The following is a 57140-nucleotide window of genomic DNA, read 5'->3' on the forward strand; positions in this document are numbered from 1 at the left end:
TACCTCAGTCAGCGCCCACACGAATTACTTGGTCAATTTTTTAAAGAGCCGGGCTGTTGCCCTGTTGAGGCCGCGTATTCTACCGCTTCGCTCAACCTTGTCAACCGTTATTTTTCAGCGCTTTCGAGGCTTCCGAAAACCGCCGAGTCGTGCCGGCTGACCCGTTCAAGGTGGCGCGCATTCTACACTGCTTTGCCACCCTGTCAACCGTTGTTTTGAAGAAATCTGAAACTCGAAATTCTTAATCAAAACAATCGGTTGCTTTTCGATTCCGAGCCCGCTTCAGTGGCGTACCCCTCGAAAGAGATGCGCATTCTACAGACCTCCTCAGAGGTGTCAACGCGTTTTCCGAAAAAAGCCAAACTTTCTAGAATTCGACCTTCACCGCCGCTGCCGCTTCACGCGCCAAGGCCCGCGCACTCTCGATATCGTCACCCTTGGCCAGGGCAACCCCCATGCGCCGACGCCCGGAGATTTCCGGCTTACCGAACAGACGCAGCTGCGTATCCGGAACGCTCAGCGCCTCTTCTATATGGGTAAACGTCGGCTGACTGGATTCGCCAGTCGGCAGAATGACGGCAGACGCACTCGGCCCAAGCTGACGGATGGCCGGCACCGGCAGACCAAGAATCGCCCGAGCGTGCAACGCGAACTCCGAGAGGTCCTGGGACACCAACGTCACCAGCCCGGTGTCGTGGGGACGCGGTGACACTTCAGAGAAGTAGACGTCATCGCCCTTCACAAACAGCTCAACCCCAAAGATGCCATAACCGCCCAGATCTTCGGTCACCTTGTCGGCGATTTCCTGCGCTCGATCCAATGCCTTTTGGCTCATCGGATGAGGCTGCCAGGATTCGCGGTAATCTCCGTCCTCCTGAATATGACCCACGGGATCGCAGAACGACACGCCACCGGCATGACGCACCGTCAACAAGGTGATCTCGTAATCAAACTCGACAAAGCCTTCAACAATCACCCGACCCTGTCCCGCACGGCCACCCTGCTGGGAGTATTCCCAGGCCGCATCAATATCGGCATCGCTACGAACGGTACTCTGCCCCTTCCCGCTTGAGCTCATTACCGGCTTGACGACACAGGGCAGACCGATTTCGGAAACGGCCTTGCGATAACTCTCCAGAGAGTCCGCAAACCGATAAGGCGATGTCGGCAGGGACGGCACTTCCGCCGCCAGGCGACGAATGCCCTCCCGGTTCATGGTGAGATTCACGGCCCGGGCCGTCGGAATGACGCGGACGCCCTCCTCCTCAAGCTTGACCAACTCCGGCGTGGCAATTGCCTCAATCTCCGGCACCACCAGGTTCGGCTTTTCCAGCTCGATCACGCGGCGCAATTCGATCGGATCCAGCATATTGATGACATGACTGCGATGAGCCACCTGCATCGCCGGCGCATTGGCGTACCGATCCACGGCGATCACCTCGACACCCAGGCGCTGCAGCTCGATCACAACTTCCTTACCCAGCTCGCCAGACCCACAGAACAGCACGCGAAAGGCCGTCTTCGTCAGGGGCGTACCGATACTGACCATGTCATCATCCTCTTTATATCCAATTGAATGCTCGCAATCTGTCCCAGGTTGCCCGATCAAAGAGCCACTTTCTCTTCGCGCCTGGCCACCAGTCTCATAACATCCCGACGTTCGTCATTGGTCATGCCAGACCAGCGGGTGATTTCGTCCGCTGAGCGCTGGCACCCCACACAAATATCATCCTCATCCAACGCGCAGACACTGACGCAAGGTGAGCGAACCGGTTTCGCATCGTCCGTCACCATCCCGTCAATCCACCGCTCTGAAGGACTCAATGTAGCGCTGGGCGTTCTGGACATAATGCGCGGCGCTCAGCTCCAGCATCTTGCGCTGATGGTCATTCAGCTCGCGCTTGACCTTACCCGGCGATCCCACCACCAGTGAGCCGTCCGGCACCTCCATTCCCTCGGGGATCAAGGTATTGGCGCCAATCAGACAATGCTTGCCGATCTTCGCCCCATTGAGCACGACCGAGTTAATACCGATCAACGAATAGTCGCCCACCTCGCAGCCATGCAGCATCACCTTGTGACCAACCGTCACCCCACGCCCAAGCGACAGAGGGATACCGGCATCCGTATGCATCACCGTCCCGTCCTGAACATTGGTTTCCGGGCCGATGGTGATCCGGTCGTTGTCGCCACGGATGACCACGTTGAACCACACGCTGGCCTTGTCCTGCAGCAACACGTTGCCGATAACGGTGGCGTTATGGGCAATAAAGTGCCCCTCTCCTTCGAGTTCCGGACGCCAATCGCCCAATGCGTATTTCATAGACACCTCACTCCGGCGCTTCCAGCAAATCGATGCCGGCATCGTACACGGCGTTCAGAAAGTCAACCAGCACAACCGCCGACAATCCCCAGATGTGGTAACCCTCCCATTCATAGCAGGGCACGTAGAGGGTGTGCCCCTGAAAACCAAGGGCATCGGTACGCAGACGGCGATCCTCAAGGAAGAAAGAGACGGGCACGCGGAAAATAGAGTCAATTTCATCCGGACTGGCTGTCAACGACACTCCATGGGGCACGATACCGACGTAGGGAGTCACCAGAATCCGATGCCGGGACACCACCTGACTCAACCGCCCCACCACCTGCACCTGCGAGGGCGGCAAACCGATCTCTTCGTGAGCCTCCCGAAGCGCCGTATGCTCCAACGAGTGATCGGTCAGATCCCGCTTACCACCCGGGAAAGCCACCTGCCCCCGATGGGTTTTAAGGTGAGCGGCACGCTGCGTCAGAATAAGCTCGGGATCAGAGCCCCGATCCGTGACCGGAACCAGCACCCCCGCCTCCGGATAATCCAGCGCAATCTGCTGCGGCGTGTGACGATCCAGCCGCTTCTTGAAATGTTCAAACAACCTTTATTTGTCCTGTTCAGGGTTTGCCGAACCTGTGTAGCGTCGCCCATTGAAAGAATCTGCCCAACACGGGTCGACGGCGACGCCGGCCTCAGTATACTGGGATCATACAGAATTGAGGTGGCGAATGAATTATTGCAGTCATTGTGGAAACCCGGTTACCCATCGCATTCCCGACGGCGACAACCGTCACCGGTACGTGTGCGATCATTGCAACCGCATCCATTATGAGAACCCCCGCATCGTGGCAGGAACCGTCCCGGTCTGGGAGGGCCAGGTTCTGCTTTGCCGTCGCGCCATCGAACCCCGCCACGGCTACTGGACGTTGCCCGCAGGTTTCATGGAAAACTCCGAAACCACGGTCGAAGCGGCGATGCGCGAAACCCGTGAAGAAGCCCTGGCGGAAGTGGCAGTCGACGGCCTTTATACGATGCTTCATGTACCCCACATCGACCAGGTCCATATGTTTTTCCGCGCCCGATTGATCGACGGCACGTTCGGCGTGGGCGAGGAATCGCTCGATGCCCAACTGTTTCCGCTCACCGATATTCCGTGGGAGGAATTGGCTTTCCCGACGATCCGGGAAACGCTCGAACGCTTTGTGCGGGACGCCGAAGCGGGCGAATTCCCTCTTCACGTTGGCGACATTCGTTACCGGATGGGGAAATAGCGCCTACTCCAAAACCTCCATCCGGAAAACCTCATAGGCTGGCTCCTCATAGGGATGAGCGGCCTTGAGTGCCTGGATGGCGCCCCGGATCAGATCATCCTCGCAAACCAGCTCTACCTTGTATTCATCCACCCGCTCAACCTCGCCCTGCTGCCCCAGAAACGGCTGACTGCCGTCGAGCGGACGAAACTGTCCCTGCCCCCGACACTGCCAGGCGCAGGAATCGTAATCACCGATTCGACCGGCACCTACCTCGAACAGCGCCACCTTGGTTGCCTCCAAATGCGTTTCCGGTACGAAGTAGCAAAGCTTGTACATCCCTTTCTCCCCTACCTGCTCTCTCTGTATGAACCACCGGATTCTGACGCCACGCATCCGAATCAATCAAGCACCACAACCCCGACTCCACACCCGCACCCAAAACTGTCCACAGATCGATCAATTTGATCGGCATTCAATCAAAATGAACAAAGAAGCATCCATTCAAACGCTTGTACCACTTACCCACAGAATCTGTGGATAACTCTGGGGAAAGTTTTTGGGAACAGACCGCCAGCCCCCGTGGTTACGCCCTTCACCTCAAATTGGCGACTATTTCACCGAAGCCATTAAATCTTTATTTATCAATAGCTTATAAATTCAGATCAGATTACAGGCAAGATGACGGTGTTTTATACAGGCGTCAAGAAAATCAACGGAACGGATGTGCATAAATGAGCCAAGTCAAGCCGAATTTTCAGTTATAGACGCTTTATTTTGGATCGATTTTGGCGCACAAAGGTGATTACAGCGTCAAATAAATGCCCTTCCTGAATAATCTGTCACCTATGGGGATAAGATTGTAACGACGCGTAACAAGATCCGTTACCGCCGGAAGCAAGCGAGGGCAAGAAGCCAGTGTCTCACCGATGAGACACTGACACGACGACCGTCGGAACAGCAGAGGAGAAAAAGGTGCAGTCAGGTCAGGCCAGCCCATTCAGGACGAATAAACCGGCAACGGAAGCGGCCTGACCCTGAAACGGAGCTCCAGGGTCAGGCAGCAGAAGGGATTCGGTTATCCGAGCACCTTACGCGCATTGCGGAACATACGCAGCCAGGGCGCGTCTTCACCCCAGTTATCCGGGTGCCACGAATGCTGAGCAGTGCGGAACACCCGCTCCGGATGCGGCATCATAATGGTGACGCGACCGTCGGCCGACGTCAGGCCGGTGATACCTGCCTGCGACCCATTCGGGTTGAATGGATAGCGTTCGGTCACATGCCCGTCATTGCTGACATAACGCAGCGATACCAACCCTTCGGACTGTACTGCAGCGGCCGCATCCGCGCTGGCAAATTCGACTCGACCTTCACCATGGGCAACGGCAATCGGCATCCGAGACCCTTCCATGCCCTGCAGGAATTGAGACGGCGATTTCTGCACTTCCACCATGACCAGACGCGCTTCGAACTGCTCGGATTCATTGCGCACAAAACGCGGCCAATGGGCGGTCCCCGGAATCAACTCATGCAGATTGGAGAGCATCTGACAGCCATTACAAACGCCCAGCGCCAGGGTGTCCGTCCGAGTGAAGAAGCCAGCAAACTGCTCACGAACGCGCTCATTGAAGAGGATGGATTTGGCCCAGCCCTCACCGGCACCCAGCACATCACCGTAAGAGAAGCCACCACAGGCCACCATGGCCCGGAAGCTCTCCAGCGTAATCCGACCGGAAAGCAGGTCGCTCATGTGGACATCGACCGCATCGAAACCGGCCCGGTCGAAGGCAGCCGCCATTTCCACCTGGCCGTTGACACCCTGCTCACGCAGCACGGCAATCTTCGGACGCGCGCCACTATTGATGTACGGCGCCGCAACATCCTCTTCCGGATCGAAGGTCAGCTCGGCACTCAGCCCCGGATCCGCTGGCGACAGCAGGTTGTCGTACTCCTGCTTGGCGCAGTCGGCGTTATCCCGCAGGGACTGGATACGGTAGCTGGTTTCGGACCACAGCCGCTGGTACTCCTCACGAGATGTATCAATGACCGCGTCTTCGTTGAACATGAACCGGATGCGGTCACTGTCATTCAAGGTACCAACCACGGCGGTGTGCTCGCCGAGCCCCGCACCTGTAAACTGTTGCAGGACAAACGGCGTGTCTTCGCGACGCACCTGGATGACTGCGCCCAACTCTTCATTGAAGAGCTCCCGGGCAAACTGACTCGCCTCTTCGGCCAGGCCGTCCAGCTTGATATCAATGCCGGTGTGGCCGGCAAAGGCCATTTCCACCAGCGTGGTGAACATGCCACCGTCAGAGCGGTCGTGATAGGCCAGCAGTTTGCCATCGCCATTCAGACCCTGGATCACGGCAAAGAAGGCCTTGATGTCTTCAGGATCATCCAGGTCCGGCGCGACCGCGCCCACCTGACTGTATACCTGTGCCAGCGCCGAACCGCCCAGACGATTCTGACCCGCGGCCAGATCGACCAGGATCAAGTCGGTTTCGCCGGCATCGGTACGCAGCTGCGGCGTCAACGTGTTACGCACATTGGTGACCGGCGCAAAACCGCTGATGATCAGCGACAGCGGCGCCGTCACACTCTTCTGCTCGCCGTTGTCCTCTTCCCAGACGGTCTTCATGGACATGGAGTCCTTACCCACCGGGATAGTGATACCCAGCTCCGGGCACAGTTCCATACCCACGGCGCGGACCGTCTCGTACAGATTTTCATCTTCGCCCGGATGACCGGCTGCAGCCATCCAGTTGGCAGACAGGCGAATGTCGGACAGCTTTTCGATTGAGGCCGCGGCCAGGTTGGTGATCACCTCGCCCACCGCCATTCGGCCGGAGGCCGGTGAGTCAATCACAGCCACCGGCGTGCGCTCGCCCATCGCCATGGCTTCACCGGCCAGACTGTCGAAGGACGATGCCGTCACCGCCACGTCACTGACCGGTACCTGCCAGGGGCCGACCATCTGGTCGCGCGCCACCAGACCGGTAATCGTCCGGTCACCAATGGTAATCAGGAAGCTCTTGCTGCCCACGGACGGCAAACGCAGGATCCGGCGGGCCGCCTCGTTCACATCGATATCGCGGGAATTGAAAACCTGCTTGGTGAACGAGGCACGCTCGACGCTGCGATGCATCCGCGGGGGCTTGCCGAACAGGACGTCCATCGGCAAATCCACGGGCTTGTCATCGAAGTAGGCGTCAGCCACTTCCAGGTGATGTTCTTCCGTAGCCTCGCCAATGACGGCGTACGGGCAGCGCTCGCGGCGACAGATGGCGTCGAAGTGCTCTAGCTCGTCCGCCGCCACGGCCAGCACGTAGCGTTCCTGGGATTCGTTACACCAGATTTCCAGCGGTGACATGCCCGGCTCATCGCTGGGGATATCGCGCAGTTCAAAACGACCACCCCGGCCACCGTCCTTGACCAGTTCCGGCATGGCGTTGGACAGGCCGCCCGCGCCGACATCGTGGATAAAGCTGATCGGGTTGTCTTCGCCCAACTGCCAACAGCGGTCGATCACTTCCTGGCAACGGCGCTCCATTTCCGGGTTGCCCCGCTGCACGGACGCGAAATCCAGATCCTCGTGACTGCTGCCGGAATCCATGGAGGAAGCCGCGCCACCGCCCAGGCCGATCAGCATCGCCGGTCCGCCCAGCACGATCAGTTTCGCGCCAACCGGGATATCCCCTTTTTCGACGTGGTCGGTCCGGATATTCCCCAGGCCACCGGCGATCATGATGGGCTTGTGGTAACCCCGGACTTCATCACCGGCCGCACCTGGCGCCTTCTGTTCGAAGGTCCGGAAATAACCGGTCAGGTTGGGTCGGCCAAATTCGTTATTGAAGGAGGCGCCCCCGATCGGACCCTCGATCATGATGTCCAGCGGCGACGCAATGCGCTCGGGCTTGCCGTATTCGGTTTCCCACGGCTGCAGATCCCCCGGCAGATTCAGGTTGGACACCGTGAACCCGGTCAGGCCAGCCTTGGGCTTGGAACCCCGTCCGGTCGCACCCTCGTCACGAATCTCACCGCCGGCGCCGGTTGCCGAACCCGGGCTCGGGGAAATGGCCGTCGGGTGATTGTGGGTCTCCACCTTCATCAGGATGTGGATGTCTTCATCGTGATAGCGGTAGGTGCCGGAATCAGCCTCGGGATAGAACCGGCCGGCCTTGGCGCCGCGGATCACCGCCGCGTTATCCTTATAGGCTGAGAGTACACCTTCGCTGTTCATCTCGAAGGTATTGCGAATCATCGCGAACAGGGACTTCTCCTGAGCCTCGCCATCGATGTCCCAGGACGCGTTGAAAATCTTGTGGCGGCAGTGTTCTGAATTGGCCTGGGCGAACATCATCAGCTCTACGTCGGCCGGATCCCGCTCCAGGCGGGTGAAAGCGTCCACCAGGTAATCGATTTCGTCATCCGCCAGCGCCAGGCCCAGCGTCTGATTCGCTTCCACCAGCGCCGGCCGGCCGCCACTCAGAACCGGAATACGGTCTGGCGTGCGCGGCTCCTCGCGATGGAACAGCAGTTCCGCACCGCCCATCTCATGAAAAACCCGCTGGGTCATGCGGTCGTGCAGCAAGGTGGCAATCGCCTCACGCTGCTCCAGCTTCAACTTGCAGTCCGCGTGAATATAGAAGGCCGTGCCCCGCTCGATACGACGGATCTGACGCAGCCCGCAAATACGTGCGATGTCTGTCGCCTTGGTCGACCAGGGCGAAATGGTGCCCGGCCGCGGTACCACCAGAAACAACACACCTTCCGCCGCCTGGGAATCGGCAGACGGGCCGTAACTCAGCAGCCGGTCGAGCACCTGCTGCTCTTCATCCGCAAGTGCCTCCGGCACATCCACGAAATGCATGAACTCCGCGTAGATCCGGGAGACTTCCGGGACCACAGCCTGAACCTGGGACAGAAGCTTGTCAGAGCGGAAGGATGAAAGTGCGGGAGCGCCGCGGAGTTCCAGCATGGCAAAAAACCTGTATCGTGCTGATCTGGGGAATACAGGGGGCTCTCATACCGGGAACCCCTTGCGAGACGGCCGCAATGATACTGGAAACCGCGCGCCGGATACAGATTTGCCAGCGCCGGAAATCGGTGAATGTGGCAATTACCCAGTCGTTCGCCTCATGCCCGGCCAGCCAGCTCCTGATTGTCACCCGGACCAGCGCGCCTCCATTACCGGTGCATTAAAATTTACAGGCTTTTGCAGTCTACGACGGACAGTTAATTGACCCGCTTCCGGCTTTTGGGGATTATCGGGCTAATGCTTAACGATAATCGGGTTTCTGCGCCCCGTCGTTTTTATTGTGTCAGGGACTATCCATCCGGCGCCGAATCCATCCATACCAACAGACCCACGGATCAGGGTCACAACTGTCGCACATCTTCGGGCAGTCACTCGTGCCGATCGATTCGAATGGATCGGCACTCGATAAGGATTGCGCCCGTCAAAGGTTCGCAGTAAGGAGAGCAGGGATTTGTCAGTGGTTTCCATCCTGAGAAACAAACGCCGTCCTGTGAGCATCGCCCTGGTCCTTGGCCTGGCCGGTGCCCTGACGGCCTGCTCGCGCCCGTCGACACTCGACGAGCTGCGCCAGGAAGGCGTGCTCCACGTCATTGCCCGCCCCTCTCCGTCCGTTTACTACGATGGCCGCGACGGACCAACCGGCTACGAATACGAACTGGCCAAGGAATTCGCTGACGAGCTGGGCGTGGAACTCCGCATCCGCGAAGCCGAAGGCAACGGGCAAATCCTGTCCGTACTGGAAAAGGGTTACACCCACATTGGCCTGGCGGGACTGGCCAGTACCATTCCCAGCACCCAGGAATTCAAGGCTGTGCCGATCAACCTGAACGTCCAGTCCACCCTGATCTATAACCGGGATGCGGATTCCGCCCGCGATGCGGAAGACGTCGGTGATCGCGTCATTCATGCGGTAGCCAACAGCAACCATCTGGCACCGCTGAAGGCACTGGCCAAGCAGAACCCGAATATCCACTGGGAACTCCATGCCGATCTCGACACCGCCGGCATACTCGAACGGGTCGAATCCGGTGAATTCCAGGTGGCGGTGGTGGACTCCACCGAACTGGCGCTCAACCAGGTCTTCTTTCCCAACGTCAAGAAAGGCTTTGACCTGAACCAGCCCCAGCCCATTGCCTGGTTGTTCCCATCCCAGCAGGACGACACGCTGGTCAAGGCTGCCCGCAAGTTCCTCAACAAAATGAAGGCAGACGGCCGCCTGGCCCAGTTGAAGGAACGCTTTTACGGCCATCTGGACCGGCTTAACTACGTGGGTGCCCGGACTTTCGTGTATCACGTGCGTCACCGGCTCCCCAACTACGAGCTGGCCTTCCAGGACGCGGCGGAAAAATACCATACGGACTGGCGTCTGTTGGCCGCCATCGGCTACCAGGAATCCCATTGGCGCCCCAATGCCGTATCGCCCACCGGCGTTCGCGGCATGATGATGCTGACGCGAAACACCGCTCAGTATGTGGGGATCGACAATCGCCTGGACCCGGAGGAAAGCATCGACGGCGGCGCCCGTTACTTCCAGATGGTTCACGACCAGATCCCTGCCGACATCCCGGAGCCGGATCGGTCCTGGTTCGCCCTGGCCTCCTACAACGTTGGTTTTGGTCACCTGGAAGATGCACGACGACTCGCGGAAGGCGCGGGAAAAGACCCGGACCGCTGGATCGACGTCAAGGAATATCTGCCGCTGCTGGCGCAGAAAGAGTGGTATTCGAAAACCCGCTACGGCTACGCCCGCGGCCATGAACCGGTCATCTACGTACAGAATATCCGCCGCTACTACGACGTACTCGTGTGGATGAAAGAACCCATGCACCGGGGCGAGCAGCTGGCACAAAATCCGGAGTTCCCACAGCTGGACGCCGATTCCCCAACCACAGACGTCGTGCCGGCCGGCTCCGACCGGATCCCGACAGAACTGTCCGTCGCACCGCCGACGCTTTAAAGCGTCAATCATCGACGCCCTGACTCACTCCGGGGTATCGTCGCGGGCATCCAGCGCCCGCTCGGCCTGCTCGCCGGTAAACCCACGCTGGGCCAGAAAACGCGCCTGGCGCGCCTTGTCCGACCACTCCAACGCGGAGGCCGACAGGCCAAACCGGCGGCGCCTTGCTTCGGTGGCCCGTTCGGCCCATTGCTGATCGCTCACTTCCTGCATACACGTCGGCCGCTGGAACACACCGCGCTGCTGGAGTTCGCTTTCAATGCGCAGCGGGCCGTAGTACAGGTCCATTCGCTGACGGGCGTACACGTCGGCAAAGCGGTCGTCGTCCAGCCAGCCTTCCCGCTCGTAGTCGTCCAGCACCGGATCAATGACATCGGGCGTGAGCTTCCGCTGCATCAGCTTTAGCCGCAATTCCTGACGGCTATGCTCGCGCCGGGCCAATAATTTGAGGGCGACGGAACGGGCCTTGTATTCGGGGTCCTGATTCTCAGATTTGCTGTTTTTCGGGGCCATGAATTGTCTTCAGATCCAGCGCATTCCAAACCTCTACACAGCCCTGTGCAGCAGGTCTCCAAAACGATTAGACTAACCCACCATGCAAGCGGGCGTCGATGTAACCCGCTGCTCTGTCGGCGGCCACAGGCTGCCTGATTCTGACCGGACGCGTTCACCCGGTCAGCAACTTGCCTTACCGTGTGGGGATTCCGTTATGGCGGCCTTTATCAAGAAGCTCTTCAAGAACCGCAAATCCGACAACGCCCAACCACAGCCCGATGTCAGCGCGCTGAACCCGGACAAACCGGACGAACTCAATGCCCTGATTGAGCTGGCCCGCTCGGCAGAGACCAACAGTCAGCGGGGCGTCGCCATTGACCGCATCCCCCACATCAAACACCTGATCCCGCTGTACAGTGAGGCTTCGGCCACCGTGCGCAATCGCCTGGCCGGCCGCATCAGTGCGCTGGCCAGTCAGCATCCGGAACAGGTCGAGCAGACCCGTGCGGCACTGTCAGACCCCCAGCAACAGGCGCTGGTTCACCAGCTTTGCCAGAGTGCAGATATGGATGCGGAACAGATCTCCGCGGAAACGGATCCGCAAAAGCTGCTGTCTCTGGCGACCGAAGGCAAGACCGCCGCGGTTCGTCTTGCGGCAGCCGAACGGATCGAAGGCGAAGATGAATTGATGGCCGTGCAGCGAGCCGCCAAAGGTCGCGACAAAGGCGTCTATCAGTTGACCAAGAAACGCCTGCAACTGCTGCGTCAGGAAAAGGACCGCGAACAGGCTGTCCAGAACGCCATCGAGGACCTGATCCGTCAGGCCGAAGAACACGCCAAAACCGACAACCTGCAACTCTACGCGGCGCGCGTCGAGAGCCTGCAGTCCCAGTGGAAAAACCTGTCTTCCGCGGCTTCCAACAACCAGCACACCGCCTTCCTCACCGCGCTGGATGCCTGCAATCGCCGCGTGCGTGAGGTCGAGGAAGCCTCGGCCCGGGAAGCGGAATCCCACCATAAGCAGGAAGAACGCAAGGCGACCCTGGATTTGCTGCGCGACACCCTGAACAGCCTGCGCGAAGCCATGCCGGAACGCGGGCCGTCCCTGTCGTCACTCGACGCCCTGCAGAAAACCCAGGAAAACCGCTGGATGGAGGCGACCCGGGACAGCGAGGTTGCCAAGTCGGAACAGAAAGATTACCAGGCCCTGATGCTGGAACTGCGCCACTACATCGGCTCCGTCCAGCGCCTGCAACAGCAGCAGGAAGCCCTCCAGTCACTGGTTGATGCGGAGTCTCCGGACAGCGCCGAACTGCGCCAGCTTCTGGAAACCATCGACTGGCCGGGCGGCTACGCCCAGCCGCCGGCGCTGGAAACCGCCGCCCGCAAACTGGGCCAGGCACGTGAAGTGCGCAAAACCCAGACCAGCGACCAGAAAACCCAGGTCAAGGCGCTCGACGACCTGCTTGAAAAGCTGGAAAAAGCACTGGAGCAGGACCAATATTCCGAGTCCCGCCACCTGCACAAGCAGGCCCAGCACGCCTTCAACGCGCTCGACCACAAACACGCCAGCCAGCGCCAGGCCCACCTGACGCTGCTTGGCCGACAGCTGCAGGACCTGCAGGACTGGCGCGGCTTTGCTACCCGCCCGAAGCAGGAGGAATTGTGTGAAGCCATGGAATACCTGGCGACCCAGCACATGGAGCCGGAAGCCAAGGCCACTCACATCAAGGAATTGCAGCAGGAATGGCGCGACCTGGGCGGCTCATCCGACCAATCGCTGTGGCAGCGTTTCAAGAAGGCGTCGGACATTGCCTATGAGCCCTGCCAAGAATATTTCGCCGCCAAGTCCGAGCTGAAGCACGTCAACATCGACAAGCGCCAGGCCATCTGCGACCAATTGGCGGACTTCGTCGACAACGCCGACTGGCAGAACGCCGACTGGAAAGCGGTGGAGCGCATTCACCGTGTGGCCCGCCAGGAGTGGCGCGAGGCCTGGCCTGTGGACTTCAAGGCAAACCGCCCCCTGCAGAAACGATTCGACCACTTGTTGAAGCAGGTGGAAGCGCCTCTGAACGAGGAGCGGCAGAAGAACGAAGCCAGCAAACAGGCCATCGTCGAACGGGCCCAGGCCCTGATCGACCACGAACCCCTGAGCGAGGCCATGGAGCAGGCCAAGGCCCTGCAGAAAGAGTGGCAAGGCATCGGCATCACCCGTCACCGGGAAGATCGCAAGCTCTGGCAGGACTTCCGCGCCGCCTGCGATGCCATTTTTGCCCGTCGTGATGCCCAGCGTGCGGAACAGGTGGCCGAAGATACCGTCGCCCTGGACACCCTGAAACAGGCCATCGAGGACAGCCGCCAACAACGTGAGGCCGCCCAGGACGATCTGGCGACGCTTCGCCAATTGCAGCAGGCGCTTCGCAGTGCCCCGGCACCACGGCGCATTCCCGCCCCGGTATCGGATGAACTGGCGACCGAAAAGTCGGCCCTGGATCAAGCGATCCAGCAGCTTGAGCGCGGCCAGCAAGTGGCCGACTGGGAAGTCCGGCTGCACGCGGGTAACAGCCAACCCGGCGATGGCAGCAACCTGCCGGATCCGCTGCCCTCACCCCGGGAAATTGCCATTCGCCTGGAAATCGCGACCGGCCTGCCGTCGCCGGAAGAAGACCAGGAACTGCGCATGAAGCAGCAGGTGGAGCGCCTCGCTGCCGGCCTGACCGGCGGCAATGGCAGTGCGGGCTCAGCAGAAGACGAAATCAACCGGCTCATCGATTGCTGGTGCGCCCAGTCCATCGAACCGTCTGACGCCGAGAGCCTGATGCCCCGCCTGCGCAACGCCCTCGCCAACTGGCAGGGTTGAGCCTTCAGCTCCCGCAATGGATCGCCCCAACCGGGGCGGTCCATCACTCCCGCTGGTGCTTGAGCACAAAATCCTTCGCCTCAGAAACCGCCACCCGGACACGATCCCGCATCTCCTGCATTTCCGGGTCCGCCAGGTAGAATCGCATATCAATGGAATGTCGGTAATAGCGCGTCGGCAGCCGGTTCAGCGCCACGCACATCACATCCGCCAGGAAATCTTCGCCCTCGTCAGACTTTCGGCCTTCCTCAATGGCTTCCGCCACCAGACCTTCATAGAAATTATCGATGGTATCGAGCAGGGACATAAGAACAGCACCTTGTTCGGATTACAGAATGGACCTGTCTGTAGATTAGATGCCTACGTGCGGATTGCCACCTGAGCAGTTTCGCCAATGCGAATGGCAGCCCGGGTCATTACCTCCACCGAAACCGGCCGCTAAGGTGGCTGTCTATCCTGAAAGCGGTTGCCCTTCGGCACCACAGACTGAACACGACTCCGCCCCAGCGCGCAGAGGAACAACAATGACCACAGAAGCCTATATCTTCGATGCGGTACGCACGCCGCGAGGTCGCGGCAAGAAAGACGGCTCGCTGCACAGCGTCAAGCCGATCACTCTGCTGACGACTATTCTCAAAGCCCTTCAGCAACGCAACGACCTGGACACCCGCCAGGTGGACGACATCGTCATGGGGTGCGTCACTGCCGTGGGCGATCAGGGGGCCGACATCGCCAAGACCGCCGCCCTCGCCGCCCAATGGGATGAAGTGGTCGCCGGTGTCACGCTCAACCGCTTTTGCGCGTCCGGCCTGGAAGCGGTCAACCTGGCTGCGATGAAAGTCCGCTCTGGCTGGGAAGACCTGGTGGTCGCCGGTGGCGTTGAAGCCATGTCGCGAGTGCCCATGGGCTCCGACGGTGGCGCCTGGGCCAGCGACCCGGAAACCAATCTGAACACCGGCTTCATGCCCCAGGGCATCGGCGCCGACCTGATCGCCACCCTTGAAGGCTTCAGCCGGGAAGACGTCGACCGGTTTGCCGTGAATTCCCAGAAAAAGGCGGCTGCCGCCTGGGAGAACGGCTACTTCAAACATTCCATCGTCCCGGTCACCGACCAGAATGGCGTCATGATCCTCGACCGCGACGAGCACGTTCGCGCCGGCACCACGCTGGAGTCATTGGGCCAGCTCAAGCCGTCCTTCCAGATGATGGGCGAGATGGGCTTCGACGGTGTGGCCCGGGAAAAATACCACTACGTGGAACGTATCAACCACGTACACCACGCCGGCAACTCCTCTGGCATCGTCGACGGCGCGACCGCCCTACTGATCGGCAGCGAAGCCAAGGGCCGCGAGCTGGGCCTCAAGCCCCGCGCCCGCATTCTCTCGACCGCTGTCACCAGCACCGATCCCACCATCATGCTCACCGGCCCGGCCCCAGCTAGCCGCAAAGCCCTGGAAAAAGCCGGACTGACCGCCGACCAGATCGACCTGTTCGAGGTGAACGAAGCCTTTGCATCGGTGGTCATGCGCTTCCAGCGGGAGCTAGGCGTGCCCGACGAGAAAGTCAACGTCAACGGCGGCGCGATCGCCATGGGGCACCCCCTGGGTGCGACGGGCGCCATGATACTCGGCACCCTGCTGGACGAGCTGGAGCGCCGCGAACAGCGCTACGGCCTCGCCACCCTGTGTGTGGGTGGCGGCATGGGTATCGCCACCGTCATTGAACGCTGCTGAGCCGGGACAGAGAAGGATCCAATCATGAGTGCAATCCGTTACGACATCGACGACCAGAACATCCTCACCCTGACCATCGACATGCCCGGCCAGTCCGCCAACACTATGAACGCGGCCTTCCGCGAGGCGTTGACCGAAACCGTCAGCCGCGTTGAACAGGATCTGGACAGCATCAAAGGCATTATCCTGACCTCCGGCAAGAAGACCTTCTTCGCCGGTGGCGACCTGAATGAGTTGTATAAAGTGACCGAGGAACAGGCTGGCGAATTCGAGGCCATGGTCAACGGCCTCAAGCGCCAGATGCGGGTACTGGAGACCTGCGGCAAGCCCGTGGTCGCCGCTATCAACGGGAGTGCCCTGGGGGGCGGTCTGGAGCTGTGCCTGGCCTGCCATCACCGGGTGGTGCTGGATAACGACAGCATCCAGCTCGGCCTGCCGGAAGTCACCCTGGGCCTGCTGCCTGGTGGTGGCGGCACCCAGCGCCTGCCCCGGATGCTGGGGCTGGAAACGTCTTTCCCCTACCTGATGGAAGGCAAGAAATCGAATCCGAAGGCAGCTCTGAAAGTCGGTATTGTGGACGCCCTCGCGTCCAGCAGCGACGACCTGATCGCCCGGGCCCGCGCCTTCATTGAAGCGAACCCCAGCTGCCAGCAACCCTGGGACCAGAAAGGCTTCAAGATTCCGGGAGGTGGACCGCAGCACCCGGCCATGGCACAAAAGCTGGCCATCGCTCCGGCCATGCTCAAGCAGAAAACCAAAGGCTGCTACCCGGCGCCGGAAGCCATCCTGTCCGCCGCCGTGGAAGGCGCCCAGGTTGATTTCGACAATGGCCAGCTGGTCGAGACCCGCTATTTTGCGCAACTGGTTTGCGGCCAGGTGTCCAAGAACATGACCGGCACCTTCTGGTTCCAACTCAACGCCATCAAGGCGGGCGAGAGCCGTCCGCAAGGCGTCGACCAGGCCCGATTCCAGAAAGTCGGGGTTCTCGGGGCCGGCATGATGGGCGCCGGCATTGCCTACTCGACCGCCGCACGGGGGCTGGACGTGGTCCTGAAGGATGTGTCCGTCGAGAACGCCGAGAAGGGCAAGGCGTATTCACAGAAGCTGCTGGACAAGAAAGTCAGCCGCGGGCGGATGACCGGCGACGAGCGGGATGCGGTGCTTGGCCGCATTCAGGCAACGGAAACCGCGAGCGACCTTGCCGGCTGCGACCTGATTATCGAAGCGGTTTTCGAAGACAGCGATCTGAAAGCCAAGGTCACCCGGGAAGCCGAGCAGCAACTGGCAGAAGGCGGCATCTTCGCTTCCAACACCTCGACGATTCCCATTACTCAGCTGGCCAAGGCCTCCGGCGCACCGGATAAATTTATCGGCCTGCATTTCTTCTCGCCGGTGGACAAAATGCAGCTGGTGGAGATCATCGTCGGCGAGCAAACCTCCGACGACACCCTTGCCCGGGCCTTCGACTACGTGCAGCAGATCGGCAAGATCCCGATCGTGGTCAACGACAGCCGCGGCTTTTTCACCTCGCGCGTATTCGGCACCTTCGTCAACGAAGGCGTCGCCATGGTGCAGGAGGGCATTCATCCTGCCAGCATCGAAAACGCCGGTATTCTGTCCGGTATGCCCGTCGGCCCGCTGGCCGTATGCGATGAAGTCAGCCTGACGCTGATCCAGCACGTGCGAAACCAAAGCCGCAAAGACATGGAGGCCGCCGGTCGGTCCTGGACACCCCACCCGGCCGAAGCGGTCATCGATGCCATGGTCAACGAGCACGGCCGCAAGGGAAAGGCTGCCGGCGCCGGTTTCTACGATTATCCCGCCTCCGGCAAGAAGCACCTCTGGTCCGGCCTCGCCGAACATTACACCGATTCGGCGAAAGCATCGGAAGTGGACCTGCAAACCCTGAAAGACCGGCTGCTGTTCATCCAGGCCATTGAAACCGTGCGATGCCTTGAAGAGAACGTCCTGCGTACGGTGGAAGATGCCAATATCGGCAGTATCTTCGGCATCGGCTTCGCGCCCTGGACCGGTGGCGCTATCCAGTTCATCAACCAGTACGGTGTGCGCAAGTTCGCAGAACGGGCAAAAGAGCTGGCCGAAGCCTTCGGCGAGCGTTTCGCCCCGCCCCGGTTGCTGCTGGATAAAGCGGAAAGCAACACCCCGTTCCAATAAGCCGGCGATCAAACGGGTTCCGGTGTCCCCAGCCGGAACCCGTAACGTCAGGATTTTGCTCGATCGTGCGCCGGGACAATACCCGCACCTAACAAATTCACCCAAACTTGTCCTCATTATGGACAGATTGTCATGACCTCGTAGCACATGCCCGGTAGCAACGGCCTTGCCGCTTGCCTACAATGAGCTGAGGATCCTCTTAATATTCCGGAACACCATCATCTTTCGGAAGTCATAGTGGAGGCTCCGGCGTCTGCCGGCCTTCCCGGGTTTTAAGACCCGAGAACCGCCGATCAGCCTGGAAGCCCGACGACAACGCTCGTCCGGCTTACAATCTTCACCTGCAAAGACAGTAATGACATGCCATTATCGATCCGCAAGCTGAGAGTACCCCGCCTCCGTTCTTCCGCAGTCGCCCTGGCCGTTGGCCTGGCGATTACCTCCACGGCCGGTTTTGCGGCCCTGGACAAGGACGGCGCACAGACATTCCAGCCGGTTTCGCCGACCATCGATCAGGCCCGCGCCAATATCCTGATCGCACGGCAACTCCAGTTCACGCATTTCCTGGATCAGCGGATCGACTCTGACCTCTCCAAGCGGGTGTTCGACGCCTACCTTGATCATCTGGACGGTCAGCATGTCTATTTCCTGCAGAGCGATATCGACCGCTTCGCGCCCTGGCGCACCAAGCTCGACTCAGCGCTGAAGACCGGCCAGCTCGAGCCGGCTTTCCAGATTTACAACCTGTTTGAAAAACGCGTGATCGAACGCCTGGATTACGCGCTGAAGCTGATTGACGACGGCGTCGACCAGTTCGACTTCAGCAAAGACGAAGAACTCAAGCTGGATCGCTCCGACGATCCCTGGGCCAAGAGCAAGGACGAGCTGGACGCGATCTGGAAGCGCCGCATCAAGAATGCCGTGCTGGCCCAGCGTCTGAACGGCAAGAGCGACAAGGAAATCACCACCTCCCTGCAACGTCGCTACGAAAGCCAGCGCTCAAGGACCCTGCAGGTACGCAGCGAAGACGCCTTCCAGACCTACATGAACGCCTTCACCAGCCTGTGGGACCCGCATACCTCCTACTTCTCCCCGCGCACCTCTGAGAACTTCAACATCAACATGAGTCTCTCGCTGGAAGGCATCGGCGCGGTGCTGCAGTCCGACAACGAATACACCAAGGTCGTGCGCCTGGTGCCGGGCGGCCCGGCCTCCAAGCAAGGCCAATTGAAGCCGGCCGACCGCATTGTGGGCGTCGCCCAGGGCAAGGACGGCGAGATGAAGAACGTCGTGGGCTGGCGCCTGGATGAAGTGGTCGACCTGATCCGCGGCCCGCGTTCTTCCGTCGTGCGCCTGGAAGTGATTCCGGCCAGCGCCTCGGATGAAACCATTACCCGCACCATCGACATCACCCGCGACAAGGTGAAGCTGGAAGAGCAGTCCGCCAAGAGCGACATGATCGACCTGAAGCGGGACGGCAAGCACTACAAGGTCGGTGTGATTGACATTCCCACCTTCTACGCCGATTTCCAGGCCATGCAGGCCGGTGACCCGAACTACAAGAGCACAACCCGTGACGTACACAAACTGATCGACAAGCTCAAGGGACAGGGCATGCAGGGTCTGGTGATCGACCTGCGCAACAACGGCGGTGGCGCCCTTCAGGAAGCCAACGATCTGGTGGGCCTGTTCATCGATGAGGGTCCGACCGTCCAGATCCGCAGCGCCGACAACGACGTCAGCGTACTGACCGACGACGATCCGTCCGTGGCCTACTCCGGCCCGCTGGTGGTCCTGGTCAACCGCATGAGCGCCTCGGCCTCCGAAATCTTCGCCGGCGCCATCCAGGATTACGGCCGCGGCCTGATCGTGGGCTCGCAGACCTTCGGCAAGGGCACCGTACAGGCGGTCCGCCCGCTGAACCACGGACAGCTGAAGATCACCCAGTCCAAGTTCTACCGGGTTTCTGGCGGCTCCACCCAGCACAAGGGCGTCATTCCGGACATCAACATCCCGACCCGAATCAACAAGGAAGAGATCGGCGAAGACGCGCTGGATAACGCCCTGCCCTGGGACCAGATCGAAGCCGTGCCCCACGCCCGCTACTTCGATTTCAGCAGCATCATCGACAAGCTGCGCGAGCGTCATGACGCCCGTTTCGACAAGAACCCGGAATTCCAGCTGCTGGAGGAAGAGATCAACCTGCTCAAGACCCAGCGCAACCGGGATTACGTCAGCCTGAACTACGACAAGCGCGAGACCTACCAGGACGATCTGGAGTCCCGCCAGTTGAAGATCGCCAATGCGCGTCGTCAGCTCAAGGGCAAAGAGCCGTTCAAGGACTGGGAAGCGCTGGAAAACTACGAGGAGGCGGAAGCCGCCAACCCGGATGAAAAGAAAGACGACGACTTTATCGTCCGCGAGGGTGGCTACATCATGTCCGACATGATCGATCTGGATTCCAAGATGGCGTCCATTACCAAACCTGAGCGGATCACCGCTCAGGCTGACGAGCATATGTAAACGACGCTTTTTATCAGGGAGCAAGGCAAGGACCGCCGGATGAGCAACGACAGCGATCGCAAGCGTGCCCTCGCCCTGGAAAGCCTGCTCATGGACACGCTGCACGCGATCCAGTCCATGCAGCAGGCTGAAAAGCTCGGAGTCCCGCCCCTCACCGGCCAGCAGACGGCCGATGCCAAGGGCGGGAAACCCGCCGCCGAAGACGAAGATTCCCTGGTCGACCGCCTGACCGACTTCACCGGTTCCGCCTTCCGCCTTGCCCTGCGTACCACCGACACGTCCATCAAGGCCGGCCGCGCCCTGCTCAACTCGCAGGACAAGCTGCGCATGATGCTCGCCGCCGGCGACTCGCTGAAGGATATCCGGGAAGTGGCCGGCCTCACCCTCAATGAGATGAGCGAGGCCCTGGATCTGCGGGACAAGAGCCTGCTGGAAGCCATCGAGAATGGCACCGCCACCCTTTCGTTCGAGCTGATCCTGCGCCTGGCCGCCCTGGTGGCCCGTAACGATCCGATTCCGTTCATCCTGCGCTTCACCCGCAACTACAATCCCGAAGCCTGGCAGATTCTGTCGGATTGGGGCGTCGGCAAACTACCGCTGCAGTTCGAACGGGAACGGGAATTCATCAACATCTTCCGGGGCCACGATGAGGCGCGGGAGCTGTCGGATGAAGGCTTCCGCAAGGTCCTGGATTTCACCCGGCAGAGTTTTGAGATGTCATTGCATTTCGTTGCCGAGCAGGAAGCGGAAGTGGCGCGGATGCGGGACGAACTGTCCACGGATACCCAGACAGCGCGCCCGACAAAGAAGGCTTCGAAAAAGCCATCTACCGCCGGCCGGAAAAGGCCACCCACCAGCTCCTAGCGCTTCATTCATCCTGGCGTCCCGGAGCAAAAAGCCAGGCCTCAGGATCCCAATCTTTCAGCCTGACGGGGCCACCATCGATGGCCCCGATACAGCCTGTCGCACTAGACGCTCAAGCGCCGCTCATACTCCGCTCTGTTCCTCAGGAACCCCTCCCAGAACGGCGTCGGTTCGATGCCCGTCAACCGGGCGGCCAGGAGATCGAGATGGGTGTGCCACCCGGTACTCACATTGAGCAGGGTTGACGGGTCGGGCACGCGGTGATGGGTGACGGTCAGCAATACATCCTGGCCGCGGGGTTCCAGATCGAAGCTGACCCCGCCGGTACTGCCCCAGCTGATCGCCAGGCGTCTCGGCGGATCCAGTTCCGTGATCTCGCTCTGCAGGCGGTGCTCCTCGGAAAACCCCGGCGGTCTGTGGCCGGAAGGCTGCGTCAGTTGGTCGTTATGCCAGACGAACTCGAACGACGCGCCAACCGCCATCGCCATTTCACCGGCCGCCAGCCATTGGCGTCGCAGATCCTCTTCGGTGAGATAGGCCCAGATCCGTTCGATCGGGCCGGGAAGCAAACGCTGGATGGTCAGCGTGTTGGAATCGGTCAGTACACCATAGCTTGCGGGCATTTCCGGCTTGTTCATGGGTCGTCTCCTTCCCGGGACGCGGGGTTGTGGGCGTCCTCCTCGCGGAGGAGCTGTTCGAGGGCATCCAGACGTCCGGTCCAGAAGCGCTCGTATTCCCTGAGCCAGGCGTGGGCACTGGCCAGCGGCCCCGGATTGAGATGACAGACCCGCGTGCGCCAACGCACCTCGCGTCGGATCAGTCCCGCCTTCTCCAGCACCTTGATGTGCTTGGACGCCGCCGCCAGCGACATATCGAACGGCTCGGCCAACTGACCCACGGTCTTCTCGCCCCCGGACAACTCGCTCAGCATTCCCCGCCGCGTCACATCACCCAGGGCGTGAAAGATAACGTTCAGTTGGGCACTCTCTAATTCAACCATATGGTTAAACGTAGCACCGCCTCACCCATCATTCAACCAGTTTGTTAAATGTTAATGTGGCGATGAACGTCGACTTCGGAGGCGCTTGAGGAAGGACAGGAGCACCGGCATCAGCAGAATCAGTACCGTCAGCCGCAGGAGGTGATGGGAAGTGACGAACGCTGGCTCGATGCCGAGCGAGAGCGCGACCAGACTCAGTTCAGGTGCCCCACCCGGCATATAGGCCAGGAGCGCCGCGGCCGGCGAATAGCCAGTGACGGCATGGCCGATCCAGGCAGCCGCCACGGCAATCAGCATGAGCAACAAGGCCTGGATCACCGCGACCAGCAGACCATAACCCAGCGATGCGAGGGTCGTTCCGGCAAACCGGACGCCGACCGACACGCCGATCACAACCTGGGCCAGCGCGACGATGGCCGGCGGAATGGCGGCCTCGCAGAGCCCACTGACATGCAGTGCGCCCGAGACCAGCACCGGTCCGAACAGCAATGGATTGGGCAGGCGCAGGCAGCGGCCAAGCCACGCGCCGATGACACCGGCGCCGATCAGCATCAGCGCGTCGTCCCACGCCGGCACGGCCAGCCATTGCGCCAGGGTGGTCGTGCGGGGCTGCAGGCTGACGTGGCCGATCAGTTGCAGTACCGGTGGAATGGCCAGGAGCAGGATCAGCACCCGAACCGCATGGGTCAGTCCCACCGCCCGCAGGTCGGCTTCAGAGTCGGCCGCCATCAGCGTTACCGCGGACAGTCCACCGGGCATGCCGGCGTAGATGGCGGTGTCGAGAGAGTTACCGGCGATTCGCCGGCTTATCCACACCGAGACCCCCATCATCACCGCCGTACTGACGAGCATAATGACCAGACTCGCACTCCAGCGACCGATGTCACCTGCCATATCCGGCGTAAAGGCAGCACCCAGCATCACGCCGATCACTGCCAGTACCGCCTTGCGGGATGCGGTCGGCGCCGGCAGCCGCACACCGGCCAGGCTGAGCCCGGTGGTCACGATCAGCGCCCCCAGGAGCCATGGCAGCGGCATATTCACGGCGTAAGCCAGCCCGCTGCCACCCGCGCCTATCAGCAACGTGGGCAGCAGTTTTCCGCCCGCGACGACCTGACCTTTCAGCGCCTCGATCACGACGGTTCAGGCGCTGGCCAGGGATTTACGGGGAAGCAGTTTCGGCAGCAACCAGGGCAACACCAGCAAAAGGACCGCTGCGATCCACAGGCCGATGGAAATACCGGACTGCCAGAGGATGCCCATGTCACCGCCGCTGATCGACAGCGCCCGACGCAGGTTGTCTTCCATCAGACCACCCAGCACATACCCCAGGATCACCGGCGCCAGCGAGAAGCCCAGTTTGCGCAGCAGGTACCCGAAGATACCGATCACCAACATCAGGTAGATGGCCATCAGATCCGAGTGGAGCTGATAGACACCCACGAAAGCCAGGATGGCAATCGCCGGCACCAGCACCCAGCGCGGGATGGTCAGCACCTTGGCAAACAGGCCCGCCAGCGGCAGGTTCAGTGCCAGCAGCACAATGTTGCCGATATACAGCGACGCAATCAGGCCGCCGGCCACTTCCGGCCGCTCGGTGAACAGCATGGGGCCTGGCGTGATGTTGTAGAGCATCAACGCACCCAGCAGCACCGCGGTGGTCCCGGAGCCGGGGATGCCCAGTGTCAGCATCGGCACGAACGAACCCGCCGCCGAGGCATTGTTACCTGCTTCCGGCGCCGCCAGGCCCCGCATGTTACCGGTGCCGAAGGTGTTGTCCTTGTCGGAAATGCGCTTCTCGGTGGTGTAGGTCACGGCGCCGGCCACGGAGGCCCCGGTTCCCGGCAGCACACCGACGATGAAGCCGATAATTCCACTGCGGATCATGGCCCACTTGCAGGAAAGCACTTCTTTCAGGCTGACCATCACCCGACCGACCGGCGGCATTTCGTCGCTCGCATCGGAACGGTTGGCGTGTTCCAGCATCAGCAGGATTTCGCTGATGGCGAACAGGCCGATGATCATCACCACAAAATCGATGCCGTCGTACAGCTCGGCCATACCGAAGGTGTAGCGCATGACCCCGGTACCGGAGTCGACGCCGATCATGGCGATCATCACGCCAAGCACCGCACCAATGCCGGTCTTGATCGGGTCTTTGCCCATCATCACCGCCATGGAAGAAAACGCGAAGACCATCAGCGCAAAGAACTCGGCCGGACCGAACATGACCGCCACTTCCGCCAGCATCGGCGCAAACAGCGTGAGCCCGATAATAGCGATGGTGGCTCCGACAAAGGAACTGACCGCCGACAACCCCAGCGCCGGACCTGCCAACCCCTTCTTGGCCAGCGGATGGCCGTCGAGCGTGGTCATCACCGCACCGGCGTCACCGGGCACATTGAGCAGGATGCTCGACATGCGACCGCCGTATTCGGCACCGGTGTAGACACCGGCCAGCAGGATCAACGCGGATTCCGCCGGAAGCCCCAGCGTGTAGGCCAGCGGCATCAGGATGGCGATACCGTTGATCGGGCCAATGCCCGGCAAGGCGCCAAACAGGGTACCAAGCAATGCACCGAGGAAAGCGAGCCCCAGATTCAGGGGCGTCAACGCAACATCAAAACCGTGAATCAGAAAATCGAACATGCCAGGCACCTCAGTTGAAATCGGGCAGCCATTGGCCGCCTGGCAGGGAAATCCCCAGCCCCAGCGTGAACAGGTAATAGCTGCCCAGTGCCATCAGCACGGCCGCCAGCAACGCCTTCGGCCAACTCGCCTCAAACAGTCGTGCCAGGGACAGCACCGCGAGGAAGGTCGTAACCAGATAACCCAGGCGGGTGAAGAGAAGGGCGTAAACCAGCAGGACGAGCAGCACCGCCGCCAGCTTCAGGGCGACTAGCTTGTCCGGCCATTCGCCATCCTCTCCGGGTCGGAAGATCAGCACCAGCGACAAGGCCGTCAGCACCACCGACAGCAGGATAGGGAACGCCTTGGGTCCCACCGGCTCGTAGCTGAACGTGACCTGAAACTGGGTTGCCTTGAAGGCGGCGAAAGCCGCCAGACCGATCAAGGCGATTCCCAGAACACGGTCGGCGGCGAGTTTCATTGTGTCAGCCCAACTTCTTTCGCAAGTTGCTTGAACTGGGCGACCTGCTTCTTCACGTAACTGTCGAAGTCGTCACCGAAACGGGCCATCGGGAACAGGCCGCGGGCCTCGCGCAGCTTCGCAAACTGCTCGTTGTCGGCCAGCTTCTCCAGGCGCGTTTCCCAGGTGTTGTAAGCCTTGTCGCTCACGTCCGGGCCCATGTAGTAACCGCGCCAGATCGGCCATTCCACGTCGTAACCCTGTTCAGCTGCGGTGGGGATATCCGCATAGGGTCCGCCGACGCGTTCCTCGGACAGCGCGGCCAGCACACGGATTTTGCCGCCTTCCAGGTGCGGACGTAGCTCGGACAGATCGCCGGTGAACACTTCGATGTGGTTCCCCAGCAGGGCCGCGAGCGATTCCCCGCCGCCTTCGAACGCCACATAGCGCAGCTTGCGCGGTGAGACGCCGGCCGCCTTGGCGGTCAGGGCCGCTTTCATCCAGTCCTGGCTACCGACGGTGCCGCCGGCGCCGAAGACGATCTGGTTCGGACGTTTCTTCAGGTCTTGCATCAGGTCGCCAAGGGTCTGCCAGGGCGCATCCGCCTTGACCACAATGGCGCCGTAATCCACGCCCAACGCGCCCAGCCAACGGACTTCGCTGGCGTCGTACTGGCCAAATTTGCCCAGCGCCAGGTTGACGGCCGCGCCGGTACTGGCTGCCACAATCAGGTTAGGATCATCGTTACGCACGCCGTTAATGTGGTTGTACGCGACCGCGCCGATACCACCAGGCATGTAGGTGACCATCATCGGCTTGTCGATCAGGCCGGTCTCCTGCAGGCCATTGGCGGCCAGTCGGCAGGTCAGGTCATAACCGCCGCCGGGCTTGGCGGGGGCGATGCACTCGGTGCTGTCGGATTGAGCGTGAGCATTGCCGGCCATCAGGGCAGCGCCCATAACGAGCGGAGCAGACCAGCGAAGGAATGCGGAGTTGAATTTCATGTTGGACTCCTGTTGTATTTGTTTTCCGCAGGGGCATCAGGACGCGTCCCCTGCCGTTCATCGTGTCGATGACCCGAGCCATTCTAGGGACGCAACCTGTCATCAACCTGTCAGGTGGCTGTCGTCGTCATCCCACCGCCGCGAGACCCAAACCGATGCGCCTGCTTATCGTCGAAGATGATCCGTTGATCGCCGATTCCCTGACCCAGGGCCTGGGGCCGCTGGGCAATACCGTGGAAGTGTTCACGGTGTTGAGCGAAGCACGGGCCGCCATGGCGCATAGCCACTTCGATCTGGTGGTACTCGATCTTGGCCTGCCCGATGGCAACGGCCTCATCCTGTTGGCGGAAATCCGCAAGCGCGGCGACGCCACGCCGGTGCTGATCCTCACCGCCCGGGATGGCGTGGCCGAGCGGGTCCAGGGGCTGGATCTGGGCGCCGACGACTACCTCACCAAGCCTTTCTCCCTGCCCGAACTCCAGGCGCGGGTTCGCGCCCTGCTCCGGCGCAGCCAGCAGCGCACCGATAACCGCCTGCAGTACGGTCCGCTGAGCTTCGATCCCACATCTGGAGAGGTCACGCTGCACGGCGAACGGCTGGATCTGCCGCCTCGGGAGCTGGGCCTGATGGAAGGCCTGCTGCTGCACGCCGGTCGCATTGCGCCCCGGGAGCAACTGATCGACCGCCTGTTCGGCTTCGGAGAGGCCGGCCCCAATGCCCTGGATCTTTACATCAGCCGACTGCGCAAACGCCTCCAGGGCAGCGGGCTGAAAATCCGCACACTTCGGGGTTTGGGGTATCGGTTGGAGGATGATCCGGCGTGATCGTCGTTGACGGCACCCTCAAGCGACGCCTGGGCGCCTGGCTGCTGGCCGCTGTCGGCGTGCTGGGCACCTTCCTGCTGGTGGAGGCGTACACCAGCGCCCAGCGCGCCGCCGATCGGGCCTTCGACAGCCAACTGGAAGCCGCCAGTCTCACCATTGCCGAAGCGATCCAGTGGCAGGATGGCCAACCGGTGGTGGAAATCCCGGCGGCTGCCTTCCAGATTCTCGCCACCGACCAGCAGGAACGGGTGTTCTACACCCTTCTCGATACCGGCGGCCGCGAAGTCACCGGCAACCTCGATGGCGTGGTCACCGACGCTCTACGGGAAGCCGCCCATACGGAGCCCGTCTGGCGCTTCGTGGATTATCACGGCACACCGATTCGGCTCTACGGTCGCGAACTGAAATCCGCCGGTTGGGACGCGGTGGAGCCGGTCCAGATCTGGGTCGGCCACACGCTTTCCGGTCGCGACGCCCTGGCCCGGGACCTGTTCGTGCGCGCCCTCACCCGCTTCCTGGCCATGGTGATCCTGACCGGCCTGTTGATGTGGCTGGCCATCCGCACGGCCCTGCGTCCGGTACGTCGGCTGCGTCAGCTCATCCGCCAGCGGGATGCGGACGATATCAGCCCTCTGGATGCGAAGGTGCCCGGCGAACTCTACGACATGGCTGAAACGCTCAACGCCCTGTTCGAACGCCAGCGCGAGGGCCGCGACGCCCTGTTACGCTTCACCGCCGATGCCAGCCACCAACTCAAGACGCCGCTCGCCGGGCTGCAAAGCACCAGCGAACTGGCCCTGCAGAGCACCCGGCCGGACGATTGGCGCCGAGCCTTGCAAACGGTTCACGACAGCTCGGCGCGCACCAGTCGCCTGGCCGCCCAACTGTTGAGTCTGGCGCGACTGCGCCATGCCGATGAAGGCTCGCCCGGCCGAATCGATCTGGCCGCGGTGTTGCGGGATACGGTGATGGAATGGGCGGAGCGGGACGATGCCCAACACCACGATCTGGGTCTCGCACCGCTCCCCGACAGCCCTGCAGATATCCAGGGCGAGCCCTGGTCGCTACGGGAAATGATCGGCAACCTGATCGACAATGCGTTGCGATATACACCGGCCGGCAGCGAGATTACCCTGAGTCTGGATCGGGAGACCGATGCTGTCACCCTGACCATCGAAGACAACGGCCCCGGCGTCAGCCGGGATCTGCTGGACCGCCTGCATCAACCCTTTGAACGGGGTGGCCGACAGGACACCGAGGGCTCCGGCCTGGGCCTGGCTATCGTCGACTCCATTGCCCACCGTCACCAGGCCACACTCACCGTCCACAGTACACCGGGCCATGGGCTTCGGGTATGCGTCCGATTTCCCCTGCTGACCGAGGAGGCCCGGCCATGAGGCGCGCATTTATTATCTCGCTGTTGCTGATTTGCCAGATGCCTTCCATGCTGATGGCTCAGGCGCGAACGCCCCTGCATGTCGTGGCCGCATTGGACCTACAGGTCGTGGAACCGCTGCTGGATAAATTTCGGCAGGCGCACCCCGACATTGATCTCCAATATGAGGACAATTCCACCCTCAACGTGGACGAGCAGGCCCGGGAAGCCAAACTGGCTCCGGATGTGGTGATCAGTTCCGCCATGCCCTGGCAGATGGCCCGGGTCAACGAGGGCCTGGCCCAGCGCCTGGACAGCGAGGCCGCCCGCAAGTGGCCGAAGTGGGCCAAATGGCGCGATGAGGTTTTCGGCTTTACATTCGAACCCATCGTCACCGTCTACCGCCTGGAACTGGCGCGCCACATGATGCCGCCCAGCACCCACGCCGACCTTCATACCTTGCTCAAGACCCACCAGGATCTGCTCAAAGGACGCGTCACCACCTATTCCCCGTCCGGCAGTGGCGTTGGCTATACGCTGTTCCAGCAGGACGCCCGCTACTCGCCGCGCTTCTGGGACCTGGTGGCCGCCATGGGTGCGGCCGACGTGAGTTTGGAGAACAACACCCGGGATATGCTCAAGGGCCTGACGGAGGGCACCTACTGGGTGGGCTACAACTTGCTGGGCTCCTACGCCATGCACTGGGCCCGCAGCCATCCGGACATCATCGTGCAGATCCCACAGGATTATTCACTGGTGATGATGCGCATGGCCTTTATCCACCGGGATGCCCCTCACCCGGCGGCCGCCCGGACGTTCATGAATTTTCTGCTGAGCGAAGCGGGCCAGAAAACCCTGGCGGGCAGCACACCGTTGTTCAGCGTCCTGCCCGACGTGATCGGTCCCTACACCGCACAGCGCCTGCGCGACCAGGTTGGCGACCAGCTCTACCCGATCCCGATCAACGCCTCGCTCCTGGCGTTCGTCGATCCGATGCGGCGGGCTGCGTTCATGAAGCGGTGGAATCGGGAAATCCAGATCCTGACCCCGTGATCTACAGCATCGGCACGGCCGGTGCCTGGGCATGCATCAGCAGGGCAATCCCCAATACCGCAATCACAAGGCCGCCACACAGTGCCAATCCTTGCCCCAGCAGCGCCTGCCTCTGCGGCGGAGCACGCTTTGCCAACCGGCCTGCCTGGCGCCGGGCCAACACCGTAAAAGCCGCCAGCGCGGATGTGGTTAGCGCCGTACCGACGGACATTGCCAGCACCGCCGCCACGCCGATCCACCAGTGACCCAGCATGACGGCGACACCCAGGATCATGATCGCGCCGCTGCAGGGACGCAAGCCAATGGAGAAGATGACGCCCAGGCTCTCTCGCCAGTCGTGGCCGACCTGGCCCGGGTGGACGTGATGATCCCGACCGCAGTGGCAATCGGGGCCATGGTCAGAGACGTCGACCGCAACGGGATGGAACGCCGTCGACGCGCCTGATCCGGACAACGTCACCACAGGGGTTAACGGTTGTAAGGGTGAGGCCATCATCGGTTCGGCCGTCGATGATTTCAGCAGCCGGCGTACTCGCAACAGCGCCCGCAGGCTGAGCCAGCCGCCCAGCAAGGCCACTAGCCCATAGCTGATCCGTTCCATAATGACCGTGTCGGCCATGGCGTGTCGCGTGAGCATCCCCAGCCCAATCACCAGAACCCCCACCAGCACAATCGCCACGATGCCCTGCAGAAACGCGGCCGCGACCGTCAGACGAATTCCCCGCATCAGCTCCGCGCGGTGGACCAGGAGGTAGGTCGAGATCACCGCCTTGCCGTGGCCCGGTCCCACGGCATGAAAGACGCCGTAGCCCAGACTCAGCCCCACCAGTGTCAGCAACGTACCGGGGTCGGTGTGCTGGGAGAACTGCATCATGTTCAGCGACAGCCCCCGCTGCAGGGTACGCTGCCATTCCAGCATCTGGCCGAGCAGCCACAGACCGGCCGCCTCGCCGCTGGGCGTCAACGCGACAAGCACCAGCACAAGAACGGGGAGTAGTACAATCAGCAGGCTTAGTCGGCGGGACATTTCAGCTTTCCGGTGTCGGCGAACAGTTTCCCCATGCCATCCGGCGCCTGGCCGGTGACATCAATCGCGGCCGCCTTGGCCACCAGTTTGGGATCGGGTTTGAAGTGGACAATGTGGGTCGTGCAGCCTTCCGGCGCACCGCTCATCGTCAACGGCTGGTCGATCTCGTTGTCGTAGAGGAATTCGATGAAGTACGTCGGATCGTAGATCTTCCAGCTGAGGCGATCGCCCTCCGGCTTCTGGGGTGTGGCCAGTGGCAACACGAACATGAACTCAACGCGCTGGCCACTCAGGAGCGCGGTGTATTCCGTCACCTGGCCCAGCTCAAGTTCCTTCCCGTTCCGGTAGACATGGGAAAGATAGTGCTGCTTGCCAATATTCTTCACGATCTGGCTGCCCAACGCGTCGAGCTGCTGTTGCTGTTGCTGCTGCCCGGCCCCGCCATCCCGCTTCATCTCCTCCATCAGCGTCAGGCTGTACATCGGGTCCAATTTCCAGCGTTGCTGGAGCGCTGAAACCCGCCCCTGGCTATCGAACAACACGCGGACGGTGTAATCCACCCAACCATGAGGATGGGCGCTGGCCGTGGATGCCGTCACCAGCCACAGGAGCAATAACGGCAATGAGATGAAAGCAGGGTGACGCCTGCTAAAGCACAGGGGGATTCGCGACATGGATGCGTAACCGGGTTGGTTGACTGAGCCGCCCGGCGAGCTCACGGACGACAGCCGAATTATGCAACATTATAACGTTCCGATTCCATACACCAGACGCTCTCTATCCATTCCGGCCAGCGCCCCGATCAATGACGGTTGCTATTCGGGCCGACGCCCCACACCATGATCAGCGCAAACACATCCACACCCCATCGACTCACGAGCAAGGATGTTCCCATGAATAGAACCGCGATCACCCTGTCGGCATGCGTCCTGACGTTGGCTTATTTCGCTCCAGCCCAGGCCAACGACAACCCGCTTTGCGCCGCCAAGGAAGCCGATATCCAGCAGCAGATGGACACCGCCCGCCAGCAGGGCAACAGCCACCGCGTGGACGGTCTGCAGGAAGCACTGGATGGCCTGCGGTCAAACTGCACCGATGACAAGCTGCTGTCCGATGCGGAAGACAACCTGCAGGAAAGCATGGAGGAAGTGAAAGAGCGCCGCGAGGAACTGAACGAAGCGGTCCAGGATGGCGACATGGACAAGGTCGAGAAGCGCCGGAAAAAACTGGATGAGGCGACCGATGAGCTGGAAGCCCACACCCGCGAACTCAATGCCTTGCGGAAAGATCGTCACTGACCGGAAGCATCCGCCGGAGTGAGCGGATTGGCGAGCCCTCTCATTGCGCACTAATCTTTAATCAGGTGCGTTCGATCAACAAGGAGGGCGGACCGATGAGCTCACCCGTCAATGGCCATTACAAATCCCCTGAGCAGGCCAAAAACGTCTGGGAAGACCTGATCGCCTCGGGCATCCCGCGGGATAACATCTACATCGATGAAGATAACCAGGTGATTAAAGTGCTGATCCCGGAGACTGAGCGCCGGGAAATTCAGGAGATTTTTGATCGCCACAAGCTGTCCTGACTTTGCGTCAGCACCGAATTCGGCATCCAGGGTCAGAGGCGCATTCCCATGTGCGGCTACATCCGACGCGTGACCGACTGTCCGGAAATTCAGGATCTGCTGGAGGAAATCGGTCTCGGCGAGCTGGCTGACCGGTATCAGCCCACCGAGCAGGCCATCGAGCATTATTACCCGGCCTTCGGCGGCGATCCGGAGCGGAAAATCCGGGGCCTGATTGTCCCGGACGAAGGCAGTGCGACGCCCGTTGATGCCACCTGGTGGTATGACTGCACGCCCGCCGGCGACACGTTGCGCGTCGGTGAGCGCACGACCTTCAATGCCCGGAACCTGGATTCACCCTACTGGCGGGGCGCCCTGCTCCATCGCCGGGCGTTGGTGGTGGCCACCGGGTTGGGTGAAACCAAAGAGATCGACGGCGTCAAACAGCACTTCCTGATCGAGGGCGAGTTACCGTTCCTGCTCGGCGCGCTCTATCAGCACTTCGACAACGGCTGCTACAGCTGCGCCGTGATGACCCGGGATATCCATCCTCGTTTCGCGCCCTATCACGATAAGGCTTTTCCCTGCTTCATTCCGGCAGACAAGGCTTTCGTGGACGCCTGGCTCTACGACATCCACACTCTCCCCAAGCCCGTGGTCAGCTATCTGGAACATCCGAGGATTGTCGTGCCGCTGCAGGTCAGTCCGGTTAAAACCTTCCGCAGTGGGGAGACTGCGAAGGATCCGGTGTACTTGCCGCCGGATCCCTGAGGTGGGAGGCGGGTTTTACCCCTGGCCTTTTTCAATCAGGCGGGTGAGATCGCCTTTCAGCGCCACGTCCGGATCGCTCTGAAGCAGCATGAAAGCCGGGTTGCCCTGGCTGTCGAAGGCCAGGACGGCGGACGTATGCGTGACGGTGTAGTTGCCGTCCTTGTCTGGCTCGTCGTAGCTATAGGCAATGCGGTAGCGGTTGGTCACGTCCTCAAGCTCGGATTTGTCACCGACCATGCCGATAAACTCGGGCCCGAAAGCCGACGTGTAGGTGGCCATGGACTGGGGCGTGTCCCGGGCGGGGTCTACGGAGACGAACAACACCTGCAGCTTGTCGCGCAGATCCTTATCCAGCGAGTTGGTGACCTTCGCCAGTCTCGCCAGCGTCGTCGGGCAGACATCCGGACAGTGAGTGTAGCCAAAGAACAGCAGCGTGGCCTTGCCCTCTGTCTCGTAATCCTCCTCCGTGACCGTCTTGCCGTCTTCGTTGACCAACTTGAAGTCCAGCGGTGGCATGATCTCGGAGATATCCGTCGTCCGCCAGTCCTCACCGGTGCAGCCTGTCAGGAATAGTGCGATGAGCGACGGAAGAATAAAACGCTTGAGCATAACGGTTCCGATGGGTCCGGTGAGCAAAAACAGGGTTTACATATCCGCCGGTGAGACGACCTTGAAGTTCACCGGGACATCCCGCTGGCCTTCGACCTTCAGCATGACCGTAACCTTATCGCCATACTGCAGGAGCGCCGAGCGTTTCATGAACATCAGATGATAGCCGGACGGCGCAAACTCGAAGTCCTCGCCCGGCGCCACGTCGATCTCCGGCACGGCGTGCATTTCGGCCATGCCGTCCTTCTCCATGCTCATGTGCATCATCACCTTCTTGTACGCCCCGGTATGGGCGCCCACCAGCTTGATCGGCTCGTCTGTGCCGTTGTGAAGCTTGAAGTAGCCCGCCGCAGGTACATCGCCCGGCAGCAATCTCAGGCGTGCGTCAGAGACCTCAATCTTGCCGTCCGCAAACGCGAGCCCGCTGGAGAGAACAAACAACGAGATACCCAAAGCCAGAGAGCTGAGGAGATTGCGCATGGAAGACTCCTTGAGTCGAAAATTCGGAAGGTGGGCTAAAGCGCCCCAGCGAACTGAACCCTAGCGAGTTTGGTGCCGAATGCAAAGAAGGTGCGACATTTTGTCCGGGCAATTGCCCCAAACAAAAAAGACGCAGGTCAGCGTCAGATCGTGTCGCAAAGCGTAGCGAGTCCGCAGTTGGACTCAAACTTCCGCGACTGGGCGTCGAGAATGACTTTCTTGTTGATCGCGTCGTAGTAGAACGACGAATAGCCCTTATCGCTGTCGGCCTCGCGATATATGCCGCACACGCCGAAGCCATTCTGGACTCGCTCCAGATTGGCCAACTCCACCGGCCCCTTGGCGTGAACCGCCTCGGCAACGGTGTGCTGAATCACCTTATCTTCCTGCCGCTCCGAATAGGCTTGTGAGCCAAAAATAATACCGCCCAAGCCCCCGAAGACCATCAGCGGGAGCAGGAAGATGAGAAGAAATGCGCGTCGTGATTTCATGGCACACAGTTTATTCCCGAGCTCCGAACGGGGCAATAAGGGTGAGTCATTATGACGCTGTCTCCCTGGCACCGGGCATGACCTGGGCCACCCGACGCTTGATCGCCTCCCGGCCCACTCCCGACGGCGCAAACCACAACGGCCGGGAGTGGTGAGGATTTACTCAGAACACGTTCGAATCGAACAGGTAGCGTTTCTTCTGATGGGCCGTCCAGTTGTCATTCGGATACCGAGGTCGCTCAATCGCCCGCTGCGGCTGAACGCTGGTCCCTGCCGCCTTTTGACCCAGGCCGGCTGCCGTCGGCGCCATGTCCTGGTTGATGGTCTCGATCGGTCCGACCGATCTGACACGATCCGTCTGGCCCTCCGCGAAGCCCAAAACGGGCATCAGGGCCAACAAGGTAGCGGGTAGAAGGGAATATCTGAGTCGCGTGGTCATGATGGCACCTCCATGGCAATTCCAAGGTTGTCCGTCGACACGCTCTCCACCGGGATGAGCGCCTGAAGTTAGACCACCAGTGCCCACGGCGATTGCCGGCGAAACCTTAAACTTTGAGCACGTTTTGGTCTATAAATAGTGGCAACGGTTCAATGGCTCTGAGGCACGCCTCCCACGCGAGGCCAAGCCTGCAGAGACAACGGCAAGTCCCGAATCCTGTCAGGGAGACAACGCTTTTGAACATGGAAACCTGGTCCCTGTTTGTGGGCACCGTCCTGCTCCTGATGAGCACACCGGGGCCGAGCCAGCTGCTGATTCTGTCCAACACCCTGTCATCGGGGTTTCCACGCTCAACGATGACGGCGGCCGGCGATCTCACCGCCAATTTAATCCAGATGGTGGTGGCAACCGCCGGGCTGGCGTTTCTGATCAAGAACAACGCAGGGCTGATCATCACGATCAAATGGGTGGGCGTGGTGTACCTGTTCTATCTGGGAACCATGGCCCTGATCAGGCAGACGTCCTTGCAGATAAACCCCCATCGACCCAAGGAGATTCGCAGCAAGTCGTCGCTGTACCTGCAGGGATTCATGGTCTCTGCGATTAACCCGAAGGCCGTGATCTTCTTTGCCGCCTTCTTTCCGCAGTTTATCGACAGTTCAGATCCGGTGATCCCCCAGTTTGTGGCGTTGAGCGCAACCTACCTGATACTCGACGGCCTATTCCTGCTGACCTACGCCCTGTTGGCGTCACGGCTCGCAGAGTGGCTGACCACGGATCACGTCCTGCTTCGCAAAGGTCCTGGCGCGCTGCTTATTGCCGTGGCCCTCGGGCTTGCGATGAAGACGGTCTAGTTCCGGGTCTGGCCGTAAGCTTCGTTTATCAGGGCTTGGGCACGGCGATCTCACTCGGCTCCGAAAGCAATGCACCAATCCCCGGTCGGGAGACATGCCCCACTCGATACTTGTGCCGCCCGGCGGCCAACTCCGGCCCCTCATCCGCCCACAGCCGAAATCGAACCACGGACCAGGCGGTTGGGTCGTAGGCGACTACAGCGGCAAGAGCGCCGGATTGCTGCATATCCGCTCGTGCGCAGTCCGTTTCCCTCTCTCGCAATGCCGTCAGGTCGGTGAACGGCTCAACTGCAATGGTTTCCCGAGTAGCCGAAATGGCACGCCCCAGATCCTCGGTTGCCAACGCCTGCCAAACCGACCAGGTGCTGACGACGGGCCACCCGAAAGCCCGGGTGAGTCCGGCAAAACCTTCGGAGCCCAGGAACCCATTCATGCCGTCGCAGTTTTGCCAGACATAGAACGGCGCATAGGCGTTCTCAGAGCTGGCGATAACGCCATCGGCCCGATCGGCATAGAGATAGGCCTTGAACACCAGATTGGGGAACGCATCCAACAGGTGGCCTTTGCTGGCAATGCGATGACGGATGATGTCCATATCGTAGTCTGCCGGCAACGTGAAACGATACTGCATGGCGATCATGACGACACCTCCGGCGCAGTATCGATCATCGACATCCGCTCGCCACCGAACGACCAATCCTCGCTCTCTGTCGTGCTGATCACCACCATCACATCTTCGGGATCGATACCGGGCGCTTGCGCCAGTAACGCGACGACCCGTTGATAGAAGGTTTGTTTGGTCTGACGGGTCCGGGGCTTGCCAGCGGTCATGTGAATCAAAACGAAATCGGCAGATCGGGGCCCGCCGAGATAGTGGCGGTTGTAGATCAGTTCTTCCGGGTCGTGCTGGTGAATGACCTGGAAACGGTCATCCCGCGGCACCCTGAACGTCTCTGCCAGCGCGCGATGCACACTGTCAGCCAGGGCGGCGAGATCGTCGGGCGAGCGCCCTTTGATCAATGAGATGCGTACAAACGGCATGGCACCTACTCCTCTGACCGGGATGACAGTTTGCGAAGAGCGCCCACGGCCGAGGCCGCCACCGGCCAACCACCATAGAACGCCAGCTGGGTAACCAGTTCAGCCAGTTCGCTGTGGCTCACCCCGTTCTCCAACGCCCGCTCCAGGTGGAAAGGCAACTGCTCCGAACGGTCGAGGACGATCAGCGCGGACACCGTTGCGATACTGCGCTCGCGCTTGCCGAGAGCATCACGGCACCAGACGTCAGCAAAGAGCAGATCATCAGTGATCTCCGCCAGCTTGGGGGCAACGTCGCCAAACGCCTGCCGGGCAATACCGGGTGAAAGGCTCATATCCCATCTCCATGTGAAGGCTTGACCCCACCTACGTTAGCGGCGCACATTAATACGGTAAATTGGAAAGTTTTTAACTGATCGTCCGCTTTTTCGGGATAATTCCATGCGCCGCGTTACTTTCGATCTGGATGTGCTGAGAACCTACGTGCTGGGCATTGAGCTGGGCAGTTTCGCCCGCGCCGCCGATCGGCTCGGGCGATCCACCTCAGCGGTAAGCTCGCAGCTCAAGAAACTGGAAGACCAGGCCGGCACGCCGTTGCTGCACAAGGCCGGCCGGGGCCTGGCCATGACGGAAGCCGGAGAGACCCTACTCGGCTACGCACGCCGCATGCTGGAACTGAACGATGAAGCCGCTGCGGCCATCCGCGGCGCCGAACTGGAAGGTTGGGTGCGACTGGGTCTGCAAGAAGACTTCGGCGAGGGCTTGCTGCAGGAAGTGCTCGGGCAGTTCGCCCGCGCTCACCCGAAAGTTCGGGTCGAAGTGCGCATTGCCCGCAATGCGGAGTTGCTGGAGCGGGTGACCTCCGGCCGGCTGGACCTGGCACTGGCCTGGGCGGGCAACCAGGACACGCCGCATACCGAAAGGCTGGGCGAGGTGCCCCTGTGCTGGATCGGCGCGGCGGATCGGGATATCCCCTTTCCGACCGGTGAACCCTGGCCACTGGTCGCCCTGGAAGCTCCCTGCCTGTTACGAACCGCGGCTACCAACGCGTTGGACAGTGCGGGCATTCCCTGGCGGGTCGCCATCACCAGCCCGAGTCTGGCTGGCATCTGGGCGGGTGTCTCCGCGGGCCTGGGCGTTACCGTCCGCACGCCGATCGGCTTGCCGCCCGGGCTGCGGCTTATGAATGCAGACGAATTGGGAATGCCTCAACTCCCTCACCTGCCGCTGATGCTGCACCGGTCAGACGATGTGCTTGCCGGTGCCGCTGCACGGCTTGCGGAGATTCTTCGTGCAGAGGTAATGACATTGATTACGGCCGATGCCGTGCCGCGAACCAAGGCTTCGCCATTGGCTTATTCTTGAAATGAGCGGCTTCGTTGACCGGCTTTTATCCAGACTCGCGGCGCGATCAACAACCCCGGGTCAACTCACATACCGAACATGCTGGCGCATCAGGTTGGACCGATAGGGCGTGGTCAGACTCCGTACCTTCGACATCATCTCGCTTTCTTTTTGCTTCCAGGTTTCGTCGTCCATATCCCGCCAATAGCGGGCCGGGCGCCCTGTCTGGCGATCGTGTTCGGCGGTGACGGGATCCTTCGAGCGGAACTCCTCCCATAACGGGATATCGGGCAACGGTCGGCTGGTGTCCATGAAGTTCTGGAACATGTCCCACAGCGCGAAGCACTCCTCACCCGTGGTCTTCCCGATCAGGTTGCCGATGGGGAGCAGGATGGGACGGTAGCGGTGGACGAGGTAGAGGGTATGCACCACCTGGCCGGGAGGGATCATTTCGTTGGTGAGGTACGCGTCGAACTCATAGAACGGTGCCTGCTCTTCTTCGGATGAGCCCTTCCTGTCGTGGCGATAGGCCGTTACGAGACCGGTACGGCGATTTAGTTCCCACTTGGGTCCTTTGGAGGGCCTAATTATCCAGCCCGGGATAGCTTTGAACAAAAACCAAGGTATTTTATTCAAAAGCAATGGTACAAAAATTAATCCCATGACTAGTGGGATCGTCTCATTGATGACACGGCCCCATTCATCAGAATCAAATGCAGTCAATGCAACTAGATATAAAATCAAAAATAGCGGCGTCAGGAACTTAAAGAAGAATCCTCCAAGACTTTCTGCAAACAGCAGCAAACGCGTTCTAAAAGCTGGCATGGCGTGACGATATTTCTCATTGTCAATACGCTGATGAAATTCAACGTTTTCAAAGCCTTTAGGTTTTTTCTCGATTTTCCTCAGCACATCTGGACTAAAGCGATTTCTAAAAGATAGTGGCGCCACTTCCTCTGTGCGCCCCCACGGCAAGCGCATGTCGAACTTCCGGTTAAACCAGGAGCGCCCTGGATCGGCGACCTGGCGCTTCTGTTCCGGAATCCGGTCCGAGCGATAAGCATGGGGGCCATAGTAGTTTTCAGTCATTGTTTCAGCATCCGACATCAGGCTGAACCGGGTTTGGCAAAGCCATTAACCCAGAAGAGTTGATCATCTTCGGTGAAATCCGGCTTGGTGAATTCATCATTTTTAGGATCGTACCGGGTCGTGTCCTTCGGTGATGGTGCCGGAAAGGCAAACGGCTTTCCTTTCAGTGTCACCTGATACTGAACCTTGGCCTGCCATTCATAGCGCAACTCTTGCTCGCCCGCAGGCAGGCCCAGAAATGTCCGGGACTCTCGATGTGAGTCCGGCCTTCGGACCAGCATTACGTACCCGGTTGCCGTGGGCTGCTTCAGGATAATGTGGTCCTGCTCCTCGCCGTCTGGAACCGGCTTCGATGAAACGAGGCCATAATCCCGACCCAGGTTGAACACCTTACATAATAGTTGGGCCTTACAAAGTGCTTGTATGCCTTCAGGAGCACTCAGTAGTCCAGGCAGGTTACTGTCAGCACGGATAATATGAGTAGCCTCTTGAATCGCTTCGAGACCCGCGGCATTAAGCGATTTGACGGCCGCCTGCTGAGCTGGTGCGGTTAGCGGTATCGACCTATATACCAAGCGCAGGTTCATCAACTGGCCCAAGAGCCGATAGTAGGCCTCAGCGGCGTTATCATCCCCTTGCAAATGAGGCAAGCCATCGTGATCGCCGAAGGGACCGTTGCGTAGCCAGTTCTCAATAGGCTCGTCTTGCAACACCCATATCAACGCTGTGCCTGCGAGCAATAATCCCAGGCCAATCCAGCCCAGGGGCCCCATCCCTAAAAGGGTGGCCTGAGCGGGAATGATTGCAGCCATGGTCATGACAACACCGCTCACCGTTGTCACACCGTAGCCCCAGGCTGCGGGATCACCCGTTTCGAGCGCGTAAAGAGTGTCAGATAAACTGATACCGGTGACGGCTACCCCTCCAATTGCACCAAGAAACATTCGACTCGTGATGGCTTTGACACCAAGGGCTTCGGCCAAAGATTTAGCCACTCCACCATTGAACTCGCGTCCAAGTACAGCTCCAACTTTTTCCTTCACCAAGTCGTTGGCAAACCGTTCCGTCATCAATGTTGCCGCAACTACCGCGTTATATCCTGAGCCAAATATCCCGGAGACTGCTCGCACTGCCCCCCTTTCACGTTTGATACTGTCGGCAGACGAATAAGCATTCCAAACATTAACCACCTCAATCCCCAACACCACCATCGGCAGTACCGGCGTATTCAACAACCGGTAAAGCCGACTGTTCTCAGCCTGGTCCAGCTGTGATCGGTTGTTCTCAATGGCCTGTTCCGTCGCCTTGATGGCGGCCGCGACGGAGGTAGTGCGCGCACCCAGACTTTCCAGTTCGTCGGTAATGCCGTTAAAGCGTCGCTGGGCGGCTTCCAGCCTGTCCTGGGCGCTGGCCGTGTTGGTCGTGCCCTGCTCGACTGCCTTGCGGGCCAGGATCAGTTCGTTCTGGGCCTGACTCAGGCGGCTGAGGGCCTGGGTGGCAGGACGGTCCCGCTCCAGTATCCAGGCCAGCATCTTCTTCGCCTTGGCCGTCGACGGCGTTACCCGCTCGCCTTCGGCGGAGAGATCCTCCAGACCCAACACGTACTTACCCTGTTCGATGGCGTCGCTCAGGGGCATCAGCCGTAATCCCGGCAGCAGGGTCGGCATGGACTGGCGGACGGCTTCCAGCGGATGACTCATCATGGCCAGACGGCGGGCCATGAAGCGCTGGTTCAGGGCTTCCTGAGTCTGGCCGAGGCGAAGTTCCGCTTCCGCCCGCGTTCGTTCCAGTTGCTGGTGGGCTTCACGGGACTCCTTCAGCACCGCCAGATACTCTTCTTCACTGGTTTTCAGGGCAGCCTGGGCCTTTTGTTCATAGCGCCGGGTCAGTTCCGCCTGTTGCCGGTTAAGTTGACGGTACTCGGCCCGGAGCTGCTTGAGTTCACCGTCGTTATTCTCCAGGGCCGTCAGTGCGCTGCGGATGGCGCTGTGCAGCTCGTTGTGGGCAGCGTTCAGAGCCTTGGTACCCTGGGCCATGCCGGCAAACAACAGGTGGGTCAGGCCACCGGCCTGGATCTCCGCAGCCAGCCGGAATCCTTCCAGCGTCTGGATGTCGGACAGGTCCTCCGGCAGGTTAAGGGTTTCCAGCCGGGCCAGCGCCGGTCCCCGAAACACCCCGTCACCGGGATTGTCCGGCATTGACTCGGGCGACTCATAGGCCGTTTGCTGCTGGGACACATCGGCCTGGGGCCAAAGCATGCGGGCCAACGAAACCACGCCCTGGCTCTGGCTAACGGCTTCGTGCTCGGTACACAGGCTGCACAGCCATTGCTTGCCCTTGGAGTCGCCGCCGGGCAGCCCTTGTTGGGGATGCAGTGGATCCTGCTTGATCGAGGGTTCCAGCACCAGACTGACCAATCGCCCGGCAAAGCGGAATGCGGCAGCGTAGTCAAAGCCTTCGCTGCTGAACAGGTCGCCCAGCACTTGCTGATAGGGTTGCCGACGCAGGCAGAGCAACAATTCATCCTGGGCCTTGTCCAGATACTCACGCCCCAGCTCCCGCTCCTGGGTCATCAGCGTCCGCTCAATCCGCTCTAGACCGGGTGATGGCAAGGCTGAGACATAATGATGGAGCGGGTTGCTCTCACCGTCGAATTGCGACGGCAGAATCAGTTGGTTCACCAACTGAGCGCTTTCCAGTTGGGGGTGCTGCCGGGCCCGCTCGCTGCACAGGGCCAGCAACTCTCGTGCGGTTTCCACACGATGCGCCTGATGGCGGATTTCGTAGAGACGGTCGTCGATCTTAAGACCGCAGACGCCCCGCTTGCGCAGGGGCTCGATGGCATCGGCAGCCGCCGCTTGAGCCTGCCAGTCCTCCGATGAGAAGAATCGGGTTTTCTGGCGCTCGCTGCTCTCATCGACCGCCTGCTGGATACTGAGCGCCAGCGCCCCGGGTTCAGGCTTTTCATAATCCTGCAGCGGCTCGGTTCGTTCGCCGGCTTCATACTGCTCAAACAGGTCCCGGGCCATATCGTAGGCCTTGGACGGATAGGTTCCCGCCACGTTTTCGAGGAAAAACCAGGGGCGTTCAAACTGCCATTCCAGGGCCGGCTGGCGCGGGCGCTGGGCCGCCACCTTGTCGAGATAGAACACCGGTCGATCAGCGGGCCCCACATCGATCATGGCACCGTCGGCAGGGGTGTCATGCGGCTTCATTTGACTGATTTGCTGACAGCGATCGTAGCGAAGACTGAAATCGGTTTGCAGCCGGTTAATGCGAGCCGCCGGCAAGGGAGATTCGGAAAAGGCCACCTCCAGCTCAATGTCGGTACTGTCCAATCGCATCGGTACCCAGACATCCGTCAGGGCCTTGCCTACGGGAATACGCCTGTCTTCGGTCACCCGGCCGTTGACGTCCCGATAGTCGTCCAGGCGGACGTCCTGGAAGCAGAGATTGCCCTCCTCCCAGGTTATGTGCAGTTCCCGCCAAAGCCGGGCGTCCCGAAACACATAGAAATAGCCAGGGCGACTCAACACCGGCCAAGTCGGCGACTTTCCACCGATATCGCGCCCCTTCACCCAATCGAAAGGCACGACCGGCAGAAGGATGTGCTGCTGCCCGGCCTTGCGGTCCTGCCACTGGCTTTCCTCAGCCGTCTCCAACAACGGTAGTTGAATGGGCCGCCCATCGTCCGTGTCCACTTCAAGCATCAGCCTGCTGTCGGCTTGCCCCTGCCAGGGCCAGATGTGAAGCGTGGACGAGCGATTGTTCAGCCCGGCGTGTTTGCGCTCGCCATCGGGATAGCGTGGGTTCTCGTTCCCTGTGCCTTCTGGCCCAGCCTTCTCATAAACGACGAGTTTCTGGTGCGGACCGTGGCCTTCACCGTGGACTTCCACGATGAAATCGTGCCACATGCAGGGCGGATGATGACCGAGGGAGCTTTGTTCGCGAGGATGCTTGGCCGTCAGGCGGCCACAGGGACAGGAGAACGACGAAGGCGATACGCCATTCGCCGACGAGTTGGACTGCGCCATCCGTGGATACTCCTTGTACTGACATTCCGGGAGTCTGAACGGGAGCATCCTGCTCCCGGTTATTACGTGAACGCATCCTAGCGCATCGGTTGAACAACGTCATCCGATGGCTTTATGTAGGCAAGGTCGGGCCTTCTCAGAATCTGGAATCATTCCCGATAAGTTGAAAGCGAGTAAAAAAATCTTTGGCGGTTTTCCGCGGCTTACCAACCGGGTTGATCAAAATTAAAGCGCCACGACCCCATTAATTGACAGGGACCACTGGTCCAGAGGGCCGCGTCGGCACACCCACACTTCCGATACTAGAACACGTAGACCACTTCACCGAGAATGTCCGTGGACGGCACAAAACCCCAAACCCGGCTGTCCGCCGAATTGTCCCGGTTGTCTCCCAGGAAGAAGTAGTGCCCCGGCGGCACAACCACCTGGACCGGAGGCAGCGGACCACCGGGATCCAGCCTCTGGACGAAATAGGACTCGCCGCCCAGTGATTCCCTGAAAACGTTACCCAGACGGTTGCGATAGGCCAATTCCCCTCGTACCGCCTGGCCGTTGATCGAGATGTGCCCGTCAACAACCTTAAGCCGGTCGCCAGGCAGCCCCACCAGTCGCTTCACATAAGGCGTCGTTTTATGAGGTGGATAAAACACGTATACCCCGCCTCGCTCAAGGTTTGGACCGCCCTGGGATTCGCCGTCGGTCAGTTGAATGCCGAAGGTCCCGTAATGGCCATATCCCATCTTGCTGACAATGATCCGGTCACCGGGCTTCAGCGTGGGGGCCATCGAGCTGGCCGGAATGGTGAAAGGTTCGTACAGGAAGGCCCTGAGCAGGAATATCGCACAGAAAGCCACACCATAGATGGCCGGTATTCCCCACCATCTGGAATACCAGGGTCTTGGCGTCGATGGGTCATAATGCCTGATCGAAAAATACGCGTGGACCGGGCAGATCACACTGAAAGCCAGCCCCCAAAAACTGCCGAGCGACCAGTCAATGACCGCCACCACCACAACCGCGGCAAAATAGATCCAGAACAGCATCAAACGATTCACGTACAGGAACGTGAACGGCTGGAGCAGCACGCCCAGAACGATGGCAATCCAGGCCTTGGGTATCCAGGCGCTTTTCATGGGTCCTTCCTTTTCAACAGTCTGTGCCGGGCCGGCAGTGATCACCCGCGGCCCCGATACCAGCAGGTCAACCGCTACTCGACGGCGACACCCAGCTTCTCGCGAACCTCGGCTTCAAAAGCCTTTCCCGACGTCATGGCCATTTCATCGGGACTCAGAGCGATCAGTCCTTCGTCCATCAGTCGGGTCAGCACATCATTATCCACGGCCCAGACGATGGCCGTCTGATCGCTGGTAGGCAGGGTTACGAAACGCGTCTCCAGGGAGCGATTCCGGGCCATCCGGTTGGGCAGCCTCATTACGGCGCCCAGATCATACCAGTCGCCGTAGTTCTCCGCTTGCTGGCGATAGGTGTTGCCATCCATGACCGCCTCCAGGGCCTTAGGGCTCATCGCTGGCTGGCATCAAAGCAGGCCAGTCAATACTACATATCCCGATTATCCCCTGTCCGGAATCACCTCTCAGCATCCCCAGGTTGTCCCACAAAGCGTCACGGACTTGATCCAGATTAACGTGTCACCTCCCGTTTGGTGGTTTCATGGCGCATAGGGGACGACGCCGCTTGGAGATGAACACTCATGCCGGATACCGGCTCGTCTCTGTCAGCCCACTGCGATAGGCGGAGCACGATCGTGAAAACCGTCGCCAGTATCAGTCTCGGATCGTCCGACGAGGATTACACGGTCGAAGCCCACTTTCTCGGCGAAGCCGTCAAGGTGATTCGTCTTGGCGCCGACGGCGACCTGGAAAGAGCCGGCCAGCTGCTGGAAAACGTCCGGGCCCAGGCGGACGCCATCGGTCTGAGTATTCCAGACACCGCCAACAGCACGCTTCCGGCCAACAGAAGCGCCCAATTCGCCTACCTGAAACAGAGGACGCCGGAAGCCTGCATTGGTACCGGGGAAGACCTGCGCGGCCTGTTGCAGGAATGGGCGGTTCGGCACGTGCAGACCACTCTGGAGCATTTCTTCGATAACGCCCGGGTGCTCATCCTGGACGGCCGCAGCGGTTATCCGATCGTCCGCGCGCTCGGCGAACACACCGACAACCTGAGCTTCGCCAATCCCTGGCTGGATTTTGGTATCCCCCGGATGCTGACTTCGATCGAGCAAATGAACGTGTATTCGGAATTCGCCGGCGCACTGCTCGAGCGCCCGGTCACCCAGTGGGTTCGCCGCACCGTAGCACACAGCCCCCTGTGGCAACTGGGCAAACCGCTGGCCGACGGCGCCCTCCATCATGCGATCGCGGAGTCCCACGTCATCGTGGCCAGCCCGAATCACCTGCAATCGCTGGAAGACACCGACCTGGATGGCAAAACCATCATGACATCGCGTGTCACCGACAAGACGCTTGCCTGGATGAAAGCCCACAAGGTGGCGATGGTGGTGGACGACAGCCCGTGGCTGGAGGGTCGCCCAGTCGGTGTGAACGTTCTTGAAGCGCTGATCTGTGCGACGACCTCCCGAAGCCCGGAACAGCTGAGTGACGACGATTATCTCCAGGCCATCCGCGCCACGGGCATTGAGCCCCGGGTCCTGTATCCGGACGGCTATCGCCGGGTGAACCGGTTTGCCTTCGTGATTCACCCGCTGTCCCAGCAATACCTCACCAAAACCCACCCGCTGGACTGGATTGCCGAGGTCTCCCCCAAGCCGATCATGAACCTGGTGGAAAAAGCGGTGGCCTACACCCCACCCTTCGTCTATTCCAAAGTCTCTGGTATCCGCTCGCCTACCGGGGACGAAGCCGAAGGCTGGCTGATTACCGTCGGCGGCACGCCCCATGAGATCATGGCCCACCGCCCGGAGTTCACCTACGAGCGCCTGTTGGCCGCGGCCCGGCTGGGCAAAAAGCTCGGGGCGCAGATCATGGGGCTGGGCGCATTCACCAAGGTGGTGGGCGATGCCGGCGTGACCGTGGCCCGGCGCGCGCCCTTACCCATCACCACCGGCAACAGCTACAGCGCCTCCGGTGCCCTCTGGGCGGCGCACGAAGCGGCTCGTCGCATCGGTCGGGTGCGTGTGGGTGACAGTGGCAGGCTCGCCGGCAATGCCATGGTCGTCGGCGCGACGGGCGCCATCGGATCCGTGTGCGCCCGGTTACTGGCGAAAGCCGTCGAGAACCTCTACCTCGCCTCACCCGAGCCGGCCAAGCTCCTCGCCCTCAAGGAAAGCATCGAACGGGAAACCCCGGGCGCCCAGGTGCACCTGGCGGCCGCAGCGGACAGGGATGTGGCGAATATGGACATGGTCGTTACCGCCACCTCCGGCGCCGGCAAGCGCATCCTCGACATCATGAAGGTCAAGCCAGGGTGCGTGATCACGGACGTGGCGCGGCCCCTGGACATCCCCGCCGAGGACGTCGCCAAACGCCCGGACGTCCTGGTGATCGAATCCGGCGAGATCGAACTGCCCGGCAACGTTCAGATGAAGGACATCGGATTGCCGCCCGGCATCGTCTACGCCTGCCTCGCCGAGACCATCGTGCTGGCGCTGGAGGGCCGCTTCGAGAACTACACTCTGGGCCGCCACATCGAGTGGGAGAAGGTGCAGGAGATCTACAAGCTGGGCCTGAAACACGGCATGAAACTGGCAGCGATTGCCGGCGTGAACGGCACGTTTACCGAGGAGGACTTCGAGCGGGTTCGGCGGCTTTCGGATCCGGCATTATCGGATTGATCAGAATTAAAGCGCCACGCCCTCATTCCTTGCTTCAGTATCCTTTACCTATTTCAGCTTTTACCGCATCACCCCCAACATCTGTCGGGTACCCGTCACCACCACTCACTGCCATGATCGCCCGAATCATTATTGCAGACTTGAGGACAGACTATGTGGAGCTTGGAAAAAACAACGCTCTGGACAATGACATTCCTTGCGACGGCCGCACTGAGTGCATGCGGTGGCGGCGGCAGTGCGACGGGCACGTCGAGTAACAATGACGGGGATACCAAGACACCCACGTTTACGGTGTCTACAAGCATTGGCGTCGTGCCTGGATTGACAGCGCTGACGCCCTCAACGGTCGAATCGACGACTGTGGCATCGAGCTTGGCGGTCGATCCCAGCGGTCGATACGCCTATGTCGCGGGTTCAGACATCGATCAATACACCATTCAGGCCAATGGCAGTCTGGCGCCGATGAGCCCTTTGAGTGTCAGTGCCGGCTCCTCACCGAGGAATATTGCCATCGACCCGACAGGCCAATACGCCTATGTCACGAACAACTTCTCTTCCAACGTATCGCAATTTTCTATTGAAGCAGACGGCAGCCTGAAGGCGCTGGACCCCGCGACGATCGATGCCGGCGTCGGGCCGTCCGGCATAGCCGTCGATCCGACCGGCCAATATGTTTACGTCACCAATGCCAACGCCACTGACAACACTGTCTACCAGTACAGCATTGGAGCCGACGGCACCCTGAGCCATTTAAGCCCCCAAAAAATACTCGCCGGCTCCGGCCCCGTATCCGTCGTCGTTGACCCGAGTGGTCAATACGCCTATGTCGCCAACCAGAACGTAGGCACCATCTCCCAATTCGCGATTGGCGACGACGGCACCCTGACGGCGCTGAGCCCCAAGAACGTCAATTCGGGCTCGCTCCCTCGTGAGATTGCCATGGATCCAACCGGGCACTTTGTCTATGTGGCAAACGGAAACGATAACACCCTCTCCCAATACACCATCGGGAATGACGGACAGCTGACGCCTATAAACCCGGCGACCGTCGCCACAGGCAATTCCCCCGAAAGCATCACCGTCGACCCAACAGGTCAGTATGTCTTCGCGGTGAGTACGAACGACGACATGATTTCCCAGTACGACATTGGGGCCGACGGCAGCCTAACCGCCCTGAGCCCCGAGTCTGTCGCGACGAGCTCCGGTTCTGGACATTCCATTACCGTCGACCCGACCGGACAGTACGCCTACGCAACCAACTTAACCAATTCCGTCATTAACCAATACGCCATCGATGCCCAGAGCGGCGGCACCATCAGCCCAACCAGCGCGACAGTGGCGGAAGGCCTGACAACAACCTTCACCCTGACGCCGGATTCCGGTTTCACCGTGGATCACGTTACTGGCTGCGACGGTGCCGAGTCGGTCAATACCTACACAACGAACAGTGTGGTCGAGGACTGCACGGTGACGGCTTATTTCTCGCATTGAATAAAGGACGATGTTGAGCGGGTTCGGAGGCTTTCGGGTCGGTATAAAAGCGCTACGCGCCATTTACAGGACCGGAGCCTCCTGCCCCATGAACATCCTGACTCGCCAACTACTGGCCCGCTTCAAACCAGAACTCGATCTCATCCGTCTCCTGATCAAACTCCGCCGCATGCTCAACCCCGGCGGGCACGTGATACCAGTCGCCGACGCCGTAACGTTCCGTCCGACCTTCGATGAACAGCTTGAGCTCACCGCGGATGATGACGCCGTGGTTGTCCGTTTCGTGGGTATGGGGTGGGATTCGGGTTCCGGCGGGGTATGACGCAAACAGAACATCGGCGCCGTTGGCCGCCAGGCATTAGGCATCAAAGCGCCCGTCATAAAGTGGCAGCGTGCGAATTTTCTCCGGGTATTTCCCTGGCATCTTTCACCTTCCTTGTAGGGTCGATATTCCAATCAGTGGCCGCGAGACATGACTTGTTCCTGACAGATTGACAGCGACCTCAATACATCAGCCTCAATTCTTACGACCATCCGGGACTGAAGCGTGATCATTCCGAGGCGAATTGATCAACATTAAAGCACTACGACCCCATTAATTCACAAATTCACTGGATGAAATTATTCTGCAAGACGAGTTACTCGAGCAATCTGTCTCCACTTGTGCTAGAAAAAGACAAAACGCAAGACCTGATCCTCAAGGGCTCAATCTTGCTCAAGATTTAGTCACAACTATACTGTCACAGGCCATCATTAACAAAGTAATGGTTTGGCCAACCTTTTATACGTCAGCACCAATCAATAACGAAAAAAAGCTGGCCAACTTTATCATTTCGAATATTCAATCAACCCGCTGCAATATGGACTTTTAATGAGATCAAAAGGATTTTTGAAAACCACTGCCCCCCTATTCTGCTTATTATTCAGCCAATTTTCCATGGCTGCCGGCAACACTACGCTTTATGCAGTCTACGAGTATCTATTGCCTGGACCCAAAGGCACCTTACAAATGACTCAAGTGGGCATTACCAAAGACGGCAAAAAGGCCTGCAACACTATATTAAGAGGCCTAAAAGAAGGGCAAAGGCGCAGCCGCTCTGCAAACAGAGTTCGAATTAAAAGTTCCAAGTGCTTACCTGAATTACCGGATAATTTGAAGGGAATCACCAATCTCACCCCTTTAAAAGACGGATACTATATCCACCGGACTGTCAGAAGTGGCAGTGCCAAGTTCGTATTTATAGATGTCATGTTAGGGGTCGAGCGATTTTACCCTGAAAACACATGTAGCGTGCTGGAAAACATGTATAAGAAAAAATACCCAGACGCGGTATGCGTCGGACCAAGAAAGGAGCTGATTTTCCTTAGCGATAATGGCAAACAGGCTAAAACCGAAAAAACGAAATGCGTGGACGGATTCCCGTTGCAACGAAAAACATTCGATAGGACTCACCTTTGCCAGTACGGTGTTCTGAATTGCAAAAAATCTTCGTCGAAGCACGGTTCCAGTGCTGTTGTATATTGTGACTTAGAGAGTGAGGAGGCTTGCAATCGTAAAAGAAAATGGAAGACAGCTCAACAATACGTCGGTATCGACAACAACCTTGAATTTGTCAAAACATCGCAGAATATGAACATAAATAATGGTAAAACTATAAAAAAATTCTGTCTAACATATAATGACTAACCTCACTCTATTTAACGCAACTTAAAGAGCCCTTTTAATTCGTTAAAAATGCAACTAATCGACCTTCTATGACCGAATCAAACACTTCCACACTATTTCTTTTAGCGTTGAATCTCGCTGTTTTTATCGCCGGCATCACAGTGATCTATACGATTAAAAGACTGACTTCACGAATCCGAAGCGGATCTCTCCGAGTAGGCGGTTTTTGTGTTTTAGCTTTAAACGCAACACTTCTAGCAATTGCTTTAACCAAAATTTCACAGCTTAAAAATACACCCGCTACAACCGGGGTCGAAGGATTTTTAAGCAGCGCAGCTATGGGGGAATCAATTGGTAGAGTGATCGCTCCGGGTTTGATACTGCTGAGTATTATCTGGATTTATATATCAATTAGAGCCAAATTTACTCGAAACTCAGATTCGTCAGAACTTCACAGAGACAATCAAAAGCGATTGATTGATATCGGGAACCGAATTGCCACCGCGATTTTCTGGATAGTGGGCGGTGGCTTTCTTGTGATTTCGGCTCTGGCATTGATATTTGGTCAGTGATGTCTTTTAGCTAAACCGATAACGCCGCTCTGACACTACGTCCAGAGTCAACTCAGTTTCCTTTTACCAGCAACCCAGCATCGATCATTTTTTTCCGGACAAAAAGACCTGATTTAATATATTGTTCGTCATATTTTATATCTGGATTTTCACTCAACATCAGCTCCAAGAGCTTTCGTGACAACTGAAATTCACCCAGCTCTGCATAGGAGCGAACGCCAACGAGCATGGGGTCTCTGTCTTTCAGAATACCGTCATCCATAGAAAACGCCCGATTGAGCGCTTCAACGGCCTTCTCATGCTTCCCCCGGACATAATACGCCAGCGTCAAATTTCGATAAGCGTCGGCACTTTCCTGAAGCGTATTGGCCTTCTCTAAATACCTTACCGATTTATCATTGTCACCGGCTGCGAATGCTGCAAGTCCGGCCCGGGAATAACCCAAATACCAATCCGGATACCGCTTCATCGTATTCTCATAGGCAACCAGTGCCGACTCATAATCGTGCTGATAAAGCGGGACATCACCCTTTGCCAAATGAAGAACATCTTCAAATTCCGATGGTGATTTCAGGCCTTGCTCGATCGCTAACCTGGCCTTTTTGGGACGGTCGAGAGCGATGTACATTTTTGCCAGATGGTATTCATAGAATCCCGTCCCGGAACATTCAGGTTCTAGTTCCAGCCAGGCGTTTAGAGTCTTCTCAGTAATGCCAGCTCCGTTGCCGGCAAGAGATTCATACTGCCTTTTACAATTTTCCAGTCTCTCCCCACATACGGCGCCAACACCAAAGGAAAGTGCCAGTAGAAAAATCCCAACCTTTAGAACGTTCAAAATAACTCCTGACTCATATCTGAGGGTGCAATCCAATTTGCTCCCAAACCCAAAACCTAAGGCCTTCATCCCAGAGAGAACGAGGCCACTGCTAAACAAAGCGCAGGGCTAATTGCCGAACCATGCCCTTTGATAATTACTCACTCAAGCTCTTGATGACCTGGCTGCCAAGCTGCCGGGTATTCAGAGGATTACCGCTGCCGTTCAGGAGGCTGATGTTGAGCTTTCGGGCTAACTCGCGAAGTGCTGGTTTCGTGGGCACCTGAAGCGTTCCGGCCTTCTCGACCTCAATACTGCCATTCTCCCGTTCACGAACGGTGTAGGTCTCGAAACTTACCTCACTCACCGTCTTGAGTTCGGATCGTGGACGTTCAGTTCGGGCCAAGCGACTGAGCGGCAAGCTCCGCTTTCCGCCTCGGTCTGGCGACATGAGGTCTATCGCCTCCGCCACCGGCGCATTCAGAAGCGTCTCGATCTGCATCTCATCGGTGTTAACACGGAGAACAATGACCCGGTCGACAAACTCCATGGAGTTGGGGTTGAAGGCAATGTGTCCGCCCGCCCCCATCATGGCGGTCGTTTTGACGGAGATCCGCTCGCCGTCACCGCTGACGACGTCATAGCCCTGCTGATTTACCTCGGTGGCCATCTGCCCGTTGGTGATCAGCGCTGCGTATAGTTCGCCAATACGACCACAGAGATGACGCAACTCTGTCGGTGGCACTCCCCAGTTCAGCTCGCGCTCGAACCAGGCCATCGCGTCGCCCAGCGATTGGATGAGCTGCATTTGTGTTAGGGCCATAGGACCTCAGTTAATGTGCCTAAAATAGATCTGTCCCGGTTTTTGGCTACCGCTCAGTCAGGGCGAGCTGAATGCCCAAGCCTGCGAACGCTGCCGCGAAGCTCCGTCGTAACCAACCCTGAACCTTGGGTGATTCTATGACGACGGTCCGAAAGGCATGGGCGAGCTGCCCATAGATCGCGAAAACAACAAAGGTCATCGCCATGAAAACGCCACTCAGGCCCAGCAACTGAGCCAACGGCGACAGGGAATCCGTCGCAACGAACTGAGGCAGGAAGGCCAGGAAAAAGATCGTCAGCTTGGGGTTGAGGATATTCAGCAGGAACGCCTTGAGTACCAGAGATGCCACACCACCCTTGCGCCGCACGTCTTGAACGGAGAAAGCGCTTCGATCGCGCCACGTCGCAACAGCGAGGTACAGAAGATAGACAACCCCGGCATACTTGAGCATCTGAAACGCGACCGCGCTGGTATGCATGATGGCCGCCAACCCCAAAATAGTAGCCAGCAAATGCGGGACAATGCCAAGGGTGCATCCGAGAGAGGCAAACAGGCTTGCACGACGCCCATGCATCAGGCCAGAGGAAACGGTGAAAATGACACCGGTGCCTGGAATCAGTACGACAACCAGAGAGGTCAGCAGGAACTCAGCAGAGAACATGTGTGACGGTTCCTATATTGGGCTTAAACATGAAGACTCCCCACAAAATGGGCTGCCAGGGATAGCCAAAACGAACGATCCGCAGCCCAACGGTTACCCCACTTCAAACCAGAACTCAATCTCATACGTCTCCTGATCGAACTCCGCCGCATGCTCAACCCCCGCGGGCACGTGATACCAGTCGCCGACGCCGTAACGTTCCGTCCGACCTTCGATGAACAGCTTGAGCTCACCGCGGATGATGACGCCGTGGTTGTCCGTGTCGTAGGTATGGAGTGGGATTCGGGTTCCGGCAGGGTATGACGCAAACAGAACGTCGGCGCCATTGGCCGCCAGGCGGTAGGCATCGAAAAAAATAAAGCGCTACGACCCCATTAATTTCTCATCACTGGCTCAGCGTGCTCACCGACCTCTACAACCGGGGCGTCAAAGACATCCTCATCGCCTGTGTCGATGGCCATCCGTCCCGGTTTTTTCCTTTATGCATGCCACTTTCGATTTGAGTAACTCTAAATATTGGTTGTAGCACGTTCGCGCAAGCTGATACTGCTTCAAATTCGATATTCGAGCTTCTTCGAGATCAATTGGTTGCGTGCCTCCAAACCCGTACCTTACAGATAATTTCCCAAGAATCGGCTCATCTCGGTAAGTTCCATCCGGCTGTTCTTTCAAGTCGATTGCCTGCACCACACTCCGAGTCACAGCCTGCGTTATGCCTACCCCCAACCGCGGCCCAATTGCATGATTTACTCGATTTCTATAGTTAGAAGTTGCTTTTTGGTGCGTGTTATCGTTAATGGCCGAAAGTGATTCGAGAAAACCCTTTGATTCTGGCCAGACGGAGATAATTTTTTCGAGGCGCTTCTCCTTTTTTCGGCGGGGAAGGAACGTAGGCTTTTCATTGGGCTTCTTCGGATCTCCTTCCAGACGATCTTCATAGCCAGTCTCGCTGGATAATCGGATTTGATGAAACGCGTTAGTCGCGACGAAGGTGAAACGGTCTCTCACCGCACTCGGCTCAAGTAGGCAATGATGTACCAATGCCTCGACAAACTCTCTACGAACCGTCCACGCCTCATTTTCCCCGTAACTTCGAATTACATTATTCCAAGCGTGCCAGCGGTGTAGATCACCACACCAACGATTCATAATGTTCGTGAGTTCCCGCAGCTCATCCTTGACCATTTGATCTCCGAGAATGTGCCACTTGCGATTGTGGATGAAGTCAAAATCATAGGGAAGGTATGATTCGTTAGGCTCCAGTGTATTGCCTAGCTCTTCTAAATAGGCATCAATTGCCGAACGAAATAGATTTATTATTTCACAATCCAATGAACCTATCTCCTTGCCTGCCCTTCCAAATTTTCAATGCCTAACGCCCGGCTCACGCGCCGGTTTGGAGCCGCGAAGCGGAGGAAAATCGGTCGCTGTGCAGCCGATTGTTAGCGCAGTCTTTCATTACTAAACCCTACCTCTCGAAGTAATAGCCTGCCAAGCGAGGTGATTTTGTAGCCCTTAGTTTTTAGTTTAACCCCTCGACTCGACGCATCCATGTCAATGTCTTTTTCTAGCAAACCAAGGGATGCAAGATGCTCCTTATAGCTATTCTGCATTGTAGATTTGTCGAGTTCTGGCTGAGATGACAGAAGGTGTGCGGCAACTGGATTAAGTATGTGATCATGTTTCTCCCGAAAGTCCGTATCACAGCCCATGACGGGATTTAAATAAAATCTCAGCCAAATAATTTCAATATCATTCAGTTCGCCGAGAATACGAAGTAAATGCTTGGACTCATAGTGCTCTATATCATCTGAAGATATACTATTGGAAACAAGCGATGATATGTAACCTCGCCTTTCTTCTGTTAGCGACCTCGCAGCTTGCCGCAAGCTTTCCTCAACCAAATCTGTAAAATTCTCATCAGACATGTTTTGTTTAACAACGGCCTGCTCGATTTTCGACAATCTGCTTTCGAGAGCTTCTGCATATTTTACAATTCTATCTATTCGCTGATTTGGTATTACATTTCCGGCAATTTCTGCAAGTAATGACCCAGCGAAAGGAACAATACCAAGTGCCGACTTTGCAGCAGAAGCGACATAATCGGCACGAGAGTTCTGTAAAACGGTTCTTTCTTTATTAGGGTCCTCAGATTGATCCATGTAGTTTCTCTCCACGCGCTAACGAGGCTGTAGAAAAACCCTCGCCCCTTTTTACGATGGCGCTCCTACGTATAATCTGGACGTATTTCCGGTGTTGAGAATGCTCCAGATTCTAAGAATAGGCGCTATTTTCACTTTATTTTTTAACCAATTTCGGATCAAAAAATGTCCCGACCTTTTTCTACAGCCGCGTTAGATTCAATCATTCGTGACCTCCCTCGCGAATTTACGGATAAGGTGCTTATCGTTTACATCAGCAAAGAGCCGCTTTATTGCTTCATCATCAGGCTCGGAAAACTTTAGGAATTTTTTGCCGTAGACGCCATACTGACCATCCTTTTGTTTGTTCTCAAGATCTCTTAGTATTAAACGCACTTTCTCGCATGCTTCAATATATCTGAGTGCAATCCTAGGCAAGTCGCGGGTCTTTATGTTAGATATAATATACCTGTGTATCACGCGATTTCTTAACTTATACAACGAATTCAGCTCTTTGTGGTCATCGTCTTTAATGACATTATATTTAAGAGCGTCATCATATATTTTTCGCTCCATCAAGCCTCGTTCATCTTCTGCTTGGAAAAGATATTTTATCGGGACCTCGTCCGTCTGATTCTCCAGTTGGATGGCGATGACGATGCTCAATCTTAGAAATGCATCAATCTGATTGGCAGAAACGGCAATCACTTCCACAAATGAATCTGATTCTATCGCATTATCCAGAAAGTCGTACGATGCTGCCAATGCTCCTTGGAATCGATCAAACTTTTCCATGTCAGAGGCGAGTTTTCGGTCTCCGGGAGGGACAATAACCACCGATTTTAAAATTTCATCAACTAAGCGAAGTTCATCATTTATTTGTTCATCGTTATCAAGGCTTGCATCATGGATATATTTACCGATTAAAGCCTGATCTGCTGAAGCCCCATAAAACATGTGAACACAGAACTCTGAATCATCCATCCTGGAAGGTCGCCATCTAAGCTCTGGCACACCCTTTGGATACTCATCTGCAAGTTTAGGTGCTATTTCCCCCAGTGGATAACAGCTAATCTGAAAACACCCATTAGCGTTTTCATAGGGCTGAAAGCTGTATGGGGACCTTTCCTCCTCGCCTTCCACAACAGGGTTAAGGTATTGCCACTCTGTTGGAATTTGAATCAGGAATATCCCGTTGGGCTCTGTCCAATGCTTCATTCGGAATTCCTGCGAAAGATCTAACGCCGCTCAGCACGCGCGGCTGCGGAATAAAGGCGAAGCCGCAATGGAGTCCACGTCCGAGTGCATTTGTCTTGTTAGGACTCAACCTCAATTTCACCCTCTGAGGACGAAAGTGGCTGTATAGTCATTTCTACCGCCTCCACTTCGTACGCCTGTGCCAATTCTTGTGTAATGACTGGCTCCGAATATGGTGTTGCCGTCGCTTCGTAACTTCCTTCCTTCATGTCCCCAAGAAACTTGAGTGAGTCAGGCACATACTCTAGAGGTATATCGACAATAAATGATGAATCGCCCGTTGCTTCAATATTAGCTTTTTTCCCAGATAGCTCTATCTCTATACCAGTACTGGACTTTCTGAAGGGCGCTATCGTGCTTGTATCCCCAAAGTCGATATGCAGCAAACCGTCAAAATCAATGGGTTCTTTCGGTTTGCAGTTACAACTCGGGTCAGGATCAATCGTTTTTGAATCATCGTGATAGAACTTTGTGTGTTCCGTAAAATAGCTTTGCCAACTATTCTTGTGGAACCACTTTTTCTCCTGAAAAGTAAAATGATAATCGCGGAGTTTTTGGTATTGGAGGGCGGTATATTTGCCGCATTCTGGCGAAGGAAATAC

Annotated in this window: 55 protein-coding genes (1 of these 55 running past the window's edge); 19 read left to right on the top strand and 36 right to left on the bottom strand. The window is 58.6% G+C overall.

The window, feature by feature from the left end; all coding sequences use genetic code 11:
- Positions 1-367 precede the first annotated feature (367 nt).
- The 4 genes from purT to EB809_RS18260 are packed head-to-tail and all read right to left on the bottom strand — an operon-like array spanning position 368 to position 2912.
- Positions 368-1549: a formate-dependent phosphoribosylglycinamide formyltransferase gene (gene purT / locus EB809_RS18245; protein WP_123636280.1), complete on the bottom strand. Its 1182-nt coding sequence runs from the start codon at positions 1547-1549 to the stop codon at positions 368-370.
- Between the two features lie 56 nt (positions 1550-1605).
- On the bottom strand, positions 1606-1794 hold the full coding sequence (locus EB809_RS18250) for a DUF1289 domain-containing protein (protein WP_223808032.1): 189 nt from the start codon (positions 1792-1794) through the stop codon (positions 1606-1608).
- A gap of 4 nt (positions 1795-1798) precedes the next feature.
- Positions 1799-2323, bottom strand: a complete 525-nt coding sequence (locus tag EB809_RS18255; RefSeq protein WP_123636281.1) for a gamma carbonic anhydrase family protein — start codon at positions 2321-2323, stop codon at positions 1799-1801.
- Positions 2324-2330: 7 nt separating this feature from the next.
- Positions 2331-2912 (bottom strand): CoA pyrophosphatase, encoded by a 582-nt coding sequence (locus EB809_RS18260; protein ID WP_123636282.1) that lies wholly within the window; start codon positions 2910-2912, stop codon positions 2331-2333.
- Between the two features lie 127 nt (positions 2913-3039).
- Here EB809_RS18260 and EB809_RS18265 point away from each other — a divergent pair, with 127 nt between their 5' ends.
- The gene (locus tag EB809_RS18265) at positions 3040-3582 is read left to right on the top strand and encodes an NUDIX hydrolase (protein ID WP_123636283.1); all 543 of its coding nucleotides are present in this window, start codon (positions 3040-3042) and stop codon (positions 3580-3582) included.
- A gap of 3 nt (positions 3583-3585) precedes the next feature.
- Here the strand turns inward: EB809_RS18265 and EB809_RS18270 are convergent, their stop codons facing one another.
- Positions 3586-3900: a YqfO family protein gene (locus tag EB809_RS18270; protein WP_123636284.1), complete on the bottom strand. Its 315-nt coding sequence runs from the start codon at positions 3898-3900 to the stop codon at positions 3586-3588.
- A gap of 739 nt (positions 3901-4639) precedes the next feature.
- Positions 4640-8545: a phosphoribosylformylglycinamidine synthase gene (purL, locus tag EB809_RS18275; protein WP_123636285.1), complete on the bottom strand. Its 3906-nt coding sequence runs from the start codon at positions 8543-8545 to the stop codon at positions 4640-4642.
- A gap of 517 nt (positions 8546-9062) precedes the next feature.
- On the opposite strand from purL, the gene mltF reads away from it, so the two are divergent.
- The gene (gene mltF / locus EB809_RS18280; RefSeq protein WP_223808036.1) at positions 9063-10562 is read left to right on the top strand and encodes a membrane-bound lytic murein transglycosylase MltF; all 1500 of its coding nucleotides are present in this window, start codon (positions 9063-9065) and stop codon (positions 10560-10562) included.
- 24 nt (positions 10563-10586) lie between these two features.
- Here the strand turns inward: mltF and EB809_RS18285 are convergent, their stop codons facing one another.
- Entirely contained in the window at positions 10587-11075 is a 489-nt protein-coding gene (locus EB809_RS18285) for a regulatory protein RecX (protein ID WP_123636287.1), read from the bottom strand.
- A gap of 196 nt (positions 11076-11271) precedes the next feature.
- Here EB809_RS18285 and EB809_RS18290 point away from each other — a divergent pair, with 196 nt between their 5' ends.
- The gene (locus tag EB809_RS18290) at positions 11272-13920 is read left to right on the top strand and encodes a DUF349 domain-containing protein (protein ID WP_190294959.1); all 2649 of its coding nucleotides are present in this window, start codon (positions 11272-11274) and stop codon (positions 13918-13920) included.
- Between the two features lie 43 nt (positions 13921-13963).
- On the opposite strand, the gene EB809_RS18295 is transcribed toward EB809_RS18290, so the two are convergent.
- The gene (locus EB809_RS18295) at positions 13964-14227 is read right to left on the bottom strand and encodes a late competence development ComFB family protein (protein WP_123636289.1); all 264 of its coding nucleotides are present in this window, start codon (positions 14225-14227) and stop codon (positions 13964-13966) included.
- Positions 14228-14444: 217 nt separating this feature from the next.
- On the opposite strand from EB809_RS18295, the gene EB809_RS18300 reads away from it, so the two are divergent.
- The 4 genes from EB809_RS18300 (at position 14445) to EB809_RS18315 (ending at position 21215) form a co-directional block, all read left to right on the top strand.
- On the top strand, positions 14445-15653 hold the full coding sequence (locus tag EB809_RS18300; RefSeq protein WP_123636290.1) for an acetyl-CoA C-acetyltransferase: 1209 nt from the start codon (positions 14445-14447) through the stop codon (positions 15651-15653).
- Between the two features lie 24 nt (positions 15654-15677).
- A complete protein-coding gene (locus tag EB809_RS18305; protein WP_123636291.1) occupies positions 15678-17828 on the top strand; it encodes a 3-hydroxyacyl-CoA dehydrogenase NAD-binding domain-containing protein in 2151 nt (716 codons plus the stop codon).
- Between the two features lie 360 nt (positions 17829-18188).
- Positions 18189-20351 (top strand): carboxy terminal-processing peptidase, encoded by a 2163-nt coding sequence (locus EB809_RS18310; RefSeq protein ID WP_123636292.1) that lies wholly within the window; start codon positions 18189-18191, stop codon positions 20349-20351.
- A 39-nt stretch (positions 20352-20390) separates the two neighbouring features.
- Positions 20391-21215 carry a helix-turn-helix transcriptional regulator gene (locus tag EB809_RS18315; protein WP_123636293.1) on the top strand — a complete coding sequence of 275 codons (825 nt, stop codon included), beginning with the start codon at positions 20391-20393 and terminating at the stop codon, positions 21213-21215.
- Between the two features lie 104 nt (positions 21216-21319).
- On the opposite strand, the gene EB809_RS18320 is transcribed toward EB809_RS18315, so the two are convergent.
- From EB809_RS18320 to EB809_RS18345, 6 genes are read right to left on the bottom strand one after another with little or no spacing between them, the layout of a single operon-like run.
- Positions 21320-21853, bottom strand: coding sequence for an SRPBCC family protein (locus EB809_RS18320; RefSeq protein ID WP_123636294.1), 534 nt, complete (start codon positions 21851-21853; stop codon positions 21320-21322).
- Complete coding sequence (locus tag EB809_RS18325) at positions 21850-22215, bottom strand: ArsR/SmtB family transcription factor (RefSeq protein WP_123636295.1); 366 nt, start codon at positions 22213-22215, stop codon at positions 21850-21852. Before EB809_RS18325 ends, EB809_RS18320 begins: the two co-directional genes overlap by 4 nt.
- 51 nt (positions 22216-22266) lie before the next feature.
- Positions 22267-23352, bottom strand: a complete 1086-nt coding sequence (locus EB809_RS18330) for an AbrB family transcriptional regulator (RefSeq protein ID WP_123636296.1) — start codon at positions 23350-23352, stop codon at positions 22267-22269.
- Positions 23353-23358: 6 nt separating this feature from the next.
- Positions 23359-24864, bottom strand: a complete 1506-nt coding sequence (locus tag EB809_RS18335; protein ID WP_123636297.1) for a tripartite tricarboxylate transporter permease — start codon at positions 24862-24864, stop codon at positions 23359-23361.
- A gap of 10 nt (positions 24865-24874) precedes the next feature.
- Entirely contained in the window at positions 24875-25324 is a 450-nt protein-coding gene (locus EB809_RS18340) for a tripartite tricarboxylate transporter TctB family protein (protein WP_123636298.1), read from the bottom strand.
- Complete coding sequence (locus EB809_RS18345; protein WP_123636299.1) at positions 25321-26307, bottom strand: Bug family tripartite tricarboxylate transporter substrate binding protein; 987 nt, start codon at positions 26305-26307, stop codon at positions 25321-25323. The genes EB809_RS18340 and EB809_RS18345 overlap by 4 nt, the downstream gene beginning before the upstream one ends.
- A 155-nt stretch (positions 26308-26462) precedes the next feature.
- Between EB809_RS18345 and EB809_RS18350 the strand changes: the two genes are divergently transcribed.
- The 3 genes from EB809_RS18350 to EB809_RS18360 are packed head-to-tail and all read left to right on the top strand — an operon-like array spanning position 26463 to position 29559.
- A complete protein-coding gene (locus tag EB809_RS18350) occupies positions 26463-27131 on the top strand; it encodes a response regulator transcription factor (RefSeq protein ID WP_123636300.1) in 669 nt (222 codons plus the stop codon).
- On the top strand, positions 27128-28528 hold the full coding sequence (locus EB809_RS18355; RefSeq protein WP_123636301.1) for a sensor histidine kinase: 1401 nt from the start codon (positions 27128-27130) through the stop codon (positions 28526-28528). Before EB809_RS18350 ends, EB809_RS18355 begins: the two co-directional genes overlap by 4 nt.
- Positions 28525-29559, top strand: a complete 1035-nt coding sequence (locus EB809_RS18360; RefSeq protein ID WP_123636302.1) for an ABC transporter substrate-binding protein — start codon at positions 28525-28527, stop codon at positions 29557-29559. Before EB809_RS18355 ends, EB809_RS18360 begins: the two co-directional genes overlap by 4 nt.
- Position 29560: 1 nt before the next feature.
- Here the strand turns inward: EB809_RS18360 and EB809_RS18365 are convergent, their stop codons facing one another.
- Both EB809_RS18365 and EB809_RS18370 read right to left on the bottom strand, forming a co-directional pair.
- A complete protein-coding gene (locus tag EB809_RS18365) occupies positions 29561-30586 on the bottom strand; it encodes a nickel/cobalt transporter (protein ID WP_123636303.1) in 1026 nt (341 codons plus the stop codon).
- Positions 30571-31185 carry a DUF1007 family protein gene (locus EB809_RS18370; RefSeq protein ID WP_263317009.1) on the bottom strand — a complete coding sequence of 205 codons (615 nt, stop codon included), beginning with the start codon at positions 31183-31185 and terminating at the stop codon, positions 30571-30573. Before EB809_RS18370 ends, EB809_RS18365 begins: the two co-directional genes overlap by 16 nt.
- 294 nt (positions 31186-31479) lie before the next feature.
- On the opposite strand from EB809_RS18370, the gene EB809_RS18375 reads away from it, so the two are divergent.
- The 3 genes from EB809_RS18375 to EB809_RS18385 all read left to right on the top strand — a co-directional run bounded on the left by EB809_RS18375 (position 31480) and on the right by EB809_RS18385 (position 32921).
- A complete protein-coding gene (locus EB809_RS18375) occupies positions 31480-31884 on the top strand; it encodes a DUF1090 domain-containing protein (protein WP_190294960.1) in 405 nt (134 codons plus the stop codon).
- 95 nt (positions 31885-31979) lie between these two features.
- Positions 31980-32171 carry a hypothetical protein gene (locus EB809_RS18380; RefSeq protein ID WP_123636306.1) on the top strand — a complete coding sequence of 64 codons (192 nt, stop codon included), beginning with the start codon at positions 31980-31982 and terminating at the stop codon, positions 32169-32171.
- 48 nt (positions 32172-32219) lie between these two features.
- Positions 32220-32921 (top strand): SOS response-associated peptidase family protein, encoded by a 702-nt coding sequence (locus EB809_RS18385; RefSeq protein WP_123636307.1) that lies wholly within the window; start codon positions 32220-32222, stop codon positions 32919-32921.
- A gap of 15 nt (positions 32922-32936) precedes the next feature.
- Here EB809_RS18385 and EB809_RS18390 read toward each other — a convergent pair whose 3' ends face one another.
- From EB809_RS18390 to EB809_RS18405, 4 genes are all read right to left on the bottom strand, one after another.
- Positions 32937-33530: an SCO family protein gene (locus tag EB809_RS18390; protein ID WP_123636308.1), complete on the bottom strand. Its 594-nt coding sequence runs from the start codon at positions 33528-33530 to the stop codon at positions 32937-32939.
- A 36-nt stretch (positions 33531-33566) separates the two neighbouring features.
- Positions 33567-34010 carry a copper chaperone PCu(A)C gene (locus EB809_RS18395; RefSeq protein WP_123636309.1) on the bottom strand — a complete coding sequence of 148 codons (444 nt, stop codon included), beginning with the start codon at positions 34008-34010 and terminating at the stop codon, positions 33567-33569.
- A 143-nt stretch (positions 34011-34153) separates the two neighbouring features.
- Entirely contained in the window at positions 34154-34501 is a 348-nt protein-coding gene (locus EB809_RS18400) for a hypothetical protein (RefSeq protein WP_123636310.1), read from the bottom strand.
- Between the two features lie 163 nt (positions 34502-34664).
- Positions 34665-34940, bottom strand: a complete 276-nt coding sequence (locus EB809_RS18405; RefSeq protein ID WP_123636311.1) for a hypothetical protein — start codon at positions 34938-34940, stop codon at positions 34665-34667.
- A 242-nt stretch (positions 34941-35182) separates the two neighbouring features.
- Here EB809_RS18405 and EB809_RS18410 point away from each other — a divergent pair, with 242 nt between their 5' ends.
- A complete protein-coding gene (locus EB809_RS18410; protein WP_223808033.1) occupies positions 35183-35794 on the top strand; it encodes a LysE family translocator in 612 nt (203 codons plus the stop codon).
- Positions 35795-35822: 28 nt separating this feature from the next.
- On the opposite strand, the gene EB809_RS18415 is transcribed toward EB809_RS18410, so the two are convergent.
- Genes EB809_RS18415 through EB809_RS18425 form a run of 3 tightly spaced genes read right to left on the bottom strand, consistent with a single transcriptional unit; the run spans position 35823 to position 37167 of the window.
- Complete coding sequence (locus EB809_RS18415) at positions 35823-36434, bottom strand: DUF4865 family protein (protein ID WP_123636313.1); 612 nt, start codon at positions 36432-36434, stop codon at positions 35823-35825.
- Positions 36431-36835, bottom strand: a complete 405-nt coding sequence (locus EB809_RS18420; RefSeq protein WP_123636314.1) for a tautomerase family protein — start codon at positions 36833-36835, stop codon at positions 36431-36433. Before EB809_RS18420 ends, EB809_RS18415 begins: the two co-directional genes overlap by 4 nt.
- Before the next feature lie 5 nt (positions 36836-36840).
- Positions 36841-37167, bottom strand: coding sequence for a carboxymuconolactone decarboxylase family protein (locus EB809_RS18425; protein ID WP_123636315.1), 327 nt, complete (start codon positions 37165-37167; stop codon positions 36841-36843).
- A gap of 106 nt (positions 37168-37273) precedes the next feature.
- Here EB809_RS18425 and EB809_RS18430 point away from each other — a divergent pair, with 106 nt between their 5' ends.
- Complete coding sequence (locus tag EB809_RS18430) at positions 37274-38197, top strand: LysR substrate-binding domain-containing protein (protein ID WP_123636316.1); 924 nt, start codon at positions 37274-37276, stop codon at positions 38195-38197.
- A 60-nt stretch (positions 38198-38257) separates the two neighbouring features.
- On the opposite strand, the gene EB809_RS18435 is transcribed toward EB809_RS18430, so the two are convergent.
- From EB809_RS18435 to EB809_RS18450, 4 genes are all read right to left on the bottom strand, one after another.
- Positions 38258-39265 (bottom strand): hypothetical protein, encoded by a 1008-nt coding sequence (locus EB809_RS18435; protein ID WP_123636317.1) that lies wholly within the window; start codon positions 39263-39265, stop codon positions 38258-38260.
- A gap of 17 nt (positions 39266-39282) precedes the next feature.
- Positions 39283-43299 (bottom strand): ABC transporter permease, encoded by a 4017-nt coding sequence (locus EB809_RS18440; RefSeq protein ID WP_223808034.1) that lies wholly within the window; start codon positions 43297-43299, stop codon positions 39283-39285.
- A gap of 302 nt (positions 43300-43601) precedes the next feature.
- A complete protein-coding gene (gene lepB, locus EB809_RS18445; RefSeq protein ID WP_123636318.1) occupies positions 43602-44432 on the bottom strand; it encodes a signal peptidase I in 831 nt (276 codons plus the stop codon).
- Between the two features lie 74 nt (positions 44433-44506).
- Positions 44507-44797: a hypothetical protein gene (locus EB809_RS18450; protein ID WP_123636319.1), complete on the bottom strand. Its 291-nt coding sequence runs from the start codon at positions 44795-44797 to the stop codon at positions 44507-44509.
- A gap of 267 nt (positions 44798-45064) precedes the next feature.
- Here EB809_RS18450 and EB809_RS18455 point away from each other — a divergent pair, with 267 nt between their 5' ends.
- Both EB809_RS18455 and EB809_RS18460 read left to right on the top strand, forming a co-directional pair.
- On the top strand, positions 45065-47113 hold the full coding sequence (locus EB809_RS18455; RefSeq protein ID WP_123636320.1) for a dehydrogenase: 2049 nt from the start codon (positions 45065-45067) through the stop codon (positions 47111-47113).
- Between the two features lie 153 nt (positions 47114-47266).
- On the top strand, positions 47267-48604 hold the full coding sequence (locus EB809_RS18460; protein ID WP_123636321.1) for a lactonase family protein: 1338 nt from the start codon (positions 47267-47269) through the stop codon (positions 48602-48604).
- 109 nt (positions 48605-48713) lie between these two features.
- Here the strand turns inward: EB809_RS18460 and EB809_RS21290 are convergent, their stop codons facing one another.
- Positions 48714-48959 (bottom strand): cupin domain-containing protein, encoded by a 246-nt coding sequence (locus EB809_RS21290; RefSeq protein WP_411711083.1) that lies wholly within the window; start codon positions 48957-48959, stop codon positions 48714-48716.
- A gap of 516 nt (positions 48960-49475) precedes the next feature.
- Between EB809_RS21290 and EB809_RS18470 the strand changes: the two genes are divergently transcribed.
- Positions 49476-50291: a hypothetical protein gene (locus EB809_RS18470; RefSeq protein WP_123636322.1), complete on the top strand. Its 816-nt coding sequence runs from the start codon at positions 49476-49478 to the stop codon at positions 50289-50291.
- A 68-nt stretch (positions 50292-50359) separates the two neighbouring features.
- Entirely contained in the window at positions 50360-50842 is a 483-nt protein-coding gene (locus tag EB809_RS18475) for a hypothetical protein (protein ID WP_123636323.1), read from the top strand.
- A 52-nt stretch (positions 50843-50894) separates the two neighbouring features.
- On the opposite strand, the gene EB809_RS18480 is transcribed toward EB809_RS18475, so the two are convergent.
- From EB809_RS18480 to EB809_RS18515, 8 genes are all read right to left on the bottom strand, one after another.
- Complete coding sequence (locus EB809_RS18480) at positions 50895-51677, bottom strand: tetratricopeptide repeat protein (protein ID WP_123636324.1); 783 nt, start codon at positions 51675-51677, stop codon at positions 50895-50897.
- Between the two features lie 136 nt (positions 51678-51813).
- Positions 51814-52479 carry a DUF6998 domain-containing protein gene (locus EB809_RS18485; protein WP_123636325.1) on the bottom strand — a complete coding sequence of 222 codons (666 nt, stop codon included), beginning with the start codon at positions 52477-52479 and terminating at the stop codon, positions 51814-51816.
- A gap of 46 nt (positions 52480-52525) precedes the next feature.
- Positions 52526-53140: a LysE family translocator gene (locus EB809_RS18490; RefSeq protein ID WP_123636326.1), complete on the bottom strand. Its 615-nt coding sequence runs from the start codon at positions 53138-53140 to the stop codon at positions 52526-52528.
- Positions 53141-53233: 93 nt separating this feature from the next.
- Positions 53234-53497, bottom strand: coding sequence for a cupin domain-containing protein (locus EB809_RS18495; RefSeq protein ID WP_123636333.1), 264 nt, complete (start codon positions 53495-53497; stop codon positions 53234-53236).
- Between the two features lie 81 nt (positions 53498-53578).
- Positions 53579-54472 carry a hypothetical protein gene (locus EB809_RS18500; protein ID WP_123636327.1) on the bottom strand — a complete coding sequence of 298 codons (894 nt, stop codon included), beginning with the start codon at positions 54470-54472 and terminating at the stop codon, positions 53579-53581.
- 110 nt (positions 54473-54582) lie between these two features.
- Complete coding sequence (locus tag EB809_RS18505) at positions 54583-55302, bottom strand: hypothetical protein (protein ID WP_223808035.1); 720 nt, start codon at positions 55300-55302, stop codon at positions 54583-54585.
- Positions 55303-55500: 198 nt separating this feature from the next.
- Positions 55501-56499, bottom strand: a complete 999-nt coding sequence (locus tag EB809_RS18510) for a hypothetical protein (RefSeq protein WP_123636329.1) — start codon at positions 56497-56499, stop codon at positions 55501-55503.
- A 98-nt stretch (positions 56500-56597) separates the two neighbouring features.
- On the bottom strand, positions 56598-57140 hold the 3' portion of the coding sequence (locus EB809_RS18515; protein ID WP_123636330.1) for a hypothetical protein. The gene runs 315 nt beyond the window's last position; only the last 543 of its 858 coding nucleotides appear in the window; its start codon lies beyond the right edge, outside the window; the stop codon is at positions 56598-56600.

The organism is Marinobacter sp. R17, assembly GCF_003789045.1.
GTDB classification, from domain to species: Bacteria; Pseudomonadota; Gammaproteobacteria; order Pseudomonadales; family Oleiphilaceae; genus Marinobacter_A; species Marinobacter_A mangrovi.

Excerpts from the sequence above, each read along its gene's own strand:
- purT (WP_123636280.1), bottom strand. The coding sequence starts at position 1,549 with ATGGTCAGTATCGGTACGCCCCTGACGAAGACGGCCTTTCGCGTGCTG.
- EB809_RS18250 (WP_223808032.1), bottom strand. The coding sequence starts at position 1,794 with ATGGTGACGGACGATGCGAAACCGGTTCGCTCACCTTGCGTCAGTGTC.
- EB809_RS18255 (WP_123636281.1), bottom strand. The coding sequence starts at position 2,323 with ATGAAATACGCATTGGGCGATTGGCGTCCGGAACTCGAAGGAGAGGGG.
- EB809_RS18265 (WP_123636283.1), top strand. The coding sequence starts at position 3,040 with ATGAATTATTGCAGTCATTGTGGAAACCCGGTTACCCATCGCATTCCC.
- EB809_RS18270 (WP_123636284.1), bottom strand. The coding sequence starts at position 3,900 with ATGTACAAGCTTTGCTACTTCGTACCGGAAACGCATTTGGAGGCAACC.
- purL (WP_123636285.1), bottom strand. The coding sequence starts at position 8,545 with ATGCTGGAACTCCGCGGCGCTCCCGCACTTTCATCCTTCCGCTCTGAC.
- EB809_RS18285 (WP_123636287.1), bottom strand. The coding sequence starts at position 11,075 with ATGGCCCCGAAAAACAGCAAATCTGAGAATCAGGACCCCGAATACAAG.
- EB809_RS18290 (WP_190294959.1), top strand. The coding sequence starts at position 11,272 with ATGGCGGCCTTTATCAAGAAGCTCTTCAAGAACCGCAAATCCGACAAC.
- EB809_RS18295 (WP_123636289.1), bottom strand. The coding sequence starts at position 14,227 with ATGTCCCTGCTCGATACCATCGATAATTTCTATGAAGGTCTGGTGGCG.
- EB809_RS18300 (WP_123636290.1), top strand. The coding sequence starts at position 14,445 with ATGACCACAGAAGCCTATATCTTCGATGCGGTACGCACGCCGCGAGGT.
- EB809_RS18305 (WP_123636291.1), top strand. The coding sequence starts at position 15,678 with ATGAGTGCAATCCGTTACGACATCGACGACCAGAACATCCTCACCCTG.
- EB809_RS18310 (WP_123636292.1), top strand. The coding sequence starts at position 18,189 with ATGCCATTATCGATCCGCAAGCTGAGAGTACCCCGCCTCCGTTCTTCC.
- EB809_RS18315 (WP_123636293.1), top strand. The coding sequence starts at position 20,391 with ATGAGCAACGACAGCGATCGCAAGCGTGCCCTCGCCCTGGAAAGCCTG.
- EB809_RS18320 (WP_123636294.1), bottom strand. The coding sequence starts at position 21,853 with ATGAACAAGCCGGAAATGCCCGCAAGCTATGGTGTACTGACCGATTCC.
- EB809_RS18325 (WP_123636295.1), bottom strand. The coding sequence starts at position 22,215 with ATGGTTGAATTAGAGAGTGCCCAACTGAACGTTATCTTTCACGCCCTG.
- EB809_RS18335 (WP_123636297.1), bottom strand. The coding sequence starts at position 24,864 with ATGTTCGATTTTCTGATTCACGGTTTTGATGTTGCGTTGACGCCCCTG.
- EB809_RS18340 (WP_123636298.1), bottom strand. The coding sequence starts at position 25,324 with ATGAAACTCGCCGCCGACCGTGTTCTGGGAATCGCCTTGATCGGTCTG.
- EB809_RS18345 (WP_123636299.1), bottom strand. The coding sequence starts at position 26,307 with ATGAAATTCAACTCCGCATTCCTTCGCTGGTCTGCTCCGCTCGTTATG.
- EB809_RS18350 (WP_123636300.1), top strand. The coding sequence starts at position 26,463 with ATGCGCCTGCTTATCGTCGAAGATGATCCGTTGATCGCCGATTCCCTG.
- EB809_RS18360 (WP_123636302.1), top strand. The coding sequence starts at position 28,525 with ATGAGGCGCGCATTTATTATCTCGCTGTTGCTGATTTGCCAGATGCCT.
- EB809_RS18365 (WP_123636303.1), bottom strand. The coding sequence starts at position 30,586 with ATGTCCCGCCGACTAAGCCTGCTGATTGTACTACTCCCCGTTCTTGTG.
- EB809_RS18375 (WP_190294960.1), top strand. The coding sequence starts at position 31,480 with ATGAATAGAACCGCGATCACCCTGTCGGCATGCGTCCTGACGTTGGCT.
- EB809_RS18380 (WP_123636306.1), top strand. The coding sequence starts at position 31,980 with ATGAGCTCACCCGTCAATGGCCATTACAAATCCCCTGAGCAGGCCAAA.
- EB809_RS18385 (WP_123636307.1), top strand. The coding sequence starts at position 32,220 with ATGTGCGGCTACATCCGACGCGTGACCGACTGTCCGGAAATTCAGGAT.
- EB809_RS18390 (WP_123636308.1), bottom strand. The coding sequence starts at position 33,530 with ATGCTCAAGCGTTTTATTCTTCCGTCGCTCATCGCACTATTCCTGACA.
- EB809_RS18395 (WP_123636309.1), bottom strand. The coding sequence starts at position 34,010 with ATGCGCAATCTCCTCAGCTCTCTGGCTTTGGGTATCTCGTTGTTTGTT.
- EB809_RS18400 (WP_123636310.1), bottom strand. The coding sequence starts at position 34,501 with ATGAAATCACGACGCGCATTTCTTCTCATCTTCCTGCTCCCGCTGATG.
- EB809_RS18405 (WP_123636311.1), bottom strand. The coding sequence starts at position 34,940 with ATGACCACGCGACTCAGATATTCCCTTCTACCCGCTACCTTGTTGGCC.
- EB809_RS18410 (WP_223808033.1), top strand. The coding sequence starts at position 35,183 with ATGGAAACCTGGTCCCTGTTTGTGGGCACCGTCCTGCTCCTGATGAGC.
- EB809_RS18415 (WP_123636313.1), bottom strand. The coding sequence starts at position 36,434 with ATGATCGCCATGCAGTATCGTTTCACGTTGCCGGCAGACTACGATATG.
- EB809_RS18420 (WP_123636314.1), bottom strand. The coding sequence starts at position 36,835 with ATGCCGTTTGTACGCATCTCATTGATCAAAGGGCGCTCGCCCGACGAT.
- EB809_RS18425 (WP_123636315.1), bottom strand. The coding sequence starts at position 37,167 with ATGAGCCTTTCACCCGGTATTGCCCGGCAGGCGTTTGGCGACGTTGCC.
- EB809_RS18430 (WP_123636316.1), top strand. The coding sequence starts at position 37,274 with ATGCGCCGCGTTACTTTCGATCTGGATGTGCTGAGAACCTACGTGCTG.
- EB809_RS18435 (WP_123636317.1), bottom strand. The coding sequence starts at position 39,265 with ATGACTGAAAACTACTATGGCCCCCATGCTTATCGCTCGGACCGGATT.
- EB809_RS18440 (WP_223808034.1), bottom strand. The coding sequence starts at position 43,299 with ATGGCGCAGTCCAACTCGTCGGCGAATGGCGTATCGCCTTCGTCGTTC.
- lepB (WP_123636318.1), bottom strand. The coding sequence starts at position 44,432 with ATGAAAAGCGCCTGGATACCCAAGGCCTGGATTGCCATCGTTCTGGGC.
- EB809_RS18450 (WP_123636319.1), bottom strand. The coding sequence starts at position 44,797 with ATGGATGGCAACACCTATCGCCAGCAAGCGGAGAACTACGGCGACTGG.
- EB809_RS18460 (WP_123636321.1), top strand. The coding sequence starts at position 47,267 with ATGTGGAGCTTGGAAAAAACAACGCTCTGGACAATGACATTCCTTGCG.
- EB809_RS18470 (WP_123636322.1), top strand. The coding sequence starts at position 49,476 with ATGAGATCAAAAGGATTTTTGAAAACCACTGCCCCCCTATTCTGCTTA.
- EB809_RS18475 (WP_123636323.1), top strand. The coding sequence starts at position 50,360 with ATGACCGAATCAAACACTTCCACACTATTTCTTTTAGCGTTGAATCTC.
- EB809_RS18485 (WP_123636325.1), bottom strand. The coding sequence starts at position 52,479 with ATGGCCCTAACACAAATGCAGCTCATCCAATCGCTGGGCGACGCGATG.
- EB809_RS18490 (WP_123636326.1), bottom strand. The coding sequence starts at position 53,140 with ATGTTCTCTGCTGAGTTCCTGCTGACCTCTCTGGTTGTCGTACTGATT.
- EB809_RS18505 (WP_223808035.1), bottom strand. The coding sequence starts at position 55,302 with ATGGATCAATCTGAGGACCCTAATAAAGAAAGAACCGTTTTACAGAAC.
- EB809_RS18510 (WP_123636329.1), bottom strand. The coding sequence starts at position 56,499 with ATGAAGCATTGGACAGAGCCCAACGGGATATTCCTGATTCAAATTCCA.